Origin of the sequence: Bacillus sp. FMQ74 (assembly GCF_001875785.1) — a bacterium.
GTDB classification, from domain to species: Bacteria; Bacillota; Bacilli; order Bacillales; family Bacillaceae; genus Bacillus; species Bacillus stercoris.
Genome location: NZ_MOEO01000006.1, coordinates 115343 through 173013, shown reverse-complemented (window position 1 = coordinate 173013; position 57671 = coordinate 115343). Strand labels below are relative to the sequence as shown.

Annotated in this window: 51 protein-coding genes and 3 pseudogenes (2 of these 54 running past the window's edge); 10 read left to right on the top strand and 44 right to left on the bottom strand. The window is 46.5% G+C overall.

Annotated elements, in window-relative coordinates:
- The 33 genes and pseudogenes from BLL41_RS13465 to rapH form a co-directional block, all read right to left on the bottom strand.
- Positions 1-408, bottom strand: partial view of a DUF421 domain-containing protein gene (locus BLL41_RS13465; RefSeq protein WP_071578233.1) — the 5' portion only. 288 nt of this gene lie to the left of the window's left edge; 408 of the gene's 696 nt are visible here — the first part of the coding sequence; it begins with the start codon at positions 406-408; its stop codon lies off the left edge, out of view.
- Positions 409-506: 98 nt separating this feature from the next.
- Positions 507-1847, bottom strand: a complete 1341-nt coding sequence (gene lplD, locus BLL41_RS13460) for an alpha-galacturonidase LplD (protein WP_071578232.1) — start codon at positions 1845-1847, stop codon at positions 507-509.
- 8 nt (positions 1848-1855) lie between these two features.
- Positions 1856-2743 (bottom strand): carbohydrate ABC transporter permease, encoded by an 888-nt coding sequence (locus tag BLL41_RS13455; RefSeq protein WP_071578230.1) that lies wholly within the window; start codon positions 2741-2743, stop codon positions 1856-1858.
- Positions 2744-2757: 14 nt separating this feature from the next.
- A complete protein-coding gene (locus BLL41_RS13450; protein ID WP_040083891.1) occupies positions 2758-3714 on the bottom strand; it encodes an ABC transporter permease in 957 nt (318 codons plus the stop codon).
- Positions 3715-3768: 54 nt separating this feature from the next.
- Positions 3769-5277, bottom strand: a complete 1509-nt coding sequence (locus tag BLL41_RS13445) for an extracellular solute-binding protein (protein ID WP_071578307.1) — start codon at positions 5275-5277, stop codon at positions 3769-3771.
- A gap of 122 nt (positions 5278-5399) precedes the next feature.
- Positions 5400-7973, bottom strand: a complete 2574-nt coding sequence (locus BLL41_RS13440; RefSeq protein ID WP_071578229.1) for an exo-rhamnogalacturonan lyase family protein — start codon at positions 7971-7973, stop codon at positions 5400-5402.
- Between the two features lie 44 nt (positions 7974-8017).
- The gene (gene yesZ / locus BLL41_RS13435; protein ID WP_071578228.1) at positions 8018-10012 is read right to left on the bottom strand and encodes a beta-galactosidase YesZ; all 1995 of its coding nucleotides are present in this window, start codon (positions 10010-10012) and stop codon (positions 8018-8020) included.
- A 5-nt stretch (positions 10013-10017) separates the two neighbouring features.
- Positions 10018-10671: a rhamnogalacturonan acetylesterase gene (locus tag BLL41_RS13430; RefSeq protein WP_071578227.1), complete on the bottom strand. Its 654-nt coding sequence runs from the start codon at positions 10669-10671 to the stop codon at positions 10018-10020.
- A gap of 52 nt (positions 10672-10723) precedes the next feature.
- Positions 10724-12562, bottom strand: coding sequence for a rhamnogalacturonan exolyase (rhgX, locus tag BLL41_RS13425; RefSeq protein ID WP_083428013.1), 1839 nt, complete (start codon positions 12560-12562; stop codon positions 10724-10726).
- Between the two features lie 46 nt (positions 12563-12608).
- Positions 12609-14453, bottom strand: a complete 1845-nt coding sequence (gene rhgW, locus BLL41_RS13420; RefSeq protein WP_071578225.1) for a rhamnogalacturonan lyase — start codon at positions 14451-14453, stop codon at positions 12609-12611.
- A gap of 138 nt (positions 14454-14591) precedes the next feature.
- Positions 14592-15218 carry a YesL family protein gene (locus tag BLL41_RS13415; protein ID WP_071578223.1) on the bottom strand — a complete coding sequence of 209 codons (627 nt, stop codon included), beginning with the start codon at positions 15216-15218 and terminating at the stop codon, positions 14592-14594.
- Positions 15215-15877: a YesU family protein gene (locus BLL41_RS13410; protein WP_071578222.1), complete on the bottom strand. Its 663-nt coding sequence runs from the start codon at positions 15875-15877 to the stop codon at positions 15215-15217. Before BLL41_RS13410 ends, BLL41_RS13415 begins: the two co-directional genes overlap by 4 nt.
- Complete coding sequence (gene rhgT / locus BLL41_RS13405) at positions 15870-16568, bottom strand: rhamnogalacturonan acetylesterase (RefSeq protein ID WP_083428011.1); 699 nt, start codon at positions 16566-16568, stop codon at positions 15870-15872. Before rhgT ends, BLL41_RS13410 begins: the two co-directional genes overlap by 8 nt.
- A gap of 13 nt (positions 16569-16581) precedes the next feature.
- Positions 16582-18867, bottom strand: a complete 2286-nt coding sequence (gene yesS / locus BLL41_RS13400) for a transcriptional regulator YesS (protein WP_071578220.1) — start codon at positions 18865-18867, stop codon at positions 16582-16584.
- Positions 18868-18890: 23 nt separating this feature from the next.
- Complete coding sequence (gene yesR / locus BLL41_RS13395) at positions 18891-19925, bottom strand: rhamnogalacturonyl hydrolase YesR (RefSeq protein WP_071578219.1); 1035 nt, start codon at positions 19923-19925, stop codon at positions 18891-18893.
- Positions 19926-19940: 15 nt separating this feature from the next.
- The gene (locus BLL41_RS13390) at positions 19941-20831 is read right to left on the bottom strand and encodes a carbohydrate ABC transporter permease (protein ID WP_071578217.1); all 891 of its coding nucleotides are present in this window, start codon (positions 20829-20831) and stop codon (positions 19941-19943) included.
- Between the two features lie 3 nt (positions 20832-20834).
- Complete coding sequence (locus BLL41_RS13385; protein WP_083428010.1) at positions 20835-21764, bottom strand: carbohydrate ABC transporter permease; 930 nt, start codon at positions 21762-21764, stop codon at positions 20835-20837.
- On the bottom strand, positions 21761-23044 hold the full coding sequence (locus tag BLL41_RS13380; protein ID WP_071578215.1) for an ABC transporter substrate-binding protein: 1284 nt from the start codon (positions 23042-23044) through the stop codon (positions 21761-21763). Before BLL41_RS13380 ends, BLL41_RS13385 begins: the two co-directional genes overlap by 4 nt.
- Before the next feature lie 103 nt (positions 23045-23147).
- Complete coding sequence (yesN, locus tag BLL41_RS13375) at positions 23148-24254, bottom strand: two-component system response regulator YesN (protein WP_071578213.1); 1107 nt, start codon at positions 24252-24254, stop codon at positions 23148-23150.
- Positions 24254-25987: a two-component system sensor histidine kinase YesM gene (yesM, locus tag BLL41_RS13370; RefSeq protein ID WP_071578211.1), complete on the bottom strand. Its 1734-nt coding sequence runs from the start codon at positions 25985-25987 to the stop codon at positions 24254-24256. Before yesM ends, yesN begins: the two co-directional genes overlap by 1 nt.
- Positions 25984-26613 (bottom strand): YesL family protein, encoded by a 630-nt coding sequence (locus BLL41_RS13365; protein ID WP_083428009.1) that lies wholly within the window; start codon positions 26611-26613, stop codon positions 25984-25986. The genes yesM and BLL41_RS13365 overlap by 4 nt, the downstream gene beginning before the upstream one ends.
- Before the next feature lie 114 nt (positions 26614-26727).
- Positions 26728-27053 (bottom strand): annotated as a pseudogene (locus BLL41_RS13360) (YesK family protein).
- Positions 27050-27592: a GNAT family N-acetyltransferase gene (locus tag BLL41_RS13355; RefSeq protein ID WP_071578207.1), complete on the bottom strand. Its 543-nt coding sequence runs from the start codon at positions 27590-27592 to the stop codon at positions 27050-27052. Before BLL41_RS13355 ends, BLL41_RS13360 begins: the two are co-directional and overlap by 4 nt.
- 124 nt (positions 27593-27716) lie before the next feature.
- On the bottom strand, positions 27717-28286 hold the full coding sequence (gene cotJC / locus BLL41_RS13350) for a spore coat protein CotJC (protein ID WP_003219494.1): 570 nt from the start codon (positions 28284-28286) through the stop codon (positions 27717-27719).
- Between the two features lie 14 nt (positions 28287-28300).
- Positions 28301-28564 carry a spore coat protein CotJB gene (gene cotJB / locus BLL41_RS13345; protein ID WP_003219491.1) on the bottom strand — a complete coding sequence of 88 codons (264 nt, stop codon included), beginning with the start codon at positions 28562-28564 and terminating at the stop codon, positions 28301-28303.
- Positions 28548-28796 (bottom strand): spore coat-associated protein CotJA, encoded by a 249-nt coding sequence (cotJA, locus tag BLL41_RS13340; protein WP_003219489.1) that lies wholly within the window; start codon positions 28794-28796, stop codon positions 28548-28550. Before cotJA ends, cotJB begins: the two co-directional genes overlap by 17 nt.
- A 126-nt stretch (positions 28797-28922) precedes the next feature.
- A pseudogene (locus tag BLL41_RS13335) lies at positions 28923-29791 on the bottom strand (NmrA family NAD(P)-binding protein).
- On the bottom strand, positions 29788-30231 hold the full coding sequence (locus tag BLL41_RS13330) for a nuclear transport factor 2 family protein (protein WP_071578203.1): 444 nt from the start codon (positions 30229-30231) through the stop codon (positions 29788-29790). The pseudogene BLL41_RS13335 and the gene BLL41_RS13330 overlap by 4 nt, the downstream one beginning before the upstream one ends.
- A 73-nt stretch (positions 30232-30304) precedes the next feature.
- On the bottom strand, positions 30305-30889 hold the full coding sequence (locus tag BLL41_RS13325) for a TetR/AcrR family transcriptional regulator (RefSeq protein WP_071578202.1): 585 nt from the start codon (positions 30887-30889) through the stop codon (positions 30305-30307).
- 114 nt (positions 30890-31003) lie between these two features.
- Positions 31004-31393, bottom strand: a complete 390-nt coding sequence (locus tag BLL41_RS13320) for a hypothetical protein (RefSeq protein WP_371261919.1) — start codon at positions 31391-31393, stop codon at positions 31004-31006.
- Between the two features lie 257 nt (positions 31394-31650).
- Positions 31651-32370 (bottom strand): YebC/PmpR family DNA-binding transcriptional regulator, encoded by a 720-nt coding sequence (locus BLL41_RS13315; RefSeq protein ID WP_071578200.1) that lies wholly within the window; start codon positions 32368-32370, stop codon positions 31651-31653.
- 159 nt (positions 32371-32529) lie between these two features.
- Complete coding sequence (gene phrH / locus BLL41_RS13310; RefSeq protein ID WP_071578199.1) at positions 32530-32709, bottom strand: phosphatase RapH inhibitor PhrH; 180 nt, start codon at positions 32707-32709, stop codon at positions 32530-32532.
- The gene (gene rapH / locus BLL41_RS13305) at positions 32699-33829 is read right to left on the bottom strand and encodes a response regulator aspartate phosphatase RapH (RefSeq protein ID WP_071578198.1); all 1131 of its coding nucleotides are present in this window, start codon (positions 33827-33829) and stop codon (positions 32699-32701) included. The genes phrH and rapH overlap by 11 nt, the downstream gene beginning before the upstream one ends.
- Before the next feature lie 194 nt (positions 33830-34023).
- Here rapH and BLL41_RS13300 point away from each other — a divergent pair, with 194 nt between their 5' ends.
- Entirely contained in the window at positions 34024-34722 is a 699-nt protein-coding gene (locus tag BLL41_RS13300; protein WP_071578197.1) for a YetF domain-containing protein, read from the top strand.
- A gap of 45 nt (positions 34723-34767) precedes the next feature.
- Here the strand turns inward: BLL41_RS13300 and BLL41_RS13295 are convergent, their stop codons facing one another.
- The 3 genes from BLL41_RS13295 to BLL41_RS13285 form a co-directional block, all read right to left on the bottom strand.
- On the bottom strand, positions 34768-35928 hold the full coding sequence (locus BLL41_RS13295) for a lysozyme inhibitor LprI family protein (protein ID WP_071578196.1): 1161 nt from the start codon (positions 35926-35928) through the stop codon (positions 34768-34770).
- 156 nt (positions 35929-36084) lie between these two features.
- Positions 36085-37005, bottom strand: coding sequence for a DUF5655 domain-containing protein (locus BLL41_RS13290; protein ID WP_071578195.1), 921 nt, complete (start codon positions 37003-37005; stop codon positions 36085-36087).
- A 13-nt stretch (positions 37006-37018) separates the two neighbouring features.
- Entirely contained in the window at positions 37019-37357 is a 339-nt protein-coding gene (locus BLL41_RS13285) for a hypothetical protein (RefSeq protein WP_059335966.1), read from the bottom strand.
- Between the two features lie 166 nt (positions 37358-37523).
- Between BLL41_RS13285 and BLL41_RS13280 the strand changes: the two genes are divergently transcribed.
- The 5 genes from BLL41_RS13280 (at position 37524) to BLL41_RS13260 (ending at position 41491) form a co-directional block, all read left to right on the top strand.
- Positions 37524-39293, top strand: coding sequence for a ribonuclease YeeF family protein (locus BLL41_RS13280; protein WP_071578194.1), 1770 nt, complete (start codon positions 37524-37526; stop codon positions 39291-39293).
- 6 nt (positions 39294-39299) lie between these two features.
- Positions 39300-39605, top strand: coding sequence for a hypothetical protein (locus tag BLL41_RS13275; RefSeq protein ID WP_021481282.1), 306 nt, complete (start codon positions 39300-39302; stop codon positions 39603-39605).
- A 76-nt stretch (positions 39606-39681) separates the two neighbouring features.
- The gene (locus tag BLL41_RS13270; RefSeq protein WP_071578193.1) at positions 39682-39987 is read left to right on the top strand and encodes a hypothetical protein; all 306 of its coding nucleotides are present in this window, start codon (positions 39682-39684) and stop codon (positions 39985-39987) included.
- A 189-nt stretch (positions 39988-40176) separates the two neighbouring features.
- Positions 40177-41304 (top strand): response regulator aspartate phosphatase, encoded by a 1128-nt coding sequence (locus BLL41_RS13265; protein WP_083428008.1) that lies wholly within the window; start codon positions 40177-40179, stop codon positions 41302-41304.
- Positions 41294-41491, top strand: coding sequence for a hypothetical protein (locus BLL41_RS13260; RefSeq protein WP_071578191.1), 198 nt, complete (start codon positions 41294-41296; stop codon positions 41489-41491). Before BLL41_RS13265 ends, BLL41_RS13260 begins: the two co-directional genes overlap by 11 nt.
- Positions 41492-41944: 453 nt before the next feature.
- On the opposite strand, the gene rlmD is transcribed toward BLL41_RS13260, so the two are convergent.
- From rlmD to srfP, 3 genes are all read right to left on the bottom strand, one after another.
- Entirely contained in the window at positions 41945-43330 is a 1386-nt protein-coding gene (gene rlmD / locus BLL41_RS13250; RefSeq protein ID WP_071578189.1) for a 23S rRNA (uracil(1939)-C(5))-methyltransferase RlmD, read from the bottom strand.
- 309 nt (positions 43331-43639) lie between these two features.
- Positions 43640-44551 carry a diacylglycerol kinase gene (locus BLL41_RS13245; protein ID WP_003233894.1) on the bottom strand — a complete coding sequence of 304 codons (912 nt, stop codon included), beginning with the start codon at positions 44549-44551 and terminating at the stop codon, positions 43640-43642.
- A gap of 151 nt (positions 44552-44702) precedes the next feature.
- A complete protein-coding gene (gene srfP / locus BLL41_RS13240; RefSeq protein WP_071578188.1) occupies positions 44703-47861 on the bottom strand; it encodes a surfactin resistance protein SrfP in 3159 nt (1052 codons plus the stop codon).
- Between the two features lie 130 nt (positions 47862-47991).
- Between srfP and BLL41_RS13235 the strand changes: the two are divergent.
- Positions 47992-48859 (top strand): annotated as a pseudogene (locus BLL41_RS13235) (TetR/AcrR family transcriptional regulator); the annotation flags it as partial.
- Positions 48860-48874: 15 nt separating this feature from the next.
- On the opposite strand, the gene gatB reads toward BLL41_RS13235, so the two are convergent.
- Genes gatB through gatC form a run of 3 tightly spaced genes read right to left on the bottom strand, consistent with a single transcriptional unit; the run spans position 48875 to position 52082 of the window.
- Positions 48875-50305, bottom strand: a complete 1431-nt coding sequence (gatB, locus tag BLL41_RS13230; RefSeq protein ID WP_003219444.1) for an Asp-tRNA(Asn)/Glu-tRNA(Gln) amidotransferase subunit GatB — start codon at positions 50303-50305, stop codon at positions 48875-48877.
- 13 nt (positions 50306-50318) lie between these two features.
- Positions 50319-51776 (bottom strand): Asp-tRNA(Asn)/Glu-tRNA(Gln) amidotransferase subunit GatA, encoded by a 1458-nt coding sequence (gatA, locus tag BLL41_RS13225; protein ID WP_071578186.1) that lies wholly within the window; start codon positions 51774-51776, stop codon positions 50319-50321.
- 15 nt (positions 51777-51791) lie between these two features.
- The gene (gene gatC, locus BLL41_RS13220) at positions 51792-52082 is read right to left on the bottom strand and encodes an Asp-tRNA(Asn)/Glu-tRNA(Gln) amidotransferase subunit GatC (RefSeq protein WP_003219442.1); all 291 of its coding nucleotides are present in this window, start codon (positions 52080-52082) and stop codon (positions 51792-51794) included.
- 413 nt (positions 52083-52495) lie between these two features.
- Here gatC and opuE point away from each other — a divergent pair, with 413 nt between their 5' ends.
- From opuE to BLL41_RS13200, 3 genes are all read left to right on the top strand, one after another.
- A complete protein-coding gene (gene opuE / locus BLL41_RS13215) occupies positions 52496-53974 on the top strand; it encodes a proline transporter OpuE (protein WP_071578185.1) in 1479 nt (492 codons plus the stop codon).
- Between the two features lie 106 nt (positions 53975-54080).
- The gene (locus BLL41_RS13210; RefSeq protein WP_083428007.1) at positions 54081-54779 is read left to right on the top strand and encodes an MgtC/SapB family protein; all 699 of its coding nucleotides are present in this window, start codon (positions 54081-54083) and stop codon (positions 54777-54779) included.
- A 110-nt stretch (positions 54780-54889) separates the two neighbouring features.
- On the top strand, positions 54890-56266 hold the full coding sequence (locus BLL41_RS13200; protein WP_071578183.1) for an alkaline phosphatase: 1377 nt from the start codon (positions 54890-54892) through the stop codon (positions 56264-56266).
- A 70-nt stretch (positions 56267-56336) separates the two neighbouring features.
- Here BLL41_RS13200 and BLL41_RS13195 read toward each other — a convergent pair whose 3' ends face one another.
- Both BLL41_RS13195 and BLL41_RS13190 read right to left on the bottom strand, forming a co-directional pair.
- On the bottom strand, positions 56337-57338 hold the full coding sequence (locus BLL41_RS13195; RefSeq protein ID WP_071578182.1) for a phosphotransferase enzyme family protein: 1002 nt from the start codon (positions 57336-57338) through the stop codon (positions 56337-56339).
- Positions 57331-57671: the final stretch of a type I polyketide synthase gene (locus BLL41_RS13190; RefSeq protein ID WP_071578181.1), read on the bottom strand. 6088 nt of this gene lie beyond the right edge of the window; 341 of the gene's 6429 nt are visible here — the last part of the coding sequence; its start codon lies off the right edge, out of view; the stop codon is at positions 57331-57333. The genes BLL41_RS13195 and BLL41_RS13190 overlap by 8 nt, the downstream gene beginning before the upstream one ends.

Here is a 57671-nt window from a genome sequence, read left to right as displayed (position 1 = left end):
CGCATATTCTACTTCTTGGATCGAAAAGCACCCCGCTTGCCTCAAAAGGCTTTGCAGCTGGTTAATGTCCATCTTATTTTTCTTCATCACTTTATATTGAAGCTCCCCTTTGCGGATGACAATATTCGGCTCACCCTCCAAGAACTTTCGCGATGATTTCATTTTTTGCGTGATAAATTCAATAATATAAATCAGCACGCCCCACAGCAGCGAAGCAAAAATGATTTCTTTGATCTTGATTTCATGATCGTAAACGGCATTCCCGACCAGTTCTCCTAAAATTAAAGCAGAGATAAAGTCAAACGGCGTAATTTGAGAAAATTGGGTTTTCCCGAGAAGCTTTAAGATGATAAATAAAATGCCTAAACCGCAGACCAGTTCTACCGCAACACTTAAATAATTTCCCATATTGATAGCACCTACTTCTTGATAATACTATCAGTATGGTCAATGCTTTCCTTTCTAAACCGCGAAAGAAGCTCCCCCTGCTGAAAAAATCGTCCTGCTCAGCTTTGTATGGCGCTTTGATGCATGTCATCGAAAAGCTGCTCTGCATCATTGCGGTCAATCTTGACAAGCGGATCATTAAGGAAGGCTTGAAACGCGAGGCCAGTATCCTTTGTTAAACCAGCTTCCGCCACTGCCTCCTGATTGGATACATGCCTGGCCGCCAGCATTTCCACACCTTTCGGAAGCGCTCCGGAAAAAATCGGCTTGACACTGTTCCTTGTGATGAATGCGTTTGTTTCGACAATGGCTTGTAGCGGAAGGTTTGAGACCTGGCCTTGATTCGGCAAATTTACATTCGTGACGAGTTCACCCAATCCGAGAAGAGCCGCTATGATGTTCACGCCTTCTTCTCCCGAAGCTTTCCCAGCAACGCCCCGTTGTTGCTGAATGAACCGTTCTGTTTCTTGTCGTTTCAGAGCTCTATCTTGTTTTCTGAATGATATAGGTGTGAGATGAAATTTCCATACCTCAGACTGTTTAAGATATGGGCCGGGAAGAAACTCTGCCAGATGCCTGTCACCCGCAGCAGGGATCGCGCCATACGTTTCAAATAAATCAAACGCAACACGGTGTGCCGAATGAAAGACGCTGTCCCTCCAGCTTTCCCCCTCCAGCTCATATCCTGATTCCCCATAGTGCGAGCTGAATTCACGGAATATAGGCAGCAGGTCAATATGGCGGTAAGAGGCTTCCGTGATCCATGTAAAATGGTTAATGCCGAGCACATTCACGCGGATATCTTCACGCCGCGGCACCTCTATCCCCAGCCTTTCCGTGACCATTTCCGCCAATAGCTTTTGCGTCCCGAATACCTCGTGGCAGCAGCCAATCGCTTTGATTCCGGAAAACACTTTATACAGCGTTCTAGTACAGACAGACATCGGGTTTGTATAATTAATGACCCAGGACTCTGGTGCGTAGTCTCTTATTGCCCGGGCAATTTCCGCAAATATCGGGACAGCACGCAAGCCTCTGATGATTCCGCCCGGCCCGACAGTATCACCTACAGACTGATAAATACCGCAGCGCTCAGGCAAGTGGACATCAATTTCCATATCATCCAGAGAACCCGGCAAAATGGAAATAATGACGATATCCGCGCCAGATAAAGCTTTTTTCAAAGTAGAAACGGCCTCATATCTCCATCTGCCGTTCCCGCTGTGATTGCCGATCACTTCGTTTCTCTGGGCGGCCTCAAAATCAAGATCATAGAGTGCCACCATGCCCGACATCCGCTCATCAATCGCCAAATCACTCATCAGACTCCTGGCCCAGCCTTGGGATCCCCCGCCGATATAGGCAATTTTAATCTGATGTAACGTGCTCATATAAAACACTCCCTTTCTCAGCCTTTCACCGAGCCGATCAGCATGCCCTTTGCAAAGTGTTTTTGTAAAAATGGATAGACCGCCAAAATCGGCAGCGTCGCAATGACAATGACGGCGAGCTTTATACCCTGCTCAGGCGGAACGGCATTTTGCAACGTATCGCCATTGGTCGCCGTTAAATCCGATAAAATCGTAACTTGGCGAAGCACCATTTGCAGCGGCCATTTTGCACTGTCATTGATATATAAGAGAGCGTGGAAGAAATCATTCCAAATCCCGACCGCGTAAAACAGCGCAAAGGTCGCAATGACCGGCTTTGACAACGGCAGGGCGATCCGCCAGAAGACGCCGATTTCGGAACAGCCATCAATTTTTGCCGACTCCTCCAGCTCGCGCGGCAGCTGCTGAAAGAAGTTTTTGATAATAATGAGGTTGAACGGATTAATCGCCATCGGCAGAATCAATGCCCAATACGTATCCAAAAGGCCGAGTGATTTTACGACAAGGTACGTTGGAATCATGCCGCCGGAAAACAGCATCGAGAAAATCACCAGATTCAACAGCAGATTCCGTCCCTTCACATGCCGCTTCGCCAGCGGATATGCCATCGTGAAGGTGAAAAACAGCTGCACAGCCGTCCCGACCACGGTGATGAAGATGGACACGCCCATGCTTCGAAGGAACGTCGGTGTCGAAAACACATACTTGTAAGCATCGAGTGTAAAGGTTTTCGGAAAAATAAAGAAGCTCCGCTGGGCAAGTTCCGCTTCTGTCGCAAAGGAACCGGCGATAATATACAAAAACGGCAAAATGGTAATCGCGCCGACACCGCCGAGAAACAGAATGTTGCAGACGTCAAACACCCGTCCGGCTTTGGTGTTGTGCATCGTGTGAATTTCAGCCATACCTCTCCCCTCCTCTAAAACAATCCTTCCTGATCAAACTTTTTCGCAATGTAATTGGCGCCAAAAATCAAGATGATTCCGACAAGCGATTTAAACAACCCCACCGCCGTGCTGTAGCTGTACGCGCCTTGGGTAATCCCCATCATGTACACGTACGTGTCAAAAATATCAGCCACGCTGCGGTTGAGCGAGTTCGTCATCAAATACACCTGTTCAAAGCCGAGATTCAAAAAGCTGCCGATTCTTAAAATCAACAAAACGATAATGGTGCTTCTGATTGCCGGCAGCGTAATATGCCACATTCTCCTGAATCGGCCCGCTCCGTCCATAATGGCGGCTTCATACTGCTCTTGATCAACAGTTGCCAGCGCGGCCAAAAATAGAATCGTCCCCCAGCCTGTCTCCTTCCAAATGCTTTGCATCACAATCATCGGCCGGAACCAGTCTGCATCCGACAAGAAAGAAATCTGCTCACCTGTCAGGCTCATGATCATTTTGTTGATCACACCTGTATCGACAGTAAAGAAAACGAAGGTGATGCTGACCACAATTGTCCAGGATACAAAATGGGGCACGTAAATAAAGGTTTGGATACATCTTTTATACACGGCCTTTCTTACCTCATTCAAAAGCAAGGCCAAAATGAGCGGCGCGGGAAAGGCAAACAGAAGATCCAGGCTCGCCAGCATGAGGGTGTTGCGCAGCAGCCGGAAAAAATCCGGATTCATAAAAAAGTCTTTGAAGTAATCAAAGCCGACCCATTCGCTTTTCCAGAAACCGAGATATGGCGAATAGTCTTTAAATGCGATCAAGACGCCCCACATCGGCAAGTATTTGAAAATCAAAAAATAAAGCAGACCGGGAATAAGAAGAAGATAAAGCCATTTGTCCCGTTTGAGCGCAGCCATCCAGCTGATGCCTTTTCCAGCAGTGAGAACAGGTGAATCTCCCTTCTTCGGCACTGTTTCCATATCTGTTCTCCTTTCGTATTACCGGCGCGCCCGCCGAAAGGCAGGCGCATCGGTTTATTTTGACGATTGATACAATTTGTTCAAGTCCTTCATCAGGTCACTGCCGCCGCTTTTTTTCCAAAGCTCCACCGCATCCTCAAACCCTTTTTCATCAATTTCTCCAATGATAAATTGTGTTCTCGCGTCGAGAATGATGTTGTCAAGCTGGGCTCCTTTTTGGGTATAAACATCAGATACAAGCGACTCAGCCGGGTTAAAGACGGCAATTTTTTCTCCTTCAGTTATGATGTCCTTGCGATGCTGAAAGAGCTTGGTTTTCTGGTCTTCGATGTAATACTCGCTTTTCGGGATCGACATGCTGAACTGTGCCAAGCCTTCATGCTCATACAGGAGGGATTTGTTGTTTTTTTCAAGTGAGGTGAATACGCCGTCCTTGAGCTCGTAATTGCGCCCCTCCACTCCGTTGTTCGTGAGAATCTGCGCTTTCTTATCATTCATTTTATCGAGGAAGGACAGCACCTCTTTCAGCTCTTTTTCGGTTTTGACGCTTGATTTGGGTATCGCGATCATGCCTGAATAACCGGATGTCGGGAAGGTGCGCTTGCCATTCGGCCCCTCAAGCGAGCCGACGATATCAATCACATCCTTGTTCGACTCATCCGCCTCCTCCATCGCGCTTTGGATCTGAGACGCTCTGGAGCCTGTATCAACGATGACACCCGCTTTTCCTTTCACAACAGGATCATTCCACTTTGCTGAATCCATGACCGCAAAGTCCTTATTGATCAAGCCCTCATCGTACAGCTTTTTAAAAAACGTGAGCGCGTCCATATATTCCTTCGTTGTAAAATCAGGAATCAGCTTTCCGTTCTCAACGCCGTAGCGGTTTGGCGCGCCGAACCAGATTTGCAGAACATCCCATGGGCTTCCGTTGCCGAGCCCCATCCATTTCGGCACGACCATGCCGTACGTGTCATCCTTGCCGTTCCCGTCAGGATCTTTTTCCTTAAAAGCTTTCAGCACTTCATAGAAATCATCAAGCGTTTCCGGCATATCCAGACCGACATTTTTCAGCCAGTCGGTTCTGATGATCATACACGCTCTGATCAGGTCCCTCGTTCTGTAGATTCCGTATACCTCGCCGTTCACCGAGCTGTTCTTCAAAATCTTTTCATCTGCCTGGCTTAAATTCTTGTAGTCTTTTAAATAAGGAGACAGCTCCCAAAACGCCCCTGCTTTGACAGACTTGATAAAACCGGCTGACTTATCTTTAATGACAATGGCATGAGGCATCTCTCCGGAAGCCATGACGATGTTGAATTTGTCGTTGTAGGATGAATCAGGCACCCATGTGACCTTAATCTCTTTGCCTGTGTATTTTTCGAGCGCTTTTAATGAAGGGCTCTTTTCACTCGGGCTTTCCGGAGATAAGAGCGGCGCCATAATGTTAATCGTGTCTTTTGAACCGCCTGCTTGACTGGATGTTTCCGAATTGCTACATCCGGCGATCATTATGGCAGCAAGCGGCAAGGCCAGCCATTTTTTTCGCATTTTTATTTTCATGATGCGTAAGTCCCCCTTTTTTTCACTTTGCATTTCCCCTTTGCCCCTCTCAATATAAAGCGCTTACATAAATTCTTGCAATCTTCATTTTTTGCTTCATTTCTCCTATGAAATTCCGGCTGTTATCCTTTTTTGCCCGATGTTTCTTTTTTTGCCGGAAGGGAATCTCCGATCAGTTCCAGCGCTGCTATGACGTTTAAACACCATTGGGAGACGGTGTTCGTTGTCACCCATGGAAGCTCCTCCAGCTGCGTCCATGTCTCGATGCGTTCCGGTTTGATCGGAAGCGGCGTATGGCTGAGCTTATCATCGAGCAAAAGATTCCATGCGTTGGCGGCGAGATGAGGATCTTGTTTTTTTCTCGCGGCGTAGGCTGTCATGGCAGCGGCGAACATCGGCCAGTGAAAATGCCCGTCATGAAGAGCGCCGCCGCTTTTTTTTCGTTTTTCCTCATCACTGAGGGTGTAAAATTCGCCGAATTCACTCAGCATTTCCTCCCATTCCCGGTCATCAAGAAGCTCAGCCAGCTCCATCCATACTTGCGGCGCGCCGAAGGCAATGATCATATGATATCCGCCCGCAATGCCGTCTCCCATGTGATGAAGCATCGAAGTAGCCGGATCATATTCAAATGTCGGGCCGGATAATAAGCGGAGCGGCAGCTGCTTCAGACAGTTGATTCCCGTTTCGATTTTTTTGAGATATTCAGGATTTTCGGTACGCTCCCATTCCGCCAGCCAGTTCGAGCAAAACGCCGCCCAGTCCGGCCCCGTTCTGGCATGAGTCGGGTGCTTGCCTTTCTCGTAAAAAGCGCGCATCGGATCGGTTTTGACAAGGGCATAATCGGCATCCTTCACTTCTGTCAAAAGATCTCCCGTCCGCTCATCACCCGTCAGATAATAATAGAATTTATAAAGGCCGGCCATGCTGATTCTCGCTTCCTTGCAGCCGCATCCCCAGTGCACAACGTTATGCCGTGAGCCAAGCCCGGCGTATTCACCGAGGTGAAAGCTGTCCGTTTCACTCGTGTGGCGGGTCATGGCTTCTGCCATTCGGAAGATATCCTCTCTGCCTGAGCGGAAAAACGCCTGCCACAGCCATAGGGTCGGAACGAGCTCATTGTTTTGCCATGCGTATCCGCCGAGATCGTACCGCCACATGTGCCGAATTGGATCATACGTATGCATGACATCGCCATAATGCCAAAATCCGTACCATTTGCGCTGCTCTACTTCCTTTTTATAAAACAGAAAGGCGGCGTCAAGTTGTTCTTCCAGCTCTTTTTTAAACGGATGAGATGTGTCAATGATGCTCCAAACCCCGAGCGCTTTTGATTCGTAATAGACGTTTGGCTCGCATACCAAGAGCGGCGGCGCCTGCCATTTGTCAGCGAGCGCATTCAGGACATCATCAGACGGCATGTGCGCAAAGCACGCCAGGCTGATTTCATTTGTGTTCGCAATGCCGGTCGGATCAGAGCGCATTTCATCAAAGCCTTCATACGCGCTGGCCACATGGGTATTTCCTGTATAATGCCGCAAATCCATCGCTTCTCCATCCGGGGGCCATAGCCAGACGGTCATTTTTGGGCGGCTGCCGGCAAGACCTGTGATTTCCAGTGCTGACGGATATTTCTCAAAGAAATACCGCAGGCCGAGAGCCACACCGCCATTTACGCCGCCCGCATAGCACAGTCCCTTCGCCCGGCTGCCATGCAGCATGCCGACCCACGCATAATCTTTTCCGGTCCGTTTTGACAGGCTGTAATGATCGCTAGAATCCTGAACAAGCTTCACATCGTCCCATACCGCATTCTGTGTTCCGTGCGCAAACCATTCCTTATGCTCTTCATCTGGTGACAGCGTTTCACCCTTGATTTGTTTTTCATAAAGCGGATACCGTTCATTGAATTTACGTGTGCCAAACAGCTGGGCGGGTTCTTTGTACATCCCCTTCTCTCCCGCAAAACCAAAATGGCGGTTGTACGTCTCTCCCTCCAAAAAAAGGTCAAATTCGATACCGAGCCCCTTAATGAATTCTTGTTTACCGCTCCTGTCAATAAGCTGCGTGTGCACAAGGCCGATCTCAGACAGCCCGGCATAAAACGTCAATCGGATGACAAACGGCAGCCATTCTTCATTCGTTTTATGGAGCACATGCACGCCCTCGATTTTGACCACTGCTTTGACAGGACCGCTCTGCTCAATCGCCGCCTGTTTGATAAGGCTGACAGACGTTTCTTGAAAAAGAACCGTTTCCGCCGCCGACTCTGTTCTCGTTTCTCTTATAGCAACAAGCCTCCCGCCTGCGGCGATCGGCTTTCCGTTGATCTGCAATGATTGAATGAAATCAGAGCCTGTTTTATGAATGGTACAGACGAGTGCTCCTGTATTCACTTGGATGTCATGCGCTGACTCGTGAATGCTGATCGGTTTTGTCGGCTGCGGTGCTTCTCCTTTTTGTACTGTAAAGCTTTGGTTCTCCTGACCGCCAAACACCGCCGCGTGCTTCGTCCACTTGATGCTCCCGTCAGGCCAATAGGCCGACGGTTCGCTTTGCACATATCGGATTTCCGCGTTTTCACTTATAAGCGCCAGACGGTCTCCTTTTTTACATTCTCCTTTTTTCCATGGCACGCCCCACGTCACACCGCTTGTCACCTTTGGCTGTTCTGATAACCATTTGATCCTTTTCATCGGTCCTCTCCCTCCATAGAAAAAAGCTGATTCGATGCAAAGAATCAGCTGTGATTGTCAAACTGAATTACACGGTATTCATGCGGTCCGACCGCCAGCCTCCCCGCCTTTTCCAAACGTTTTTTCAACAGATCCGTTCCCGCTTCCGGCAGTGTCACGCTTCCGCCTTTTCCATCCATATTCACGATGATCCATACTAGGCCGTTATCGTCTTTGCGCGGGACAACGATCGTGCCGGGTGTCACCTCCGATCGGACAGCAATGGCTGCCTCAGCAGCGTAATGCCTGACGAGCGCTTCCAGCATCGCATCCCCTTCTTTCCCGGTTGGAAGCGAGCCCAGCATGACGATTTTCCCCTCGCCGTAATTCCGTTCCGTCAAAAAAGCATGGCCCGCCCCCGGTCCTGATTCAACCGTGCCAAGGGTGTTTCCGCTCTCTGTGTCAAACACTGCGCTCCATAGTCCGAGCGGCGCCGTGATGCCAAACGCTTTTCCTGTATTCACGTTCTCATTCATCGGAAAGGTGAACAGCGTTTTGATCCCAGACGCTTCCTCAAGTTCGCCAAGTCCGCAATCGGTATGAATCGTATGCTCGCATGTGCGCCCTCCTGTCAGCGGGCCGGCGATCCAAATGCCGCCGGCTTCAGCGAATGCCGAAGCCTTTTTGATAAATTCAGAAGACAAATACGGCACAAATGGTGTAAGCAGCAAACGGTAGCCGTCCAGCGGAGCGCCTTCTGGAATGAGGTCACGGTGAATCCCCGTGTTGAGAATACGTTCATAAAAATGCGTCACAAGCGAACGATGCCGGAGTCCCCGGTGAGGCTCAGTTTTGATAAATGCTTTTGCTCTGTCAGAGTACGTCATCGCCGCCTCGGCTTGAACGGGTTCAGTCGATAGAATAACAGGCTCGATTTCCTTTCTTGCCCGCTCAACAGCCAGCACATTTTGGTAGCCGATAGTGGGTTCGCCCCAGGCACTGAGAACCGAACCGTGGGAAATCTCGCTGCCTGAACGTTGCTGCCGCCATAGCCAGTAGCAAAACCCCTGGCTTCCTAAGGCGTAGGACGATACGGCTTCGGCCTGCAAATACCCGTCTGCGTGCGGGTAAGCGGAGCTTTCAAGCGAGGCAGCATACGACGGACTCGTTTCCAAAATCCAAAACGGGCGCCCCTGTTTCAAATTTCTCCACAAATCACAGTTCAGTAAAAAAGCAGAAGCGTTTTCCTGCGAAGCGTACGTGTCATAGGAGGCAAAATCGAGATTCTGAAACATTCGCTCATTGTCCACATTGAACATGACAGATCCGTTATGCGTGATCGGCGCATCTGAATAGCAACGGATGATTTTGGCCTGTTCATCCGCAAACGAAGCGATCATCTCCATCGAAAACAGCTGATACATGGTGCTTAAAGAGGCGTGATGCAGAAACGGGGCAGGTCCCGGCTGCGGCACTTGCTCAAACGTCTGATAGGTTTCGCTCCACACATCGGTTCCCCATGCTTCGTTTAACCGCTCAATCACCCCGTAGCGATTTTTGAGCCAGTCATGCCATAAGCGCAAGCACGTCTCACACATGCATTCTGCAACATGGCATTTAAACTCATTGTCTAGCTGCCAGCCGATCAGCCCCGGGAGACGGCCAAGCTCCTTGGCGATGGCTGTCGTGATGATGGCGGCTTTTTTTCGGAAGTACGGGTTGTTCGTACAGGCGTGCTGACGGGAGCCATGCCCCATGATCTCTCTTTTTTCATTGACATGCATGCGTTCGGGCCGTCCGTGTGACAGCCAAATCGGCGGGGTAGGCGTCGGCGTGCACATGATCGTCTCGATGCCGCTATCATACAGCTGGGAGATGATTTCTTTGAAAAAATCAATGTCAATTTTTCCTTCTTCAGGTTCCATGACAGACCAGGCAAATTCGCCGATCCGCACAACATTCACGCCAACTTCACGCATGATGTCAATGTCCTGCTGAATCGTCTCTTCATCCCATAATTCCGGATAATAGCAAGCGCCATGATATAGTTTACTCCTCACATTCTTCACCCTTCTTTGATGATCGATTCTGTCAATGGCAGGCCGAGCTCCTTCATGCCTTTTGCCACAAGTTTCGCCATTTCATTTGCGCCTTTCTTTGTAAAGTGCGTGTAATCGTTAATCCCTTCTGAAACCATAAAATAGGTGTACACTTTTTCCTCGCCCTTCTCAGTAAAGAAAGCAAGGCTTTTCTCCATCAGATCTATGAGCTGGACATTCTCCTCAGCAGCCGTCTGCTTCATGGCAATGCAATAATCAGGAAAATCATTCAAAAACACGCCGTTTTCGTAGTGAAATCGGGCTACGGGGGTAATGAGAAGCGGATGGGCGCCTTTTTCCCGCGCGCCGGTGATGTACTGTTTTAAATATTGTTTATAGGTAGTATAGGGCTCGGTGTAGCGCTCCGGCTTATTTTTCGATGCGTCATTATGGCCCATCTGCACAAACAGCCAATCATCCGGCTCGATCACATCCAGAATCGCCTGAAGCCTGCCCTCTTCCACAAATGTTTTCGAGCTTCTTCCCCCGATCGCTCTGTTGATTACTTGAATATGCTCCGGCAGATGCGAGCCGAGAAACTGCCCCCAGCCCCCTTGATTTGTGCTGTCTCCATACGTTTGAACAGTCGAATCGCCGGCAAGATAAATATGATTTGCCATTTTTTCATTCCTCCTCGTTTTTTATACGGCTGCTTCTTATCCCTTAGTCCTCCTACATCGGTGCCTCAGCTTTACTGCCCGCTATGTACAAGGCGGGCTTCGGCGGTTTTTTCATCCCTGTACCGAGATAAAAGCTCGTGTGCGGCGGCTGGTTGTAGGCGGTATTCTGCCAGGCGATGCCGAGCCTGTAAACCGGATCGTGCATCAGCGTGTAAAAACGGTGGCGAGTGAGATGTGTCGTTGTATAGATACGGAGTGCGCTGCTGTCTTCCGTTCTCCATATCACTTCTTCCCGCCAGTCCCCGAACAGGTTGGCCTGAAGAACCGGGTTTCCTTTCGTGCCGTTGTTGGACAACACGCCGGCCGGCTGAAATATCGTCTTCAGACAGCGCTTTTCAGCATCCCATTTTTCAATCTTTGGCCTGCCAATCGTTCCGTCCCAGTCATGATCAAGCAGTTCTCTGACCAAATCTCCGTCCCACCAGATAGCGAAATTGGCTGAAGCGGGCGCTTTGTCGCTGATTTTTTCTCCTTTGCTCGTATAAAGCCCATACGACATGCCATCATTGCCCGGGGGATCAATTCCCCAGACGAGCGACCCTTTGTAGCTTGGATCAATATGAGCCGCCATGCCCCGTCCAACATCAGTTCCAGCGTGGATGCCCCATAATATCTCACCGGTTCCGGCATCTCGCAGTGACAGTCCGTACGGCTTCGCGGCATCCTCATGCACTTGGAACACTTCAAGCCCTTTTCGTGACGGATCCAGATCCCCTACATGCATCGCGTCTCCGTGTCCGAGCCCCGTTGAGTACAGGCCGGTTCCGTCATGATCGACCGCCATTGCGCCATATATGATTTCATCCTTTCCATCTCCGTCCACGTCTGCCACGCTCAAGCTGTGGTTCCCCTGTCCTGCGTACGCTTCATATCCCGGGTGGTTGGAGTCAAATACCCAGCGTTTTTTGAGCCTTCCGTTTCTGAAATCGTATGCCACGAGCACGGCTCTCGTATAGTAGCCGCGCGCCATTACGAGACTCGGCCGTTCCCCATCCAAGTAAGCGATTCCGGCGAGAAAACGGTCCATACGGTTTCCATAGCCGTCTCCCCAATCCTCCAGCTTGCCGCGGGGCGGTTCATATTCCACGGTCGTGAGCGCTTCACCGGTTTCTCCTTTAAACACGGTCAAATATTCCGGGCCGGATAGGATTCTGCCCTGTTCGTTCCTAAAATCGGCATGCTCATCGCCGATGATGTGTCCTTTCCCGTCTGTTGTGCCGTCGGCTGTTTTCATGACGATTTCTGCTTTTCCGTCACCGTCCAAGTCATAAACCATAAACTGGGTATAATGCGCGCCTGCTCTGATGTTTCTGCCGAGGTTGATGCGCCATAAAAAGGTGCCGTCCAGTTTATAGGCATCTATGAGCACCTCACCGGTATAACCGTCATGAGCGTTGTCTTTTGAATTGGACGGATCCCACTTCAGAATCATTTCATATTCTCCATCCCCGTCTACATCTCCGACACTGGCATCATTGGCGCTGTAAGTGTACGGCTTTCCGTCCGGCGTCACACCGCCTTCCGGTTTGGCAAGCGGAACCTCAAGGACATTTTCCTGCCAAACACGAGCTTCCTTGGAAAGCTTTTCTTCCCGTCCTTTATTAACAGCCGCCACTTGATAAACAGAGTCTGCCGTTCCGTTTTGGTCGAGAAAATTGGTGCTGTCAGCGATAGGCTCGCGGGTGATCCGCTTTCCATCTCGATAAAGGTGAAAAGCCGTCGTCTCATGATCTGTTCCGAGAAAACGCCAGCTGACAAACACGCCCTGTTCTGTCTTTACCGCAATCAAACCTCTGGTCAAGTATTCCATTTGCCTCTTTTTTGGTTTCAATTTGATGGGAATGGGCTGCGCGCAGCCCGTTCCTTCCCCCTTTCAGTTAAGGCGTATACATATTCGGTTTTGGCTGTTCCGCCATGCCGTCTCCTAAAAAGAAGCTTGTGTGCGGCGGCTGGTTATAGGCGACATTTTGCCAGGCGATGCCAAGCCGGTACACAGGATCATGCATCAGCGTGTACAGTCTGTGCTCAGTCGGAATGGCCGTCGTATAAATGCGGAGCGCACTGCTGTCCTCCGTTCTCCACACCACTTCCTCACGCCAGTCACCAAACAGATCAGCCTGAAGTGACGGCGTTGCTTTTGTACCGTTGTTAGCGGCTGCGCCTGATGCGGTCAGCACATTTTTCGATACGCCGTTTTGATAATCCCATTTATCAATTCGGTTGCTGTCCAGCTGTTCTCGCAGCTGGTCGCCGTCCCACCATATTCCGAAGTTGGTCGAGGACGGAGCCCCGCTTCCGATTTTGGTCCCTTTCGCTGAGTAAAGGGAACCGTTGGCCCACACTTCCTGCCCCGGATAACGCGGGTCGATATCAGCAGCCATTCCGCGGCCTACATCCTTGCCGGCATAAACGCCCCAAAGGATTTTTCCAGTTGCCGCATCACGGAAGGTTAAGCCGTATTTGGCGTTTTTGTCCTCATGTACTTGAAACACCTCAAGCCCCGGCCGGCTCGGATCAAGATCCCCGGTATGGAGGGCATCCCCATGCCCTAAGCCGGTTGAGTACATGCCTTTGCCGTCATGATCAACAGCCATTGAGCCGAAAATAATCTCATCTTTTCCATCCCCGTCAACGTCCGCAATGCTCAGGTTGTGATTCCCTTGTCCTGCGAACGCTTCATTTCCTGACTTTGAGGAGTCAAGCGTCCAAAGCTTTGACAGCTTTCCGTCCCTGAAGTTATAAGCGACAAGCATGGTTTTAGCATAATACCCTCTAGTCATGATCAGACTCGGCCGCTGTCCATCAAGGTAGGCGATGCCGGCGAGAAAACGGTCAACACGGTTGCCGTAGCTGTCTCCCCAATCCGATACATTGCCGCGTGCCGGCTCAAAATTTGCAGTCACAAGTTCTTTCCCGGTTGCCCCCTGAAACACAGTAAGGTATTCCGGCCCTGACAGCACACGCCCCTGTTCATTTCTGTAATCAGCATTGGCATTTCCAATCACTTTTCCAGTGCCGTCTTTTGTCCCGTCCGCCGTTTTCATCGCCACTTCCGCTTTTCCGTCACCATCAAGGTCATACACCATAAACTGGGTGTAGTGCGCGCCCGCTCTGATGTTTTTGCCGAGATTGATCCGCCATAGCTTCGTTCCGTCAAGTTTATAGGCGTCAATCAGCACGTCACCCGTATAGCCATCCTGCGAGTTGTCTTTTGAGTTAGATGGGTCCCATTTCAGGATTAGCTCGTATTGCCCGTCACCATCCACATCGCCAACACTTGCGTCATTGGCGCTGTACGTGTAAGCTTCACCCTTTGGTGTCGTGCCGCCAGCCGGTTTATCCAGCGGGACGGAATGATACGGCTGCGCCCATACGGAGGCTTTTTCAGATGCCGCCTGTTCGGTTCCGTTAACGACGGCCCGAACCGTATACGTTGAGCCGGCCGATCCGTTTTTATCCACATAATTCGTGGCTTTGACAGGCGCAGCATTCAGTTTTTGCCCGTCTCTGTACACATTGAACAAAGAAGATGCGTTTTCGGTTCCAAGAAACCGCCAGCTGACAAAAATGCCTCCATCCGTCTTGACCGCTACAAGCCCCCGGTTCAGCGCTTCCATCTGCCGCGCTGCCCCTTCAGCTTTCACAGGATATACAGAGGCTCCCATCACCAACAAGACCAATAACATAACAGCGGTAAACATGCGTTTCCTTCGTGTAATCATCAGACAGCTCCTTCTCATTTATCTGTAAGCGCTTACTTAAATTGGATTTTATGCGCTGTGTGAGCTGTCTTCAATTTCACTTTTTTGCATCTGCCTATTTCGGACACTGCACTTTTTTGCGTATGTGTCATTTTTTTGTTACCCGGCTTGGTGATGCTGGGCCTCCGCCTTTTGAAATCCCCTAAAAGCAAAAAACATCATCACAAGCCCAAATAAACATGGGCCGTAAAATGGAATGAGGCCGGGAAGCGTATACAGCAAATAAAGGACAAATCCGCACCCGATCAGCATACAGCAGGTCGTCATCGGCCTCATGGCGCCAAACAGCAGCGCCTGCGGAATATATTTGCGAAGCGGGAGCTGGTAATGCACATAAAGGGGAAACACATACATCAGCGCAATGATATACAATAGCCCCGCGAGCAGCGTGCAGCTTGTTACGGCAAAGGACAGCCAATCCGTACTGGCCGAAAAATAATGATAGTTCGCGGACAATATGAGCAAAAGAGCCGAAAACGCCAATCCGATCGCATTAACTTTGAGAAACTCTTTTTTATAGGTATCGAGAAATAACGGAAATACCGGTACATCCTTTTGCCCCATCAGCCATTTTCTTATAACGGCACACATCGCGGCTGTGCTCGGGGCCCATCCGAAAAGAACGCCGCCCAAAAGGGTAAACAACAGCCACAGCCCGTTGAGCCATGCGATTTTCACCACCGCTTCGCAGCCTGCATAGAGCGCATCCGTTACGGTCGTCTTCATCTTCTCACCGCTTGATGTACGGCAAAATCCCTGTAAGCGGCTTTCATGGGCGCCATCTGCCGGAACCCGATTTTTCCTTTTGTTAATACAGGCCCGTATGTGCTGCCGTCGTCCATCCACTCAAGAATGGGCAGATCATTGATTGAAAAGTGCACATAGCCTTTGTCTTTAATGAGCTTCATACGATACGGAGAATCAGCGTCGTCTGGAGAAGGCAGCGGATCGGCTCCCATTGCGGCGAGGTGGAAACCGCGGCTTTTTCTTAAATTGCAGGTGCGGAATGCTCTTTCCTCCGGGTATTTTCTGCGGAAATACGACAGGTGTAGAGTATTGATGTCCCCTGAATGATACTCGGGGTATTTTCCCGTTCTTTTCTGGAGACTTGGATCAAATAAATCCTCGCTCCCAATCCCCGTAGCGGAAAAAAACAGCATACACAGTCCAGGCTGCTCAATCGGAAAGAAATCCCATGTCACCATGATGCCGTCTGGAAAGGTTTCCGGACACCAAAAGACAAAGTGCGCTTCGTCCTGGACATGTGACAGGTGCAAGCTATGATCATCAAATGAGATCTGTCCGCCTCCCTCCATCCGCCAGTCCTTCACATCGCTTTCTGACCGGAGCGGATTGCGATACAGGCAAGCGCCTTCCTTATACATGTTCTTTTCCCTCCCGGCTCACAAGATGGTCCTTAAGCGGAAGTCCGAGCTCTTCAATGCCTTCTGCCACAAGCTTCGCAACCTCCATTGCACCTTCTTCTGAAAAATGCGTATTGTCCTCAATGCCGTCCGGGTAATTCGGATGTTCATTCGGCTGAAACCAAACGAACAATCGCTTCGACTCCTCCGGCCCGTATGCTTCATACAGAACCTTTGTTTTCGCAAGCAGATCAATCACAGGTACATCGAGCTCCTTCGCCAGTGCTTTCATCGCATCTGGATACTCACCGAGCGTATGCTCAATCCGTCCGTTTTCATCAAAGCGGCGGCGCTGCACCGATGTGACGAACACAGGATGCGCGCCCTTTTCGCGTGCCGTATCTGCAAACAAGGTAAGAAACTGCTGAAATGTGGAGTACGGCTTCGTCCCCCGCGGTTTTTGGTCATTGTGGCCGAATTGAATCAACAAATAATCGCCTTGTGTGATGCGCTCGGCAATTGCTTGAAGCCTCCCTTCCTCCACAAAAGAATTGGTGCTCGCTCCTCCTTTGGCGTGATTAAGCACCACTACCTCTTCAGAAAACAATTGCCCGATTACCTGCCCCCACCCCGCCATCGGCGCTTCATTAGGCGGGCAGTCACTCACAGTGGAATCCCCGGCCAAAAATACTTGAATCGGTTTCTTCATCACATGTTCTCTCCTTTCACGGCGTTTCCTGATACATTTGCCTGAAGACACCCGGCGGCATGCCGACCTGTTTTTTAAAAATCCGGTTGAAGTAATTGTGGCGGTAGCCGACTTCTTCTGACACGTCATGAATTTTTTTATTCGTATTGACCAGCAGTTCTTTCGCCTTTTCGATTCTGATCTGGGTCACATAATCGATAAAATTAATGCCAGTCACTTGCTTAAATGCCTTGCTTAACGTATATGAATTCATGCCAAGCGCATCGGCACAGCTTTCCAATGAAATATCCGCCATATACTGTTCGTGAATCATCGCAATCACACGTTCTACCAGCTGCTTTTGCTGTCTGTTTTTTCTGCCTTCAAGCTTGGAAAGGTAAGGCCTCACCACTACATCCAGCAGCCAGGCCGCCGCTTCATTAGGTTCGCGTAATTCTGAAATATCAAGAAACAGATTCCGGTGCTGAAACAGTTCGCTGGGATTGAGCCCGGAATGCAAAATATCCTCCTGAATGCGGGAAAACAGCTGAATCAGGGCGGAATGCACATGCCTGTCTATGGCCGCCTTTTCCGCCAGTTCCTTCATACATCTATTTATCAGTTCCTTGGCTTCCTGTTTTCTTTCCAGCCGGATGGCCTGAACAATTTGTTTTTCCAGCTCAAAAGGGTAATAAGGAGCGAACTGCTCATCCTGAGGGAAGTCGGCCTGCAAGTCAATGACCTGATCCCGGTTGGCAAACTGCCTGCGGGATTTGCCGCTTTTCACATCCTGAAATAAAGAAGGGATTTCCGTGACACGATCCGTCTTGCTGCTCAATGTCGCGGTCAGGCTTAGTCCGGTTACATCCCCAAATTGGCGTGCCAGCTCCGTTATATACACCTTGAGATCAGAACTGTTTGTTGTCATCACAAGCATGGTGACAGAAAGCCGGCCGATATCAAGTATGAAGAGCTGAAAAACGCGTTTAGCCGCCAATTCCTCAGCGATATTAGTCAGTGTAAACACAGCGAGCTGTTCATCATCACAACAGAAAATGCTTTTTTCACAGAAGATTCCTGTCAATTGAAGATCCAGCACATGAAACACGTTTTCGCCGATGTTCCAGCCGGCCTCCTCCATCCGAGATCTGAGACTTTCCTCGTTGTCATAGTAAAAATCACCCTGCAAGAGGTGCTGCAAAAAACTCTTTTTCATATGGGGCGTCTGCCGCAGGAGCTGCTCTTGGAGCTTCCGGCTTTCAAGGGATAGATCCTGCCATCTCTTTTCAATCCACTTGAATTCATCCTGTCCGGATGCCTGCCATACTTTCTTCTCTCCACCGTTAAACAAGCCAAGCAAATGCTGGATGGGATGATAGATTTTTTTTGATGCATACCATGTCATGCATACTGCCAAACCGATGCAAATGACAAGCATCAAGAGGATCACTTTGGATAAAAACACCATCGGCGCTGTAATGGCAGAAAGAGGCGCCGCTGAAACAAAGGTCCATTGCTGATGCATTCGGTTCATTTCTCCAAAGGAGACGGAATACACCTTGCCGTCCCATTCCATCTGAAAATGGCCTTCCTCATTCGGCTGTTTTTTTACCTCATGAAGCAAAGTCTTTTCAAAATCTTTTTCCCCCTCATGAAAGAGAACCTCTTGACTTTGATCCAAAAGCAGCGCACTGCCATCAGGATAAGGGGACAAGCTTTGCAGGATCGATTCCATTTCTTTCAGATCAACCGTCAGCATGATCGCGCCGAACGGTTTCTCCGCCGCGCCCGGAATGAGCTGGATCAGCTTCGCTTGATTTCCCGACCGTTTCCAATAAATGCTTTGGTCTGAGGCAAGCAGCGAGCGATACTTGCGAAGCGCCTCCTGTTCTGTCAAAGCGCTGTATTCAGGGCTCAGCACAAGTGGCCGGGGGCTGTTCAAAAAGATGGAAGCCTGCTCGATCAGCGGCTGCTGGTCCCGCAAAAGAAACAGCTTTTTCGTTAATTGATAGGAGAACGTAAAGTCTTTCTCCAAATCTCTCTCGGCCAATCCGTTCATCAGCGAAGAATCGTATGCCATCTGGGTGAGAGCCAGCTCAAGCACTCCCAGCTTCTCATCCATTCGGCTGACCTCACGCGCCACCTGTGCTTCATGCGATCTCTGCAGCTCTTTCTCCACCTTGTCGATCGAAAGAAAATAGATTGCGCCGCCAGTCAGCAATCCGGGAATACAGGCAATCAGCAAAATGAAGAAAAAGTTTCTTTTGAAATACGTTCCCTTCCAGTGAGAAACCCGTTCCTTCTGTTGAGGCTGTTTTTTCATCCCTTTCCCCCCGCCGCTGGTCTTTACTGATACACGCGTTTTTTCGTTCTCAACACATCAGCAAGAAACGTCAGCGCAAGCCCCTGTCCCCATCCTTGTATTCGTTTGCAAGGCACCTGTTTGTATCCTTCGGCATTTTTCATGACGGCTGTCCCGGCCGATACCTTGCTGACCCGTCCGTCCTCTTCCACCGCATCCAAAATGGCGGCAAGCGATTTCTGCACATATTTTGTATACAGCTTTCCGCTCGACAGCAGAGCAGAGGCAATGCCGGCCGAGGCCGAAACCTCTAGATAAGAATCCGGATCATCCAAAATCGTATGCCACAGCCCTGATTCATCCTGAAGCCGGACAAGCGCGCTCAGCTGGTCTCTGAGCGATCCGTCAATGATCATAAAGGAAGGATGCGTCACCTCAATGAGCGGGAGCGCCTTTGCCATTGTGAGTGCCGCCCAGCCGTTCGCCCTGCCCCAATAAATTCCCGACAGATGATTTTGCGCTTTGTTGTCCCAGGCGTGGTAGTACAAATTCGTGACAGGGTCCTGAAGCACGTCCTCATGTCCGTGAAACTGGCGCAGACCATCTTCAAAATAATCCTCACGCTCCATCACGCGCCCGATTCTCAGCATAAACAGCCCCGCCATCATCAGCGTATCCGCCCATGCCTGTTCAGGGAATACGTATTCTGCCGCATTCACCGTATGCTGAAGGATGCCCTCGCCAAAGCGCGGCGCCTTATGCAGCACATATTCCGCCATCTCGCCCGCTGTTTCCAAATACATGTCATCACCCGTCACCTTGTGGAGGAACAAAAGCGTATGCCCGATAGAAACCCCATTGATCGAAAGCGGCGGCAGCCCATCCTCCAACTGTTCATCCACCCACGTTTTTAGCAGATTGATATATTCCTCGTTTTCCGTCGCTTCGTAGGCCTCCGCCACGCCGTAAAACGCGACGCCGCCCGGCCAATCCCACGCAAAATCCATCTGAAATGTCCGTTTCACGATCCGATCAATGACGGACGCCACCTTTTCTTCATCAAAGATAAGCTGTGCCATCTGCAACACTCCTTTTTATTTTAATCCGGTCGTACTGATGCCCTGAACGATATATTTCTGAAACAAAAAGAATACAAGAATCACAGGCAATAACGAAACGGCTGACATGGCAAACATCGCGCCCCAGTTCGAAGCCGATTCCGTATCGAGAAAAAGCTTCAGCGCAAGTGAAACAGGGTAAAGCTCCGGTTTATTCAAATACAAAAGCGGCTGAATCAGCTCCTCCCACTTCCAGTAGAAGGAGAAAATCGCAGACGTCGCAAGCGCCGGGGCAATCAGCGGGAGAATGATCCGCCAAAAGCAGGCAAAGCGCCCGCATCCGTCGATTCGCGCGGCCTCATCCAGCTCCTCGGGAATCGTCCGGATAAACTGGATCATCAGAAATATAAAAAACGCATGCCCGAAAAATTGCGGAACGACAATCGGTTTAAAGGAGTTCAGCCAGTCTAATTTCGCAAACATAATATACTGCGGAATCATCAGCACTTCATGGGGAAGCATTAAGGTCCCCATCATGCAAGCGAACCAAAACTTTTTTCCCTTAAACGGAATACGCGCAAATCCATACGCAATGACAGCCGATGACAGGACGGCGCCGATTGTTGAAAGCCCGACAATAATCGCCGAGTTTTTAATAAACGTCAGGAACGGCTGTCCCGCGATACCCTTCCACCCTTCAGTATAGTTACTGAGAATAAAAGGGTCGGGAACGAGAGAATGAGAGGTTGTAAAAATACTGGCGCTTTCCTTAAACGAGCTGACAAACAGCCAAATGACCGGGTACAGCAATAACACCGCCAGCGATACCGTAAAAACATGGAACAGTATGTGTTTGGGCCTGACGCGCCCAGCTTTTTTTCTCTCAAAAACCGGGACTTCTCTGACAGGCTGGTTGACCGGCTCCATCCGTCATTCCTCCTTTGACTCGTAGTGAACCCAATAGGACGATGTTTTAAACAGGATCAGCGTAATCAGCCCGACAATGACAAGCATGACCCACGCCATCGCTGATGCGTAGCCCATTTGAAAATAGTTAAACGCCCGCTGGAACAAATAGAGCGAATACAGAAGCGTCCCGTCAAGCGGCCCGCCCTCGCCCTTCGAAATGATATAGGCAGGTGTAAATGTCATAAAAGCAGAAATCGTCTGCATCACTAGGTTAAAGAAAATAATCGGTGTAAGGATCGGAAGCGTGATCTTGAAGAAACGCTGCACCCGATTTGCCCCATCCACACTTGCCGCTTCCAAATACGAAGACGGAATGTTTTTCAGCCCGGCCAGAAAAATCAGCATTGACGACCCGAACTGCCAGACGGACAGCAGAATCAATGTCCACAGCGCACTTGTCGGATTCTGGTACCAAAGAATTTTTTGATCAATCCCGACAAAAAACAGCAGCGCATTGATGACCCCGTCATTGCCAAAAATATTGCGCCACATAATCGCCACGGCGACGCTCCCGCCAATGATCGAAGGCAGATAAAAGAGCGTTCTGTAAATGGCCGTTCCTTTTGCTGCATTGTTTAAAATGACAGCGATAAAAAGTGCGAAGCCGAGGCGGAGCGGAACCCCGGCAAGCACATACGTAAACGTCACCTTCAGCGACTGCCAATACTTTTCGTCACCCGTGAACATTTCCTTAAAGTTGCCGAGCCCGATCCATTTCGGCGCCGTAAACAAGTCATAGCTTGTGAAGGACAGAAACAGGGACGCCCCCATCGGAATCACCGTAAAGCATAGGAATCCGATGATAAACGGAGAAATAAAAGCATATCCCGCCAGATTGTCTTTTCTCATACTCCGGCTTTGTTTCATTGCGTCAGCCCCATTTCCCGTCAATTATTCCTCTCTAATATCTCATTGGCCTTTTTCCGGAACGTTTTGGCGGCTTTTTCCGGCGATACCTTCTGATACAGAATCTGATCAGACGTGTCCTTCAGCAGCTTGATGACCTCCGTGCTTCCCACAGGCTCCGGCGGATCGGCTTTGCTGATGTTTTTTGATGCGGTTTCCACATACTTCACGATGTTGGCTTCTTCCTCATTCAGTTTCGGTTTAATCGCATCCGCCACCTTGTCGGATACTGGTACTCCCCGCTCGCCTTTGATCAGCATGTTTGCCTCTTTATTGTTCACGAAGAAATCAATAAATTTGGCGGCCTCTTTTTTATGCTCAGAGCTTTTCGGAATGGAAAACAGCATACTCGGCTTCAGTGTCAGCGCCTTTTCCTTCATTTGCTCCGGCGGCAGATAGAGAGACAGCGGCGAGTCTGTCAACCGGGCAAAGCCCAAATATTGATTGGAGTAGTTCCATGTAATCGCTGATTTTCCTTTGACGATAAAATCATCCTCCATCCCTTTAATCTGTGCGCTTTCATCAGGTGTTGGGGACGTTTTCGCTTTCACCAGCCTCAGCTGCCGTTCAAAATAATCGACAAACAGCTGATCATCCTGATATGCGAGGCCAGTGCCGTCTTCTTTATAAAAACGCTCACCCTTCGTGCGCAAATAATAAGGGAAGAATATATCAGGCGGATGCATTCCGTTGGAGCCGTAGACGCCGGCCTTTTCCTGAAGATCATACGCCAGCTTCTCGTAATCCTCCCACGTCCAGTTTTCCTGATTGATAGACACACCGGCTTTTTTCAGCAAATCCTCATTCGCAATCACAGACAGCACGTTGACGCCTAGCGTAAACCCATAGAGCTTATTATCAATTTTTCCGCCCGACAGCATATTCTCGTCGATTGAACTGACATCAATCGTTCCATCCTTTGTATACGGCGTTAAATCTTCCAGCTGGTTCTTCTTTCCGTATTGGGCTAAGTAAGCGGTATCCATTTGGATGACATCAGGAAGCTGGCCGGCGGCAGACATGGGCGCGAGCTTTTTCCAGTAGTCATCCCAGTTCGCAAATTCCGCTTCAATATGGACGTGCGGATTCTTTTTCTCGTAAAGTTCAATTACCTTTGTTGTATAATCATGCCTTGGCTGCCCGCCCCACCATGCGATTCTGAGTGTAACGTCTTCTTTTTTCCCCGAGGCCTCTTCACCCGCTGAACAACCGCTGAAAAAAAAGACGCAGACAAGCGATAACAGCACGTAACAAATCTTCTTCAAACCAATCCCCCCTTTAATGTAAGTGCTTACATTTTATTTTAAAGCGTTCGGATAGGGCGAAACACTCAAAAAACAGTGGCGAAAGTCAAAAAAACAGAGATGGCTATCCTGCGGAAGCGCCTCCCTGTTTTCTTCTGAATTCTGACGGTGTCAGACCGGTATATTTTTTAAAAACAAGACTGAAATACTTCGGATTATCGCCAAACCCGATTTCTTCAGCAATCTCTGATACACTCGCGTCCCGCCTCATTTTCATCTGCTTCATCGCATACTCAAGACGCACTCGTGTAACATATTGGGAAAATTTTTCGCCTGTTTCCTGCTTAAATAACTTCCCGAGATAATCAGGATTCATAAACAGCATATCCTTCGCCGCCCATTTTAAGGACAGATTCGGATTTCCGAGCTCGTCGGCAATAAGCCTGATCATTTTTGAAATCACTGCGCTCCCGTGCAGGTCACCAGACGCTTCAGCTGTGTCACGAAACAGCTGCCCCGCGTGCCGGAGTTCTCCCGCCTGACTGATGGCCAGCTTGCGGTCCGCAAAAACCTCCGCCGCCTTTTCAGCGGCATTCTCCTCTACGGCGAGCACGGTCCATTCTCCGCTGCTGCAAACCGCTGTAAGTGCCGACCCGAGTGCCTCTCTGGCTGCGGCATCAATAGATTGTTCCCCTTTTAAGATCAAGAGGCGCACCTTTTTTCCGGCAAGTGAAGGCGGAGGAGACAGCTGGACGACACCGGCGATCAAGCCTTCCAAGTATTGATCGGCAGCAAAGGAGCGGATATGGTCAAGCTCGTGTATCAGGTGGTCTGTTTTCTTTTTCCGCACATCTTGCCGCTTCAGCTCAGCAATGATTTCCTCCAGCGAGCTGATAATCTGCTGTTCATTGCAAGGCTTCAGCAAATAATGCTTCACCCCATATTTCATAGCTTCCTTTGCGTACTCAAACTCTCCAAACCCGGACAGGACGATAAACTGCACCGACGGGCTGACGGCTGATACCTTTTTGATCAGCTCAAGCCCGTCCATGCCAGGCATTTTGACGTCTGTGATGACGATATGCGGCTGCTTATGTACAATCTTTTCATATGCTTCATGTCCGTTCTGCGCTTTACCGATCAGTGAAGCGCCAAGCGTCTCCCACTCAATGATTCCCGCCATTCCATCAAGGATAATCCTCTCATCATCAGCCAGCAGTATTTTATACATTACACCACCTCATTTCGGCACGGTATTGTGATCACAATCCTCGTTCCCTTTTCATGCTTACTTTGAATACGCAATCCGTATGGCTCTCCGAATGTCAGGCTGATGCGCTCACGAATATTCCACAGTCCGATTCCTCTTCCTCCTGTTGATTCAAGAATCCGTTCATCCATGCCAGGGCCGTTATCTTCGACCGTCATACAGACACAGTCCTTCGCCTTTTTCGCCTGAATCCGGATGGCGCATGGCCTTGTAAAGGGTTCAAGCGCGTATTGAATCGCATTTTCCGCAAGCGGCTGGAGCGTCAGTTTCGGAATGAGGCAATGCTTGACCTCATCGTCAATATCCAACGAGAAGTTCAGACGCTCTTCAAATCGAAATCGCTGAATAGTCATATAGTGGAGTACGATGTCCGCCTCCTCTTGAATGGTCACGATATCCTTCTTCATATGTATGCTGTTTCGCAGAAGAAAACCGAGCGATTCCACCATTTTAGAGATTTGCTTTTGCTGATTCGCCTTTGCGAGCCAATTGATTGACTCGAGCGTGTTATATAAAAAATGCGGGTTGATCTGGGCTTGCAGTGCTTTCAATTCGGTTTCTTTAATGATGAGCTGTTTTTCCACATTTTCTTCCATCAGCTCATTAATTCGTTTCATCATGACAGTAAAATGGCGGTTCAGCATGCCAGCCTCATCTTGTGTCTGCTCCGGCAGAGAAAGCGACACACCCGCTTCAATGCCGCCGTGCTGTACCGATTTCATCGCGGTCACAAGCTGTTCAATCGGCTCCGTGATGCTGTTGGCGATTTTCCTTCCGAAAAGCAAAACCACACAGAAAAAGAGAAGAAAGCATGTACCAATCACTGTTTTCATAAAGGAAATTTTTGCGAACATCTGATCAAAGGGGATGACGTTATAGTAGCTCCAATTTTGATAGGATGATTGAAGGTAAGAAATAAAGTAACGTTTGCCATTCTTTTTTATCAAGTCATAACCTGGGTGCTTCAGCGTCTCCTTTGCTGCCTCAGGAACATGCGCTGATGCATGTGCCGTATACACCAAATTCCCGCCTTGGTCAGCAATCATAATGTCTCCGACTGAATCGCCCCAATCCTTCGGCACATCACGAATCATCTGTTTGATATTGACTTGGATCAGCACCATGCCCAAGCCGTTCAAACTCAGCTGGTGATAGGCTCTGATCTGCCGTGCTGAAATCAGGACGGGATCAGAGCCGCCGAGCGTCATCCAAAGATTTCTTCCATTTTTCGCCTTCGCTCGCTTAAATACCTCTTCCTGCTCCTGCTTCAAAAGATCTGAAGAACTGCTTCCGGCTGAATACTCTGCGCCGCGGGCATCAATTAAATGAATGGAATCGATGTACTTTTCATCGCTGGCATATCCCGCAAGCTGATCCCAGAGCTCCTGCTTCATTTGATATTGATCATACGTATCATCCCGATTTTGCATGCTCAGGATGCGCTGAATCTGTTCGTCTGTAATGATTTCATATGACACATCCTCTATCTTTTTCAGCTCGTCTTCGATCCTTTCAGAAGACATCCGCAGCACCTCCGAGGACTTGCGGTAAATCTGTTCATCATACACATGAAAGGCATACTGCACCCCGCTGTATACAAACAGAAAGGATACGGCCATAATCAACGATAGAAACACAAACAGCTTATCCTTAATCTTCATCCGCCTGTACCAGCCAGCAACTCTTTTCTTCATGCCGCCTTTTCTTTCTCCTGCCGCTGATCCATTGACCGAAACGCTTTAAAGGACAGCTTCGTTAAGATCAGGCTGAGCAAACTCCCGCTGAAAAACAGCAAAAATGTGACATGAAACAGAACGAGACAAAGCACACCGACAGCGCCCGCCGCCATCAAAAGCGTCACCGCCGGGCGGCTGAAGGCAATCAAAAAGCTGATGCTTAGCACCTCTTTGATTTTCACGTCAAAATGAGAGAACACCGGGAACACATACAGCACAACAAACGCGAAAATCAAGCTGATGCTCAGGAACACGTTGACGAGCACAGGCTGATCCATCTGAGCCGCGATCCGCATATCCGCAAACAGAAACAGGGCAGCCGTTACAACGATAAGCCCGAGGATCTGTGATGCCCGCCATTCCTTTTTAAACGCCCGAAAAAAGACAGAAAACACCGGGGCATCTGTATTCCCCTTCGCCCATTCTCTCGCCACTGTAAACATCGCGGCAGTAGCGGGCATCAGCCCAAACACAACCAGGCCTGCAAGAGAAAACAAAATCCAAAGCACATTCAAATAGGCCAGTCTCATCACCCACGTACAAAAACGATCCAGCCCATTTGTCACACTGTGTATCATCAACATCACCTTCCCGCTACGGAAAACGCTTTCATTTTAAAGTAATATGTATTTCTCCTTTCGAAAGAAAATTCCTGCCGTTCTGTGAAAATTTCGACATAATGAGAGACGGCAGCAGCCTTATCTTTTCCTGTAACGCCGGATGGCCTTATCGAGCAAATATCCGGCAATGGCTCCGCAAATGACATTGAACCCAAGCATTCCGAGCGCAGCCCTAGCCGCGTACATACACGAGGCTGTACCAGATCGCAAACATACCAAGGACGATCAGCCCGGCCAATATCCATTCCGGCCGGCTTTTGTCAGGAAACTTCATCCGCATCAAAGCAGATACGCCAGTGAACAGACAAGCCGTCACGATCCCTTTCATAAATAAAATTGGCCACACCATCGCCTGCCCTCCTTTTTAGAAAAAGACAAAAAAGCCTCCTTGAAAGGACGCTTATTCTGCCGTAATCTCTTTCTCAAACAAATGATATCCGGATGCATCAGCACCCATGAATTCATATCCCATACGCCGATAAAAGGAATGCAAGGCGTCGTTATCAGCGACACAGTCAAGCCGGATCCGCGTTTTTCTTGGAAAGTGTATGCCCGTCTCCGCCCACTGAAGAACGCGTGCTCCAAGTCCTTGTCCCGCAAACCGGCGGCTTACTGCGAGGCGGTGCAAATAAATAGACTCCTCATGCCCATCGTCTCCCCAAAGCGTCCGGTCCCACTCACTCGGTTCAGGCAGCAGCATCACGACAGCCGCAAGCTCTTCATCTTTTTTAAACACAAACACATGTCCATCTGCAATTGAACCCGTGATATCATGTGTATCGTGGCCTTCCAGCAGTCCGCTCCATTGGTTAGAACCCCGATCCCGGAGCCATTCAGCTGTTCGGACGAGCAATCCAGTAATCGATTCTGCATCCTCATAGACGGCCGGACACGCGTAAAATCCATCTGCAATCGTTTCGTTCTTCATCTTAAAAGCTGACATAAAGGCCTCCCAATCAAAAAGTAAGCTTGCACACACACCTTGATTATAATGCAGACCAAACCGCAAAAACAGACCATTTTCTCTGTATGTAAAAGGGTGTATGAAAGAGAGGCCAATCTGCCTATTAGAAAATCTTCTTTTTATCCCGTTCTTCTTTTAAAATTTCAACCGCTTCCCTGAAGCGCATGGAGTGCACAATTTCACGCTCACGCAAAAAACGCAGGGAATCGTTTAAATCAGGATCATCCGAAATATCAATCAGCCATTGATACGTCGCCCGCGCCTTTTCTTCTGCGGCAATATCTTCATATAAATCGGCAATCGGATCGCCCTTCGCTTGGATATAGCTCGCGGTAAACGGCACGCCCGCCGCATTGTGATAAAATAGTGCACCATCGTGATTGGCGTAGTGATCGCCAAGCCCCGCTTCGCGTAGCTGCTCCGGTGTGGCGTCTTTAGTTAACTTATAGACCATGGTCGCAATCATTTCCAAATGGGCAAACTCCTCCGTGCCGATGTCTGTTAAAAGGCCGATGACCTTATCAGGAATCGTATAACGCTGGTTCAAATAACGGAGAGCCGCGGCCAGCTCGCCGTCCGCTCCGCCATACTGCTCAATCAAATACTTCGCCAGCGTCGGGTTGCACGTACTGACCTTGACAGGGTATTGCAGCTTCTTTTCATACACCCACATTCAGGCATTCCTCCTTATACTTGCCACGGCCATGGCCCTTTTCCCCAATCCCAATCCTTGCCCGCGGGGCTGTTGCCAAACTGCAGAAGCGGTCCGTAAGAGGATTCGAACTGTCTTTTTAAGTGCCTTGAATAGCCGGAATATTGATTGAATTGCTTCAGCGCATCCTCATCATGAGGATGTGTATTTAAATAAAGACTCAGCTCAACAAGCACAAAATCAGCAGCCTGTATTTGCTCAAGCTGGCGATAATATTCGGCGTCAACCTTTTTTGCCATGTGCGTCTCCCCCTCGATAAGGGTTTTCATAAAAATCATAGAGATCCTTCCAAAGGGTGCCTTTCCTCAAAGCCTCCATCGGCGAAAACTGCTCCATGTGCTCAGGCTGAAAGGTCATATAAAGGTTAGGGGGCGTTCTGTAATATTTCTTCCCTATGGGCGGACAGGGATCAAAACGGCTGTGAAAGGGCGTATATGATTTGACAGGCGTAAACGGCTGCATATCCTTCATTCCGGCTCCTCCTTTCTCAAAAACAATGACCTTAATAGGTATGAGGCAGGAGGCATGATTATGACTGAAACACAACTTAGCTTTTTCAATAAGAAGACCTTCGGAAGAGCCGAAGGTCTTTCTAGACTATTCAGTCCAAAATGAGGTCAGTGTTTCCAATATGCAGCATGAGCAGCCGCAAACTCTGAGAGCGAACGTGGTTCTTTTCCTGTCACACGCTTCACTGTATCCGTTACCCGATGTTCCGCACCATGGCTGATTGCTTCATCTAGCCCCGCCATAAAACCGGCATAATCAGCCGGCAAACCAGCTGCCTCCATCCTATTCTGCAGCTCAGAACGAGAAATGCTGACATGCTCCACCCGGCGTCCCGCCGCAGCACCGATGATCTCTGACGCTTCGGCATAGCTCAGCGCCTCTGGTCCTGTCAGGATATGATGTGTTTGATGAGGGACGGCATCAATCAAAGCACGGACAGCTGTTTCTGCGATGTCATCAGCATCAATGAATCCTAGCTTTCCCTCGCCCGAAGCCGTGATGATGCGCTCCTCATTTTGAATCGACATTCGATGCTGGACATTGATGAAATTTTGCATAAAGTATGAAGGCCGCAGTACCGTCCATTCTGGAAACTCGCGCACTGCTTGGTGAAGCGCGCCAAACACAGGACCATTCTCGGAGACAACAGACGCACTTTGCATCACTACCCGCTTTGCACCGAGACGCCTTGCTTCCTTTAAAAAGGGAAGCACATAGGGAGCCGGATCAAGTACACCGACCGGAGCAACAAGATAGATGTCTTTTACCTGTTCTAGGGCAGGCGTAAAACTGGAGGCGTCCTTCCAATCAAAATACACATACTCTGCATTAGCAAGCGCACCCTTTTTTCGGCTTGCAATACGCACTCTGTACCCCAGCTGTATTAAACGGCTGGCGATTCGGCTGCCGACTGTGCCGGTCCCGCCCGTGATTAAAATCGGATTCTGTTTCATCATTTTCCACTCTCCTCTGTTTGCAAAAGTGATCCTCCAAAGGCCTCTTTTACAACAAGCGGATTCCAATAATCCTTATAACACACAATGCGGCCATCTCTTGTTTCGATAACACTGATATAGCTTTGGCGATAAGGCAGCCCAGTCTCAACCACATGGCCGTCACATTGAAACTCCGCAATCATCGTATTCGTATCTGCTGAACGGTACACTGTCGGAGCGGTAAATGAAGAAAGATGAATCTGCTTAGGATAATCTTTAATATAATCGTAAATGGCCGCTTTCCCTTCTATTCTTTTTGGTGATCCCTCCGGCGCATAAGGAAACTCAAATACAGCATTCTCATCCCAAAGCTCCACCCAGCTCTTCATGTCCTTCTCAAGCATATAAGCCATAAACTTTCTCAATGTTTCACATGCTTTTTCAAATTCATTCATCAACATTCACCTCATTTTTTATTTTCAGACCATTCAGTCCAAAAAATGCACACATGGGCAAAGAATTCTTTACCACATGTTAGTCAAGCACTGATAAACTCACGTCAACATGGTCCTGAAGACGATCCATATCTGCCGTCACTTTCGCAATAAATGTCAGTGACAGCCTGCTTTGATTCAGGTACCGGGCAAGCGCAGATATATCAGGATCTTCGCCATTCAATTCTCCTTGATCCTTCGCCCTTAAAAGCGCATGATAAAAAGCGTCCTCAAGCTGCTTGGATTGCCTTTCAAAATACCGGGCAAGCTCAGGGTCATGCGGGATCTGTTCAATCGCGCTGTTCATAATGTAGCACGCCTTCGCCCGTTCCCGATCCCTCAGGGCATTGACACCCTCCTGAAAAATATCACGAATGGCTTCCTTTACAGATCCTGGCGCTTCAAGCCTTTCCATAACAGCAGTGTTTTTCCCTTCAAGATACGTTTTCACAGCGGACAAAAACAAATCACGCTTCGTGCCGTACGTATCATACAAGCTCTGGCGCGCAATGCCTAAATGAGAGAGCAGTTCCTGAAGAGACGTTCCTTCGTAGCCATACTCTCCGAAAACCTCTATCGCCCTATGAAGAACAAGCGCCGTATCAAATTCTTTATTCCTCCCCAAAAAACGATCACCTCCTGAAACAAATGTTACCAGTTTTTAGACTGAACAGTCAAGAAAAAAAGGTAAAAAACACTCTTGATCTGCAAGAGTGTCCCCTTTTTACCATCATCTTCTTTATTTAAAGCCGTCTTTTCCCCAATGGCCCATATGGTGGTGATGGTGGCCATAATGACCATCATGATGATGGTGGTGATTATCCTTACCAACATGGTGATGGTGGTGATGAAGATTATCTTTTCCATCATGGTGATGGTGATAATAGTGGTGATGTCCATCGTTTTCATGATGCATGCTCGGAAAGCTTACAGCTCCCGGAGAGCCTCCATAACCGCCGCTTGGGTAACCACCGCCGTACGCACCATATCCCGGATAGCCGCCGACTCCTCCATGCATGCCATAGCCTGGATACCCTCCAGACATGCCGTAGCCTGGGTAGCCCCCATACATCCCATGACCTGGGTAACCCCCAAACATGCCGCCGTAGCCTGGGTAGCCTCCGTACATCCCATAGCCCGGATAGCCTAGTCCTCCATACATGCCAAACCCCGGACGGCCAATGCCGTAGCCTGGAAAAGCGCCAAAACCAGGTCCGCCATAGATCTGTCTTGTATCAGTATCAGTCATATTCACTCTCTCCTTCACTTAGGTTACAGTCCAGAGTATGAGAATACCTTACAGATCGTATAGGCGGTCGCCTACATACAGCTAAAACAATTTCTAGGACAAAAAAAGAAAGCAGGCTATAACAGCCTGCTCACTCCTTACTCGCCTAAATCAACGTTATGATACACCTGCTGAACGTCTTCCAAATCCTCTAAGGCATCAATCAGTTTTTCAAACTGTTCCTTCGCATCATCCGGAAGCGTTACTTCGCTTTGCGCAAGCATTGTCAGCTCCGCTACTGTAAATTCCTCAACGCCCGCGTTTTTAAACGCCTCTTGAACCACATGGAATTGATCAGGCTCGGCATATACGATCACGCTGTCTTCCTCTTCCAAAATGTCACGGACATCGACATCCGCTTCCATCAAGATTTCAAGCGCTTCGTCAGCTGTTTTGCCTTCCACACCGATTACAGCCGTCGCGTCAAACATGTAAGCAACAGATCCGCTCACACCCATGTTTCCGCCGTTTTTCCCGAACGCCGCACGCACTTCCGGCGCCGTACGGTTTACATTATTCGTCAGCGCATCAACGATAATCATTGATCCGTTCGGCCCGAAGCCCTCATAACGAAGCTCATCGTAATTCTCTTCCGCTCCGCCCTTCGCTTTCTCGATCGCACGCTCAATGATGTTTTTCGGCACGCTGTAAGTCTTCGCGCGCTCAAGCACAACCTTCAGTGCCTGGTTAGATTCCGGATCAGGCTCGCCCTGCTTCGCCGCCACGTAAATCTCACGGCCAAACTTCGCATAAATCCGACTCGTATTCGCGTCCTTAGACGCCTTCTTCTCTTTAATATTGTTCCACTTACGGCCCATGATGTTCCACTCTCTTTCATATATATCAATCTAAATGCTGTTATTCACTTTATCCATTATACCTCAAATGGTTTGGTTGTTTCGAGTGTCTTGCGTTAGAAATAGAAGGAATGCCGCGATGTGGAAAATTGAACGTCTTCCGTAAAGCAAGAAAAAGCCCTAGCTAAGGGCTTTCTTCTTCTGATCACTCATGAATTTGTAAGGGGAATGATCAATATACGTCGTATTTCGATCTGTTGATTCCTTAACGCCGCCCGAGTTTGTCAGGAATGGAAACGAAATGCTTCCGAAAACTAGAGTAACAGCCAGGCACATCATCACTTTTTTCTTAATAGGCATATAAACACTCTCCTTTTAGAATATCTTCTTGAGCTTTCAGCACTTTCCGATAAAACGCAGCAGCTTGTTCAAAGTGACAGCTGCTTTCAAACACAGCGGCAGCACTCCGGGCACATGCTTCAATGTACGCGTGCAGGTTCTTTTTTTCGAAATAGCTTAAAAGATCATGAATTTTGCGTTCATCAACAGTCTCCTTGTACACGGCCTCTAAGAACAGAAACAATTCTTTATAAAATTTGTGAGAACGTGCTGTGATACGGTTTAGCCCTTCTTCTATGAAATGAAACGCCTTCTGTGTCTGGCCCGCTTTACATAATGTCCAGCTTAATCCAAACAAGACTTTCGGAAGCAGATCAGGGACTTTCTCTCTGCTTACTTTCGCCGCTTTTTGGAAATGTTCTACAGCCATCTGATCGTCTCCTGATCTGTCATAGCTGTTCGCGATGTTCAATAGAGAAATAGCGATAAACCTGTCATTTTCAATGTCCATTGCCAATTCCAGCGCCGCTTCTAAGTGCGGGAGCGCTTTATCATAATGTTTGAAATCATCATAGTTGCCGGCGATCACAAACAAGCTTTGTATGGTTCTAATGCTGTATAAGGGATGGTTTTGATAAATGTCTAAGGCTTGAAGAATATGATGCATCGACACATGGGTTTGCTTCATGTGATAATACGCTTCTGCCACTTTAAAATGGAATTCCGCTTTCTCAATTTCATCAGACACAACCGGCAGTTCTTTCTCCGCCTCGCGATAAAACCCGATTGCTTCCACATATTCTTTTTGGTCAAATTCATACATGCCGCGGAAAAACAAAGAGTAGTATTTCAAAAGGCCTGTGAGTTTTTTCTGAGGGGTCTCAATCGTTTCAAGAAGCTCTGTCACTGTAGGGCGATTCCCGTATGTTTGTCCCGGCTCCAAATAATCCAGCATCAGCTGGTGCCGAAAACACATCAGAGAATAATAGATCAGCAAATCCTGATCCTCTTCCATCTGCTGAATGTCCTGCTCCACCTCCGCTTTCAGAATCTCAGCATCCGGAACACTGAACTGGCGAATCATTTTATACCATTCATTAATCTTAACACCTACACGCGAAGACGGTATGGCTTGACTCAACGGCTTCCCTCCTTCTCTATGAGATATGTCATATTCTATCAATCCCAAATTTTGAAAACAATACAGAAGGAAGAATTTTCTTTTTCATCCTGTCAAAAGCATTCAAATCCCCTTTTTTAAAAGCTTTTAATGAAAATAAAAAAACAAAAGCATGGGAACACTATGAATAGATCCTATGTAAAGGAGAATGGCCGATGCCAATCACACAACTGATCATTAGACTTTTCATCGCCTTTATCACATTGCTGGTGTTAACAAGACTGATGGGCAGAAAAGAAATCTCCCAGATGACCTTTTTTAACTTTGTTTCAGCCATATCCATTGGAACGATCGGGGCCTCGCTTGCCATTGACTCAACAATCAGTATGAGAAATGGATTCATCGCCTTGTTGGTGTGGAGCGCTTTTACAATCATCATCGGGTTTCTGGATATTACATTCCCCGCTTTTCGGTATGCGGTTGTAGGACAGCCTGTCATTCTGATTAAAAAAGGGAAAATCATGGAGAAGGAGCTTAGAAAAGCCCGAATTGATATCGATACTTTGCAAACTTCGCTTCGCAAAAAAAATATATTTTCAATTGCCGAAGTGGATTATGCTATTTTCGAATCGGACGGCACTGTATCTGTTTTGAAAAAGGAAGCACACCAAAGCGTGACAAAAAAGGATATGAACATACAAAGAGCAAACGCGAAAGTATCTCATTCCGCTTCAGTCATAGCTGATGGAAAAGTGAGAGAAGACAATTTAAAAAAATTGCATCTGAACAGGCAATGGTTGATGGATCGGCTAAAAGAAGCAGGCATCCAAAATCCTAAAGAAGTATTTTATGCAGAAGTTCAAACAGACGGCACACTGTATATCGATAAAAAAGAGGATTCATTACCTGAATAAAAAAGACCTGTGCCTGCAACATTGTTGCGGCACAAGGCCCTTCACTTATTTCATATACGTATTCACCAGCTCGTAACAGCGCTCTTTCGTCTGTTTGGCAAGCTCTTCCGTTTGGACGACTCGGGATAATGAACCGCCGCCCTCCTCATCATATCGTTTCTGGGCCGCAGCATCCCTATCCTTCATCCATTGGCGCTGTTTCACTTTTAATGCTGCCATGTCTGGGGCAGAAAGCTGCTTTTGCAGCACGCCGTATATCTCGTTCAGCAATCCGTCCCACATTTGATAATTGTAGCCGTAATCCTCAATCATCTGATAATCACTTTGATAATCATTGTGCTTTTCTTTCTTTTCTGCCGCAGACAATTTCACAACATAATCTGTTTTTGTGTTTCCCGTTGTCTGCTCACTGCTCTGTGTATCCGCTGTATCAGGCAATGCGGTTTCCGCAGTCTTCTGAGCTGTCTCTTGCTCCGGGGCCTCAGTCTCGTTTTCATTATCACTTACCAGACTGGTATCCTTTGAGCTGATCGCCGCCTGTCTTTCCCCATTTGAACTTTTCACATTGAAAAGATAAGCTGTTCCGCCGGCAGCCTTCGATTCATAGGACTTCACAAATTCCGCCGTTTCACCGTTTCTAGACAGAATCGTTTTCGCTTCTTCTTTTGTCAGCTTGATATCATCCCCTTGAAGCGACTTACTGTCCCAATTGTTGATCTTCCAATCGCCATCTTCCTGCACCAATTCAAACGTCCATAACGTGCCCATGTTGTTTAATTCTGTTGCCGGATCTATTGATGAAGCCTCTATCCTATTCTTGTTCTGTTCATATGTAAAACGCACATCGAAATCAGTGCCGGGTTGAAAAGGAGCATCACACTCGCAATAGTACTCTCCGGCCAAATCCTTTAAGGTCTGATCTGCAAACGTCTCTGTTGCATAAGGCAGCACACTGGGCAGCAGCTTGCTGAATTCAGCCTTATTCGCTGTGCTCCAGCCGTTTTCTTTTCCCGCTTTATCAAATGCATTGAAGATCGAATCAATATCGTTTTTCAAAGCTGATTTTACTTCCTGCTCCGTCAGCTTCGCAACGCTCGCCTTCTTCACAGTTTGCTTTTCTTGATCCTTATCAGAAGCTCCGCTATTAGAACACGCCGATAATAGGAATAAAATAGATAAAAGCAGCGCACCCAATTTATAACTCATTGTCTCTTCTCACCCTTCTGTTCTCTCATGGTAGCTTTCTAATTTTATAGGTCTTTTGTCGGTTTGTACATTTCATTTTTACAGAAGCAGAAAGAGACTGAAATGAATTCTTCTTTAGCTATGCCACAATAAAAAAGAACTTCTCAATGGAAGTTCTCACTTATTTTTCTCATAGGATTGTTTGATCAACCCCATAATATATTCAATGTTTTCGTCATCTTTTATGAAAATCTCATAGTCGCCATTTCCCCAATGGCCGGTCTCAGAGACATCTCGCATTCTCTCATCAGGATCATGCAATTCACCCTTTTTCATATTCACCCACAGCTTAAGTCCACTTTTTAAAAGTAGAATATCAACGAAGTTTCGCTTATTAGATGTAAACGCAACATAAAGCTTCGTCGGTTTGATTGATATATGATCGTCCAAGTTTAAAATGAACTCCTTTAGCTGCTGATAAAGCTCTACGATGTCAAACGGCTTATCTGCAAGGTGATCCTCTTCAGAAAACACTTTAATTTCTTTGCTGACCTCTTGAATGGTTTCACTTTGCTTCGAAATGGTCTTAATCGACTCGGAGACGCCATCAGCCTTCATTTGATTCAACTGGATCAGATCATTTTCGTATCTTTTCATCTCCCATAATTCAATTGGCAGATCTTTAAAATGGATCGATTGCTTTTGATACACCGTAAAAACAGGAGATATAAAAATCACCTTCGACTGCGACCAGTCCACGTCATCCCGCTTTAACGGACAATCATGATTTTCATTGTACTCAAGAATAAAATCAGCTTTATGATTGAGCATTGCCGCTAAATAGGCGTAGCCCTGGTCAACAACACTGAAGTTCTTCGTATTTTTATACTCGATAATTACAAAAGCACTTGTCTCATCATCAAATGCTAACGTATCAATGCGAAAATTATTAATTCTGAATTCGGATTTTACAAACCTGAGACCTAACATTTCCTGAAGATTATTCTCACATAAATCCTGCATCTCTTTTTCTTTTTTAAACGGTTTCTCTCGAATATCTTCTAGCTGATTTTGGTTATTTACTTTATAGAGATACATGCTATAGCTCCTTTTATTTTACTAGTTCCATTAAGGTTTCTAAGGATAGACTCGAAACCGGATTTTGCGTTTTTGTTTTCAGTGTACTGCCAATTAAATAAGAATAGTCACGGCACTCTGCCAATTGAAACCGGACTCTATTATTCGTTTTAGTGATTTTTGCAGGTTCATCAGATTCCCAAGCGTCAACGATCTTGTAAACATTTAAAATCACACCGCTCCGAACAACAATTGCCCGTTTACATTCCTTTGCTCTGGACAATTTCATATCCCAGTTCCCGCAGGCGCGGTTCGTTAGCGTGTCGCCTTTTTGAATATCCTTGATCTTTATGATTAAGAAATCTTTATCCAAATGAGCTCTTCCCCTTTTTATTGATCTATCATCATCATATCAAAACCGTGCACTTAGACACATGCCAAATGACTCATTTTTCCACCAAAACACGTTCTCACACCCACCATCATCCCACCCCGTGGTAAAATTTTGATATTGAGTGAACAAAAGAAGGGAAATGGTCATGAAAGTATTTGAAGCGAAAACACTGCTTTCGGAAGCGACAGACCGTACAAAAGAGTACAAAGAACTAAGAACGCAAATGGTAAATTTGAGAAAAGCATTAAAAAGCGTCGCTGATCTCAGTGACAGTGAATTCTCAGGAAAAGGCGCCAGCAACATCAAAGCCTTCTACCACGACCACGTCGGCGTCACCGACCAATGGATCGACTACATCGACATGAAAATCGCATTTTTCAACAGCATCGCCGGAGCCGCCGAGGACAAAGGCCTCTCAGACGCATACATCGAAGAATCCTTCCTGGAGCACGAACTGGCAAATGCCAATAAAAAATCAAAATCCATCATGTCCGAACAGAAAAAAGCGATGAAAGACATCCTGAACGATATCGACGACATCCTCCCGCTCGACCTGTTTTCAACAGAAACCTTCAAAGACGAGCTGGCCGATGCCAACGACAAACGCAAAAAAACACTGGAAAAATTGGACGCCTTGGACGAAGACCTGAAAACAGAATACGCCCTGTCGGAGCCAAATGAACAATTCATCAAGTCCGATTTCCAAAAGCTCCAAGAAGCAACGGGCAAAGGCAAAAACGCTACACCCATCCACTACAACGCAAAGGCGTACCGTGAGAGTGACATACATAAGAAAAAAGGCGACATTGAAAAGCGGACTGAGGCTTACTTGAAGATTAAGAAAGAGGAAGCGAAGGAACGCGAGATTGAAAAATTGAAGAAAAAGCTTGCGGATGGTGTATCTGACCCTGATGAATATTTAGAAATTGCGAAGAAGATTGGGTATGAGAACCTTGAGCCTGCACAGTTACAGTATGTGGTGCAACTTGAGCAAGCAAAACAGCTGAAGGCTGCCGGTGAAAGTGTGATCAATGCCGGTAAGACAGTAATTGATTTCGTCGATGGAGTTAATGATGGAATTGACGATGTGATTGACGATACGATATATGGCGTCAAAGACTTGGTCGTGGGCACATGGGAATTTTCGCAGCTCCCTACCGAACTTAAACTGACAAAAACAATTACAACAGTTTTGAGCGTACCTTCTTATTCAAAAATTATCTGGACAAACCTCGCCGACTCATGGAATGATAAAATGGTAAATGGCGATGCTTACGAAAAAGGGCATTATATCAGTTATGTAATAGGAAATATCGTTGGCCCAAAAGGTGCAGGTGCCGCAGTGCAAACGACTACCAAGCTTTCTAAGGTAGGTAAAGTGGTTGAAGGTGGAACAGTAGCAACTCATGTGAAGACAGGGGTCAAAAAAACAAACGATTTCTTCAGTTCACTCATAACAGATAAAAAACAACTAGCTTTGGTCGGCATTGCTCAAGATATAGAAAATACACATAACGTGAAGAATACATCATTACTCAAAAAGGCAATTGAAGAAAAAAGTAATCTTCACATGAAATCTGAAACATCTAATTCTGGTAATTATACAGGTAATATCAAACCAGTAGCTAACATGGAAACGTTCTTTACTGAAATGGAATTTGGAACTTTAATTAAAGACTCTGTTACAAAAACAAAAATTAAATATGATGGTCAGTCAATTTATAAACTCACTAAAAAAATTGATAATGAATATCTAAAAAAGGGTTTTGGGATTTATCTAGATGGCATGCATAAGGACCATCTTGAAGTTATAGATAAAAAAGGGAAGGTAAAGTACGTTCTTAATCTAGACGGGACCATTAATATCGATAAAACCAAGAAAGCAACAGGCAGAACAATAAAAAACTGGAGATGAGAACATATGATAGAAAAATTAAAAACAATTTTAACTCACTTGGAAAATTTAAATAATCATGTTGGAGGTGAAATAATTTCTAAAGAGGAATTGAAAGAACAACACGAAAATTTACATGACTTCAAAAAATTAATTGAATCGTTAGATAAACTTTTAGAAGAAAGCAAAACTGTAGATTATAATAACCCCGATTCGATTGATAATAACTTAATGAATATTCACAAACTAATGACTTCATTTGAATGGCATTTTTCAGAAATCGATGATTTAACTGTAACTCTGTTCAAAAATTACAAAGATTCATTAGGTTAATAAATATTTTTTATGATCCCCTTAATCTCAAGGGGATTTTTGTCTCTTACATATATTGAATATAAGGAGCATCACCTTGACAGTAAGAAAAGAATTAATAAAACAAACAAATTTAACAATCACTGTAATAAAAACAACAAATCAAAAGAATCCAACTCCAATGGTGAAAAACATATTAAAAAGATATGAAGAGGCAAAAGAATTTATCCTTCAATCATCGGATGGAAAATTCGAAGAAGACCTCTCTAAAATTAGAAATAAACTAGACACTCTGACGAGAGCATATCTAGAATCAGCTAACGACTACATGAATCCGATGCTCAAAGAAATGCATAAGACAGAAAAACTGCTAAAAGAGTATGACGAAACTACTCAGTCGTAATAACCGCAATCCTAACTTCACGAATTGAGTTTCCGCTAACCTTCACACAACCAAATATAACGCAAAACACCCAAACTCCCTTTTGCGGACAGCACCGAAAATTTTTTTTGCGGTCGCTCAACCCCTTCCTATTAAATTTCAGTATTGATAAAATTTACATAATTAGTGAGAAGAGGAAGGATGAGAAGTTTGAGCACGATTTCGTCTCCGCACGTTGGGATGAAAATTAATGAGTGGAACCGGCATATTCAAAAGTTTAATGTGACTGACGCTGAAATGCTTAAAACTGAGATCGAACGGGACATTGACATCATGGAAGAAGACCAAGACCTCTTGATTTACTATCAGCTCATTACATTTCGCCATCAGCTTATGATTGACTATGTGATTCCATCTGAAGGAAACCAAATGGAGTTATCAGAATATTTAAAGAGAATTGAAGGCAGCAACAGGAAAATGGAGAAGCTCGTTGAATACTACTATTACTTTTTTCAAGGAATGTATGAATTCAAAGAGGGCAATTTCTTAAGTGCCATTACATTCTATCAAAAAACGGAAAATACAATTCCTTATATTTCGGATGAAATCGAGCGGGCGGAATTTTATTTTAAAATGGCTGAAGTGTTTTATCATATGAAACAAACCCACGTATCCATGCACTATTCTTCTCAGGCGTATAACATTTATAAAACGCACGACCTTTACTCAGTCCGCCGCATACAATGCCATTTTGTAATCGCAGGAAACTACGACGATTTAGAAAGTCATGAAAAGGCACTCCCTCACCTCGAACAGGCACTAAAAGGCGCACGGCTGCTTGAAAGCAAAAACAAGCGGATTTACGGCCAAGCTTTATTCAATATCGGAAATTGTTATCTTAAAATGGGCGAATTGACGAAAGCAGCAAAATACATGGAGAATTCGATACTCCAATTTAAAAAATCAAATTTCAACAACTTGACACAAGCTTACCACGATTTAGCCTTAATTTATTTTCTTCAACGTAAACAAGAACAGGCAATGGATTGTTTCAGAAAAGGCGTACGCTTCGCATGTAAATTCGACGATGGCCTATTTAAAATTATGTTTGAAGGATTACAGGCGCTGTTTGTCAAAAAAGGAGAAGCGTCCATTTTATTAAATGTTTTCAACAAATTAGAGACATCCCAAGGATATCCTTATATGGAAGAATTGGCATTATTAGCCGCAAAGTTTTATACTGAAATTGGGCAGATGGATGATTCTGTTATCTGTTTCAAAAAGATGGTTCATGCCCGCAAACAAATTCAGAGAGGGGATTGTTTGTATGAAATTTAAACTGACGTTGTGCGCTGTAGTTGCTTTGATCGGTGTAAGCTTTATCAGTTCTTCCTTAGGAAATGAAGTAAATGTGGCATCCAGAAACATGACAAGCAAAGCTGCAAACGATTCAACGAACTCCCTAACAGACAAAGCCATCTTTGATAAGGACATGACGATTGCAGAAAACGGAACGCTTGGTTAAGAACGAGACGCAGCTTAGGCTGCGTCTCGTTTTCTGAAGAAATAGGTGACAAGGTGATAGAATGTTATGTTCAGACCGAACAAAAGCCTAAAAAAACAAGATAGGTGGAAGTAATGTATAACCAATTAAGAAAAATCGTAAACCTCTTAGAAAAAATAAATAGCCACGGTCAAACAAATATACTTTCTGTTGAATTCGAGGAACAACAAGACAATCTAATTGACTTGTCTACAATAATAAACGATATGGATAATCTTCTAAAAAAGAGTAAACGCATTGATCTTAACAATGTTCAAGATGCTATCAACTTCTGCTTGAAATCCACAAAACGATGACCTCACTTGAGTGGCATATATGTGAAATTAGTGATCTAACTATAAAATTATTCAAGAAAAACCATGAAGTTTAGCCTTTCCATTTATAACAATCAAAAAAGGCAACAACCCCCAAGGGTTAGTTGCCTTCTCTAAGTTCAAGCACAGCCACACACTCCACATGATTCGTATGCGGAAACATATCCACAGGCTGCACTTCTCGCGTCTCATACCCGCCATCCTCAAGCACCCGCAAATCCCTCGCAAGCGTGCCAGGATTACATGACACATATACCACCCGCTTCGGTTTCATCTCCACAATCGTGCGCAGGAGGGCTTCGTCGCAGCCTTTTCTTGGCGGGTCGACGACCAGCGTATCAGCTGCAATGCCTTCTTCATACCATTTTGGTATCACGGTTTCCGCTTCTCCAACCGCGAACTCAGCGTTTGTGATGCCGTTTAATTCAGCGTTTCGTTTCGCATCTTCAATCGCTTCCGGCACAATTTCTACACCGTACACTTTTTTCGCTTGCTTCGCCAGAAATAGAGAAATCGTTCCGATGCCGCAGTATGCGTCGATGACGGTTTCTTCGCCTTTCAGCTCCGCGTACTCAAGCGCTTTGTCGTAGAGCACCTTTGTCTGCTCTGGGTTGACCTGATAGAACGATCTGGCGGAGATGGCGAATTTGACGTCTCCGATGAGGTCGTAGATGTATTCTTCGCCCCAGATGACGTTTGTTTCGTTGCCAAAAATGACGTTTGTTTTGTTCGGGTTGATGTTTTGCACGATGGATTTGACGTGCGGGAATTGCGCTGTGATGTCTTCGATGATCTTCGCTTTGTGCGGGAAGTCGTTTGTTCTTGTGATGAAGACGATCATCATTTCGCCTGTAACCACGCCGTATCTGACCATGATGTGGCGGAGCCAGCCTTTGTGGCGTTCTTCGTTGTAGGCTTTGACACCGTATTTGGCGCAAATGTCTTTGACAGCTTGGACGGCTTCGTCGTTTTTGGATTGCTGGATCAGACAGGCGCTCATGTCGATGATGTCATGGCTTCTTTGCTGATAAAATCCGGCGACAAGTCCGCCTTCCCGTTCTCCTACCGGCACCTGCGCTTTGTTTCTGTAGTTCCACGGGTCTTCCATGCCGAGAGTCGGGTGCACGGTGACGTTTGACAGGTCCAGCTTTCCGATGCGTTCTAAGACGTCTTTGACTTGTTTCTGTTTAAACAGGAGCTGGCCTTCGTAGGTCATGTGCTGTAGCTGGCAGCCTCCGCATTGTTTGTAAATCGGGCATGGGGCGTCGGTTCTGTGCGGACTTTCTTCCTTCAGCTCAATCAGGCGGCCGAAGGCGAACCCTTTTTTGACGCGGGTCACTTTGATTTGCGCTTTTTCCTCAGGCAGGGCGTTCGGAACGAAGATCGGAAAGCCCTGCACCTTAGCGACGCCCGCTCCTTCATGAGTCAAATCCTCAAACGTCACGTCGTAGTATTCATTTTTTTCTACTGGGGGTTTCATTTTCATCTATAATCACCTCTAGTTTTAAGCGAAAGAAAAACTTGGCCTATTCAAGCCAAGTTTCAGCGTGTAGGCAAACCTTCGCATTCGTTGTCAGGCCTGTGCTTCGGTGCTCACGTAAAAAGACCAGCGGCTAAAAACTAGAGCGTCCTGCTCAAACGCCGCTGTCACCGCATCCTGCGGAAGTACGCTCCAATGCTCGTCCTTCCTAGACTTCAAAGGTTTTCAATCACGCTGAAAAGATGACAAAATCCTAAAACGAAAACTGTTTTAGGATTTTGTCAACATTCTGAGCTTGGCTTACAAAGCCAAGTTTTAGTCATCCAGCTGTTCCGCTTTCTCCTTCGGCATGACGACGTGAATGTGTCGGTACAGATTCACGAATTCGCCCGGCAGCATGCCGCCGTACTCGCCGTCCAGGTTCAGCTGCATCTTTTCTGATACATTGACTTTCACGCGGTTCGCTTTTGTATAAATAATGTGCTGGTCGTTGATGTGTTCGCCGCGAAGCGCCATCGTGGCGACCCTGATAAATTCAGCAAGGTTTGCTTTCTTTAGTATCATCAAATCAAACATGCCGTCATTCAGGCTGGAATCCGGCGCGAGTTTTTCGAACCCGCCGACGGAGTTTGTCAGCGTGACCAAAAACAGCATGATTTCACCTTGAAACAGCTTGCCGTCATATTCAATCTCGACTTCTGTCGGACGAAGTGAAGGCAGCATTTCCATTCCTTTTAAATAATAAGCAAGCTGACCTAGCATTGTTTTGAGTTTGCTTGGCACGTCGTACGTCAGCTCCGTCAGACGGCCTCCTCCGGCGATATTGATAAAATATTGGCCGTTGACCTGTCCGATATCAATCGGGCGGGCGACGCCGTTAATGACCGTATCTGCCGCTTTTAAAATATCCTCTCGCGGAATGCCGAGCGCTCTGGCGAAGTCGTTCGTTGTGCCGACTGGAATCACACCGAGTGTCGGACGGTTGTCTAAAGGTGCAAGCCCGTTGACGACCTCATTAATCGTTCCGTCTCCGCCTGCCGCAATGATCAGGTCAAACTCACGCAATGCCGCTTCCTTGGCAGCGTGTGTAGCGTCTCCTGCGCATGTCGTCGCATGGGTGGAGGTTTCATAGCCGGCTTGTTCAAATTTTTGCAGGACCTGGGCAAGATGCTTTTTAAAGATCTCCCGTCCTGAAGTCGGATTGTATATTATGCGTGCACGTTTCATTATCTCATCATCCTACTTAAGAGTATCCGATCCATTTTTACACTAACAACCTTTAATTATACTATGAGTTAAAAAAATCGCAACAAAATGTACATAATCTTACAGGTGAAAACGCACAAAAGCCCCAGCAGAGCTGAGGCTTTTTGTTTTTTTACTCTTCTTCTGTTCCAGGTTTTTTCTTGCGGAACTTCGCCAATACTTCATATACGATTGGCACGATCAAGAGCGTCAGAAGCGTTGAACTGATCAAACCGCCGATAACCGTGACGCCGAGTCCTTTTGAAATGACCTGGCTTCCGCCTTCGAAGCCGAGGGCTAATGGAATCAAGGCGCCGATTGTCGCAATGGCTGTCATCAGGATCGGACGGAGTCGTGTAGAGCCGGCTTCCAAGAGCGCTTCTCTCGTAGACAGGCCTTCCGCTTCCTTATGAATCACACGGTCAATTAAGACAATGGCATTCGTGACAACGATACCGATCAGCATGAGCATACCGATCATTGCGTTCAGACTGATCGTTTCACCTGATACGTAAAGTCCGACCAGGGCACCGATGACTGTGAACGGCAATGAGAACAGAATCGCAAATGGCGCTAGTGCTCCGCCGAAGGTAATCACGAGCACAAGGTAAACGATCGCTATTGCTGCCAGCATCGCTAAACCGAGCTTCGTGAAGGAATCAGCGATATCCGCTGATACGCCGCCTGTGTCAATCGATACGTTATCAGGATGGTCAAGCTTATCGATTTTCTTCTGGATAGCAGCTGATACGGCTGTGACGTTGTCAGATGTAACCTCACCTGTGACATCTGCATAGACTTTTCCGTCACGTTTTGACACGGTATCTGATGTTGATCCTTCTTTCACTTTTGCCACATCGCCGATTTTGACTTCCTGGCCAGTCGCAGAAGTGATCTTTTTATTCTCTAAATCTTTCACACTCTTATACTCGTCTTTTTCTGTCTTAATGTTCACATCAAGCTCTTTGCCGTCTTTTTTCACAGTTGTGAGCGGTTCTTGTGATGTTTGTGACATTAAGGCTTGAGAAATTTGAGACGCAGTTAAACCGAGCTTGCTTAGTTTTTCCTGGTCAGCGACAAATGTGTACTCGTCATATGTGCTGGAAAGGCCTGAATTTACGTTTTTCAGATCCTTTTCATCTTTCATGATTTTTTCAATGTCTTTGACCGTGTCTTTAATGTCGTTTTCAGAATCGCCATACACATAGTATGTTAATTCGTTGTTATTGCCTGAAGAGCTGAAGTCCTGTGACTTCCATTCTCCGCGGTCAGATTGCTTTTGGATTTCCTTCAGGACGTTATCTTTTTCTTTATCAAAGTCAGGCGTGTCGCTTTCATATTTGATATAGAATAACGCACCGTTAGAATCTCCTCCGGCAAGCGGGCTGCCAGAGCCTAATGAATACTGAACCGTATCGACATGATTGCGGTCAAGCAGAATTTTTTCCGCTTTTTCAGCTTCATTTTCGGCTTCTTTTTTCGTTTCACCCGGTTCTGGGCTGTATGTGAGCTGCATCGTTTTTTCTTCCTCGGACGGCAGGTAGCTGGCACCGATTAGCGGTACGAGGAACAAGCTTCCAAGGAGCATCAGAACAGCAATGATAGACGTAATCCATTTGTGGCTCAGCGCCCAGTTCAATACTTTTTTATAGATGTTTGCAAGTCTGCCTGGTTTGTGTTCTTTCGCTTTAATCGGCGCGCCCGTTAATGATTTTTTGAACAGGCTGTGCGCGAGCATCGGCACAAGCGTGATCGAAATCACCAGGGATGCGGCAAGCGCAAAAACAATCGTTAAGGCAAATGGAATAAACAATTCACCGATTTGTCCGCCTACAAGTGCGAGCGGCAGGAATACCGCGATTGTCACGATCGTCGATGACATGATCGGTTTAAACATTTCCTTCGTCGCTTCACGAACCAAGGCTTTTCCGCGGAGCGGCTCGTCTTTGAGTCTCATGCGGCGATAAATGTTCTCGATGACAACGATGGAGTCATCGACTACACGTCCGATGGCAACGGTCATTGCGCCGAGCGTCATAATATTCAATGTGATATCAAGCTGCTGCAGCACAAGGAGTGCGATCAGCAATGATAATGGAATTGAAACAACTGAAATTAATGTTGATTTGATATCTCTTAAGAATAAGAGAATAATCACAATCGCAAAAATAGCACCGAATATGGCTTTGCTTAACATCGTGTCAACTGACTGTGTGATCGGCTCCGCCATGTCGAGAGTTGCGCTGTAATTAAAGCCTTTATGGTCTTCTTTGAACTTCTTCAGCTCAGCTTTGACATTGTCGGCAACCTCTACCGTATTCGCATCGTTTGCTTTGACGATGTTGATGCCGATGCTGTCTTTGCCATTTGTGCGTGAAACGGATTCAGCTTTTTTCACATCTTTAATTGTGGCAATGTCAGAAAGCTTGACCGTCGGCACTGCTGTGCTTGCGCTTTGCTGCGCCTGTGCTGCCGCTTGCGCGCTTTGAGCTGCTTGAGCACTCTGCGCACCCGCTTGAGATGCTGCGCTGCTTCCTGCACTTGAAGCAGATGCCGTCGGGATTCTCATATTCTTCAAATCTTTAATTGTTTCAATATCGCCGCTGACGACGACAGATTTTTCTTCATTTCCGAATGTGTACAATCCAAGCGGAGTTGTCACATCTGAACCTTGAATCACTTGCTTGACTGTATCTTCATCAAGGCCGTATTCCTTCAGTTTGTCTTCTTTGAAAGAGAATTCAACCTCTTCCACCTGCTGGCCTGATACTTGGACGGACGCAACGCCTTCTATGCCTTCAAGCTTAGAAACGAGGCTGTCCTCCACTTGTTTCGTCAGTTCTTGCAGGTTATCTTTATCACTGGACACGCTCAGCGTCAGAATCGGGAATGAGTTCAAGCTGTAGCGTGAAATCTCCGGATCCTTCGCGTCATCAGGCAGGTTGACGTTTTCTAACGCTTCAGCTGCTTCTGTTTTCGCTTTGTCCATGTCTTTCTCATAATCATATTCAATCATGACCGACGATGCGTTTTCATAGGACGTCGACGTCACAACGCTGACACCGTCCAAGTTCTGAACGGCTTGTTCAACCGGTTTGGTCACTTCATCAGCCACTTGGCTTGGTGTCGCACCCGGATATGTCGTGCTGATCGTCAAGTAAGGCATATTCACGTCAGGAATAGATTCTTGCTTCATATTCATACCCGCATACAAGCCGGCTGCCGTCACAATAATCGTCATCAGCCATACGGCGAATTTGTTTTTCAGAACGAAATTAATAACGTGATTCATCATATCCTCCATTACATTTTTATTGACTGACTGGTCATTCTATATAATACTAAACGTTATAACGCAACAACGTCAACTCATATACCAGAAAATTTTACTAAATTTTTCAAGGATTAAGGGGAAGCACGTCATGAATGAAAAAAAAGAGAAAATCATAAAAACCAGCATTCGTTTATTTGCGAAAAAAGGATTCGCAGCTACGACGATCCAGGAAATCGCCAGTGAATGCGGCATTTCGAAGGGCGCTTTTTATTTGCACTTCAAATCGAAAGAAGCGCTGCTGTTATCTGCCTGTGAATATTACATCGGTATGTCTATGAATAAAATGAAAGATATAGAGGAAGATCTCGCCGGAAAACCGCCTAAGGAAGTGTTAAAAAAGCAAATTGGCGCTCAATTTGAAGATTTTCGCGATCATAAAGATTTTATCGTTCTTTTGCTTACCGAAAATATCATTCCGGAAAATCAAGAAATCAAGCAATACTTTTACAAAGTAACCATGGAGACGGATAAGCTGTACCGAAACGCCTTGCTGGTATCCTATGGCAAAGGAATCGAGCGGTACGTTGCGGATCTGTCTATCATGGCAAGAGGCATTGTGCATTCCTATATGAATGTGATGGTATTTAACAGTGAGCTTAATATCGGCGCAGAGGAAATCTCAGCCTTTATCATCGAGAGACTGGATGATCTTGTACAGGGGCTGAGCCGTTCAAACCTCAATCCGATCGTGCCAAAAGACATTTTCAACCCGATGCCTGCGGGGAAAGACCAGCTGCTTGAGGACATTCAGAAAGTGAAAGAAAACAGCACGCTGCCCGAGGATATCACCGTGTCACTCGATGTGATCGAGGAAGAACTGGCTCAGGATAAACCGCGCAAGCCGATTATTAAAGGCATGCTGTCCAATTTGACCGGAACCAATAACGAAGAAGTTGAAAAGCTTCGCGCTCTGATCTCTGTCTTTATCTCCATTTAACCATAAAAAGCAGCCCCTGCGGGCTGCTTTTTTATTAGCGTTTTTTAATTTCTTCAAGCAGAATTTTGTTGACCATTGGCGGGTTGGCTTGTCCTTTGGACGCTTTCATAATCTGTCCGACCAGGAAGCCGATCGCACGGTCTTTTCCGTTTTTAAAGTCTTCGATTGATTGAGGATTGTTGTCAAGCGCCTCAGTGACAAGCTTCAGAAGCACGCCTTCGTCAGAAATCTGAACGAGGCCTTTCTCTTTTACAATTTTCTCAGCGTCGCCGCCTTTTTCAATCAATTCTTTAAACACTTTCTTCGCGATCTTAGAAGAAATAGTGCCTTTTTCAATCAATTTGATCATGCCGGCAAGGCCTTCAGGTGTCAAGGCAACGTCGGCAAGCTCTTTTTGCTCAGCGTTTAGGTAAGCTGACACTTCACCCATCAGCCAGTTAGACGCTTGTTTGGCTTCAGCGCCTTTTTGAACGGTTTCTTCGAAGAAATCAGCCATTTCTTTTGTCAGCGTCAGAACCATCGCGTCATATGCAGGCAAGCCAAGCTCTTCGATATAACGCTTGCGGCGCTCGTCCGGAAGCTCAGGAATGCTTGCTTTTACGCGTTCCTTCCATTCATCATCAATGTAGAGCTCGACAAGGTCTGGCTCCGGGAAGTAACGGTAGTCGTCAGATCCCTCTTTGACACGCATGAGAATGGTTTTCTTCGTTGCTTCATCATAACGGCGCGTTTCCTGCTGGATGACGCCGCCTGAAAGAAGAACCTGCTCTTGGCGTTTTTCTTCATGCTCAAGGCCTTTTTGAACAAACGCAAAGGAGTTCAAGTTTTTCAATTCTGTTTTTGTGCCGAATTCCTCTTGGCCGATCGGACGAAGAGAGATATTGGCGTCACAGCGAAGTGAGCCTTCTTCCATTTTACAGTCGGAAACGCCTGTATATTGGATGATGGATTTCAGCTTTTCAAGATACGCGTACGCTTCTTCCGGCGTGCGGATGTCCGGCTCCGATACGATCTCAACAAGCGGCGTTCCCTGGCGGTTAAAGTCAACAAGAGAATAGCCGTCGCCTGTATGCGTCAGTTTTCCGGCATCCTCTTCAAGGTGAAGACGCGTGATGCCGATGCGTTTTGTTTTGCCGCCGACTTCAATTTCGATCCAGCCGTTTTCGCCGATTGGCTTATCAAATTGAGAAATCTGATACGCTTTCGGGTTGTCAGGATAGAAATAGTTTTTGCGGTCAAACTTCGTATCCGTTGCGATCTCACAGTTAAGCGCCATAGCGGCTTTCATTGCAAATTCAACGGCTTCTTTATTCAGGACAGGCAGGACACCCGGGTATCCGAGGTCAATGACGCTTGTCTGCGTATTCGCCTCCGCGCCGAATGGCGTTGGAGAACTTGAGAAAATTTTTGATTTTGTTTTTAACTCAACGTGGACTTCAAGTCCGATTACCGTTTCAAAGTTCAATTCTTTTCACCCCTTACAGTTCAGGTTTTGCTTTATGATGGTCTGTCGCTTGTTCAAATGCATGGGCAACACGGTATACAGTGCTTTCGTCAAAGTGTTTTCCGATGATTTGCAGGCCGAGCGGAAGTCCGTCTGCTAATCCGCATGGCACACTGATTCCCGGTACGCCGGCAAGGTTGACCGGAATCGTTAAGATATCGTTTGCGTACATTGTGAGCGGATCTTTCGTGTTTTCACCGATTTTAAACGCAGGTGTCGGTGTAGTCGGTCCGACAATGACATCATATTTCTCAAATACGTCTTCGAAATCTTTCTTAATCAACGTACGCACTTTTTGCGCTTTTTTGTAGTACGCATCGTAGTAGCCTGAGCTTAAAGCGAACGTTCCTAGCATAATGCGGCGTTTGACTTCATCGCCGAACCCTTCTGAACGTGTTTGCTTGTAAAGGTCGATCAGGTTGTCTGCGTTGTCTGTGCGGTAGCCGTAGCGGATGCCGTCAAAGCGTGCAAGGTTCGCTGACGCCTCAGAAGATGACAGCAGGTAATATGTCGCAAGCGCGTATTTACTGTGCGGAAGAGACACTTCTTCCCATGTAGCGCCGAGGCCTTCAAGGACTTTTAGCGCTGCCAGGACAGATTCTTTCGCTTCTTTGCCGACACCTTCACCAAGGTATTCTTTCGGAACGGCGATTTTCAGTCCTTTAATGTCGCCAGTTAATGAAGAAAGAAAATCAGGCACGTCCACATTGGCACTCGTGGAGTCCATTTTGTCTACGCCGGAAATCGCTTGAAGTAAAAATGCGTTATCCTCAACCGTACGGGTAATCGGACCGATTTGGTCTAATGAAGACGCAAATGCGACCAGTCCGTAACGGGATACACGTCCGTATGTAGGTTTTAATCCGACAACGCCGCAGAAAGATGCCGGCTGACGGATGGAGCCGCCTGTGTCAGATCCAAGAGAAAACGGAACTTCTCCCGCAGCAACCGCTGCCGCTGAACCGCCGCTTGAACCGCCGGGAACTGTTTCTAAGTTCCAAGGGTTTTTCGTCAGCTTGTAAGCTGAGTTTTCGGTAGATGATCCCATGGCGAATTCGTCCATGTTCAGTTTTCCGATTGTGACGGCTTCAGCGTCTTGAAGGCGTTGAACGACTGTAGCATCGTAGATCGGGTCGAAGTTTTCGAGAATTTTGCTGGAGCATGTTGTGCGCAGCCCTTTTGTTACGATATTATCTTTTACGCCGATCGGCATACCGAAAAGAAGACCATGCTCAGAACGGCCGTCAACCGCCTCATCGAGCTCCTTCGCGTATGCGCGCGCTCTTTCTTCATCTAATGCCAAAAAGGCTTGTACCTTATCATCAACCGCTTTGATGCGTTTATAAGATTCATCAACCAGATCAGAAATCTTAATCTCTTTTTTATGTATCAGCTGTTTTAATTCTGTGATTTTATGATCAAACAATGACATTCTTGTGTCCCTCCTTTAGTCCAGAATTGATGGCACACGAATATAGCCGTCTTTATGGTCAGGCGCATTTTTCATGACATCCTCAACCGGAAGACCTTTACCCGCTTCATCTTCTCTCATGACATTTTTCATTTTCAGCACGTGAGTTGTAGGCTCCACATTGTCTGTGTTGACCTCATTAAGCTCCTCGGCAAAGGAAATGATGCTGTCGAGCTGTTCAGTGAACATCTTTGCTTCTTCTTCAGTAATCGCAAGTCGTGCAAGGTGCGCAACGTGCTTTACTTCTTCTATTGAAATTCGTGACATATGATCCACCTCCACATATTTCTCCGTTAAGTCATATAATACTGATCATATCAAAAACAAGCCCTTTAAAGCAACAAAACGCCTTAAGACAGGCCTGTGTTTTCGAAACAATACCCTATATATTTTATACTAAAATGAGGCGAAGGAGAAACGAAATATTTTTCTGAATATTTTTACTTTAATTATTTTTTGAAAGCGTTTTATTATCTATTCCCTTCTAGGTTTGCAGCGGCATTTCCCGCTCATGATCAAGGTTTCATTGCTTGAATGGCCGGGAATACTTTGTTAGGTTAAGTTACCAAGTGCACCCACAAAAGAATTTCTTTTGTTTCGCACTTACGCCAGGCTGCTTAACTGGCACCATCAATTTGAGAGGTGATGCAACATTATTAGAAATGAAGAGAGGGTAAATCGTGAGTATTGAAATTATTGTATCTTTAGGAATTTACTTTACTGCCATGCTGTTAATCGGCTGGTACTCGTTTAAGAAAACAACTGATATCAACGATTACATGCTTGGAGGAAGAGGCCTCGGACCGTTTGTCACAGCTTTGTCTGCCGGAGCGGCGGATATGAGCGGGTGGATGCTGATGGGTGTTCCCGGCGCGATGTTTGCGACAGGGCTGTCAACCTTATGGCTTGCTTTAGGTCTTACAATCGGGGCGTACTCAAACTACTTGCTGCTGGCTCCAAGACTGCGAGCTTATACGGAAGCGGCAGATGACGCCATTACGATTCCTGATTTCTTTGATAAACGATTCCAGCATTCTTCATCACTGCTGAAAATCGTATCTGCTTTGGTTATCATGATCTTTTTCACATTATATACCTCTTCGGGTATGGTATCTGGCGGACGGCTGTTTGAATCTGCTTTTGGCGCGGATTACAAATTAGGCTTGTTTCTGACTACCGCAGTAGTCGTGTTATATACACTGTTTGGCGGTTTCCTTGCTGTCAGTCTGACTGACTTCGTGCAGGGTGCGATCATGTTTGCAGCACTAGTGCTTGTGCCGATCGTTGCTTTTACCCATGTGGGCGGCGTTACTCCAACTTTCCATGAAATCAGCGCTGTTAACCCACACTTATTGGATATCTTTAAAGGCGCGAGCGTCATTAGCATTATTTCCTATTTAGCCTGGGGCTTGGGCTACTACGGCCAGCCTCATATTATCGTCCGATTTATGGCCATTAAAAACATTAAAGATTTAAAGCCTGCGCGCAGAATCGGCATGAGCTGGATGATCATTTCAGTTCTCGGTTCCGTGCTGACAGGTTTGATCGGTGTTGCTTATGCCCATAAATTCGGAGTTGCTGTAAAAGATCCAGAGATGATATTCATTATCTTCTCTAAAATCTTGTTTCACCCTTTAATTACAGGATTCCTATTGTCAGCTATTTTAGCTGCGATCATGAGTTCCATCTCCTCACAGCTCTTGGTAACAGCAAGTGCTGTGACAGAGGATTTATACCGGACGTATTTCAGACGAAAGGCTTCCGATAAAGAATTGGTCATGATCGGGCGTCTGTCCGTATTAGTGATTGCTGTTATCGCGGTTCTCTTATCATTGAACCCGAGCAGCACCATTCTTGATTTAGTCGGATATGCTTGGGCCGGCTTCGGTTCAGCTTTCGGGCCTGCGATTCTGCTCAGCCTGTATTGGAAGCGGATGAACGAATGGGGCGCGCTTGCTTCAATGATTGTCGGGGCTGCGACCGTGTTGATCTGGATTACAACGGGCCTGGCAAAATCCACCGGCGTGTACGAAATCATCCCTGGGTTTATTCTCAGCATGATTGCCGGCATCCTTATCAGCATGATCACAAAACGTCCTGCAAAAGCCTCTTACCGATTATTCGGTGTCATGGAAAAGCTGTTAAAACGCAAAAAGTAAGCAATAAGCCATCAAGCGCAGCTTGGTGGCTTTTGTGCTCTTGTTTTGCTATAAATACTGTGAGAAAATCATATTTATTTAAAAACACCTTAGAAAAGGGGGAAGTTTGCTGTTGAGCTGGTATATTGATCCTGATATTTTATTAAAATTGGGCATTGCCACATTGATTGGCATGGTCATCGGGCTTGAACGCGAATTAAAAAATAAGCCGCTCGGATTAAAAACCTGTATCGTTATCGCCGTCAGCTCATGCATGCTGACGATCGTCAGTATTAATGCGGCATATCATTTCCCTAAATACTACCGCATCATGATGGACCCGCTTCGCCTGCCGGCACAAATCATCTCCGGCGTCGGATTTATCGGAGCCGGTGTCATCCTGCGAAAAAGCAATGATGTCATTTCCGGCCTGACGACATCGGCCATGATCTGGGGTGCAGCGGGGCTCGGGCTGGCAACGGGAGCCGGATTTTATAAAGAAGCGTTTGCCAGTCTTCTGTTCATCCTGATCAGCGTGGAATTTCTCCCATGGGTGGTCAGAAAAATCGGTCCCGACCGCCTGCAGGAAAAAGACATCCGCATCAGAATGTCACTTTCTGATAAAGACAAAATGACAGAGATTTTAAAAGAAATGAAAAGAAGAGATATCAAAGCACACTCCGTCCGGATCGACGACCTGGGCGAAAAGGATTTTCCAATTATGGAAGTGAAGGTCCGCATCCATAAAAACAGATACACGACCGATGTCTACTATGACATTAAAGCCATTGAAGGCGTAGTCGGCGTGAAGTGTGATACATTATAAAAGCCAATGGGACAGAATCCCATTGGCTTTTTGCTGTATCGAAAAAAACATTGAAGTCTCTATTATTTTCAAATAAAATACATATTAGTAAATAAATATAATAAAAGGAGATGTTCCTCATTACCAAATCACGGTTTACAGTAACTGTCACCCTCATTTTGTCTGCTTTCTTAAGTATTTTTGCCATAACAGAATTCATATCCCCTCTTCATTCTCAATCATCCAAGAGCAGCAAGAATCCTAAAAATATAATTCTAATCATCGGGGACGGAATGGGTATGCCGATGATTAACAGCTATAGAACATTAAAAAGCGAAAAGCTGAACACCCCCGTCCAAACAGCATGGGACTCTTATTTAACAGGCATGCAGATGACGCAACCTAACGATCCCAGGGACAATATCACTGATTCTTCGGCGGCTGCAACCGCTATGGCAACCGGAACGAAAACATATAATGACGCCATTGCTGTAGACAACAATCATCAGCGGCTCAAAAGCGTAACAGAAGCTGCAAAAGAAAAAAAGAAATCAGTCGGCTTCGTCGTGACTTCGGACTTAACCGACGCCACTCCCGCTGCTTTCGGCGTACATAACGTCTCACGGAAAAACTACACTGAAATTGCTGACCAATACTATGATGACCGTATTAAAGGATCTCATAAGGTTGATGTTTTACTTGGAGGCGGAGCGAAATATTTCATTCGCAATGACCGAAATCTTGCTGAAGAATTTCAAAAAGACGGCTATCATTATGTGACCACTAAGCAAGACCTAAAAAAAAATCAGCACGATAAACTGCTCGGACTGTTTGGAGAAGTTGAATTAGATAAAGCGATTGACAGAGAGAACAGCACACCCTCTCTAAAAGACATGACAGAAGCGGCACTCACCCAGTTACAGAAGAACGAAAACGGTTTTTTTATGCTTCTGGAAGGAAGCAATATTGACAATGCAGCCCATGAAAATGACGTGGTGGGCGCTTTGAGCGAAATGGAAGATTTAGAGAAAGGCATACAAGCTGCTCTGGATTTTGCGAAAAAAGATCAAGAAACGCTGGTTATTATTACAGCTGATCACTCTACAGGCGGGTTCTCTTACGGCGCAGAGGGAATGACGCGTGAGACCGGCTATAAATGGGATCCTTCCCCAATCATCGCCGCTAAAAAAACGCCGGGCTATATGGCAGAAAAGATCGCTGAAGGCCAAGATGCCGAAAAGGTGCTCAGCACTTATGTTGATATGAAGCTGACGGAAAATGAAATAAATCAGGTTAAAAATGCAGCCTCACAATCAAATACAGCCGAGATCCAAAAAAGCATTCAATTGATTTTTGATAAACGGTCTTTTTCAGGCTGGACGACATTAGCCCACACCGGGGAAGACGTACCGGTTTATGCTTACGGTCCGGGAAAGGAAAAATGGAAGGGGCTTATCGACAATACGCAGCAGGCAAAAAATATTTTTGCTATTTTAGAACAAAAATAAAAAACTTCGGCTCACTGCCGGAGTTTTTTGATTAAGGAGCGCCGCCCCAGAAGGGACCGGCGCAATTTTCTTAAGCTAACTTCGAAAAGTCAAATTCGGTTATCGGCGTTTGATTTTCGATATCGTTTCTGAATCCTTTCAGCATTTCTTTTTCTTCTTCTCCTATTGAATCAAGATCAAACATTTGATGGAGCAATCCATAAATCAGCATATGGCGCAGGCGAAGGAAATCTGGAATTTTCTTGAGCCATTCGGCGTCAATTTCATTTTCCTCCCTGTACCCTTTCATAAAATGCGTCATGAATTCTTCTGTAAATGCTGCTTTATTTTCATAAGGAACGGCCGGATACCATAGTACATTGTAGAGAAGAATGCTGATATCATTCACAAACCAGTTGTATCCGATATCATCAAAATCAAATGTAGTGATCTTCCCATGATCCCAGTTAAAATTACCATGGTGAAGATCTGCGTGAACAAGGCCGTAGCTGTCACGGTTTTTTGGCAGCTGCCGCAACTCATTCATTAAATCGTCCGCCTGCTGAAAAACCTTTGTTTGATCTTCAGGAACATATTTTCTGAGCTTCAACTGCTCTTCTTCATCCCACTCCTGTCTTTTAAATGTAGGATTGCTCAGTTTATAGCTTTTTGTCAGGCTGTGCATCTTCCCTGTGTATCTGCCAAGCTCGAAAAATAGGGTTTCGTTCCACTCAGATTCGTCTACTTTATGGCCCGGCGCCTTTTCATACACTCTCAATAAAAATGCTCCGCCGTTTCCGTCCGGCACTTCCTCAACATCCTTACCGTTTAACGACGGGATTGGTTTGGCCACTGAAAGGCCGCCTTCAGCAAGATGATGGAGCCATTCCATCTCTCCCATAATATAATCCGGCGATCGGCGAATCGTGTGTGTAATCTTTAAAATATAGGATTCATTGTCTTTAGCAAATTCATACACATAGTTTTCTGCATCCGCTAAAAACTGCACTTGATCTCTACTAAATCCATATATAACGGCAGCTTCTGCCAAAACCTTTTCTTCATCAAATATTGCTTTAATGTCTTTATGCATGCTGATTCTCCCTCTTCATATATTTAGATAATTCCCTTATCGTGTGTTTTTTCGCAAGATTCAAATCATCAACATACCAGCCTTTCTTTTCCATCTCTACTTCCATTTTGACAGCGAGCAGCGAATTTCCTCCCAAATCAAAGAAATCGTTGTCAATTCCTACAAAATCCAAGTGGAGAATTTGCTTCCAGATATCCGAGAGGATTTTTTGCTGTTCTGTCTCCGGTCCGCTATCTTCTGTTTCGGCTCCTAAATGTTCCTTTACTAACAGAGCACGCAAATGCTCCGGCTGATTGGTATCTAAGGCCATTAAATATGGAGAATGCAAGGATT

Bases quoted from the DNA above. Each gene is read 5' to 3' on its own strand.
- BLL41_RS13455 (WP_071578230.1), bottom strand. From the start codon at position 2,743: ATGGCTGAAATTCACACGATGCACAACACCAAAGCCGGACGGGTGTTT.
- BLL41_RS13450 (WP_040083891.1), bottom strand. From the start codon at position 3,714: ATGGAAACAGTGCCGAAGAAGGGAGATTCACCTGTTCTCACTGCTGGA.
- BLL41_RS13445 (WP_071578307.1), bottom strand. From the start codon at position 5,277: ATGAAAATAAAAATGCGAAAAAAATGGCTGGCCTTGCCGCTTGCTGCC.
- BLL41_RS13440 (WP_071578229.1), bottom strand. From the start codon at position 7,973: ATGAAAAGGATCAAATGGTTATCAGAACAGCCAAAGGTGACAAGCGGT.
- BLL41_RS13430 (WP_071578227.1), bottom strand. From the start codon at position 10,671: ATGGCAAATCATATTTATCTTGCCGGCGATTCGACTGTTCAAACGTAT.
- rhgW (WP_071578225.1), bottom strand. From the start codon at position 14,453: ATGATTACACGAAGGAAACGCATGTTTACCGCTGTTATGTTATTGGTC.
- BLL41_RS13415 (WP_071578223.1), bottom strand. From the start codon at position 15,218: ATGAAGACGACCGTAACGGATGCGCTCTATGCAGGCTGCGAAGCGGTG.
- BLL41_RS13410 (WP_071578222.1), bottom strand. From the start codon at position 15,877: ATGTATAAGGAAGGCGCTTGCCTGTATCGCAATCCGCTCCGGTCAGAA.
- yesS (WP_071578220.1), bottom strand. From the start codon at position 18,867: ATGAAAAAACAGCCTCAACAGAAGGAACGGGTTTCTCACTGGAAGGGA.
- yesR (WP_071578219.1), bottom strand. From the start codon at position 19,925: ATGGCACAGCTTATCTTTGATGAAGAAAAGGTGGCGTCCGTCATTGAT.
- BLL41_RS13390 (WP_071578217.1), bottom strand. From the start codon at position 20,831: ATGGAGCCGGTCAACCAGCCTGTCAGAGAAGTCCCGGTTTTTGAGAGA.
- yesN (WP_071578213.1), bottom strand. From the start codon at position 24,254: ATGTATAAAATACTGCTGGCTGATGATGAGAGGATTATCCTTGATGGA.
- yesM (WP_071578211.1), bottom strand. From the start codon at position 25,987: ATGAAGAAAAGAGTTGCTGGCTGGTACAGGCGGATGAAGATTAAGGAT.
- BLL41_RS13365 (WP_083428009.1), bottom strand. From the start codon at position 26,613: ATGTTGATGATACACAGTGTGACAAATGGGCTGGATCGTTTTTGTACG.
- BLL41_RS13355 (WP_071578207.1), bottom strand. From the start codon at position 27,592: ATGTCAGCTTTTAAGATGAAGAACGAAACGATTGCAGATGGATTTTAC.
- cotJC (WP_003219494.1), bottom strand. From the start codon at position 28,286: ATGTGGGTGTATGAAAAGAAGCTGCAATACCCTGTCAAGGTCAGTACG.
- cotJB (WP_003219491.1), bottom strand. From the start codon at position 28,564: ATGGCAAAAAAGGTTGACGCCGAATATTATCGCCAGCTTGAGCAAATA.
- cotJA (WP_003219489.1), bottom strand. From the start codon at position 28,796: ATGAAGGATATGCAGCCGTTTACGCCTGTCAAATCATATACGCCCTTT.
- BLL41_RS13330 (WP_071578203.1), bottom strand. From the start codon at position 30,231: ATGTTGATGAATGAATTTGAAAAAGCATGTGAAACATTGAGAAAGTTT.
- BLL41_RS13320 (WP_371261919.1), bottom strand. From the start codon at position 31,393: ATGTACGGAGGCTACCCAGGCTACGGCGGCATGTTTGGGGGTTACCCA.
- BLL41_RS13315 (WP_071578200.1), bottom strand. From the start codon at position 32,370: ATGGGCCGTAAGTGGAACAATATTAAAGAGAAGAAGGCGTCTAAGGAC.
- phrH (WP_071578199.1), bottom strand. From the start codon at position 32,709: ATGCCTATTAAGAAAAAAGTGATGATGTGCCTGGCTGTTACTCTAGTT.
- BLL41_RS13300 (WP_071578197.1), top strand. From the start codon at position 34,024: ATGCCAATCACACAACTGATCATTAGACTTTTCATCGCCTTTATCACA.
- BLL41_RS13295 (WP_071578196.1), bottom strand. From the start codon at position 35,928: ATGAGTTATAAATTGGGTGCGCTGCTTTTATCTATTTTATTCCTATTA.
- BLL41_RS13290 (WP_071578195.1), bottom strand. From the start codon at position 37,005: ATGTATCTCTATAAAGTAAATAACCAAAATCAGCTAGAAGATATTCGA.
- BLL41_RS13280 (WP_071578194.1), top strand. From the start codon at position 37,524: ATGAAAGTATTTGAAGCGAAAACACTGCTTTCGGAAGCGACAGACCGT.
- BLL41_RS13275 (WP_021481282.1), top strand. From the start codon at position 39,300: ATGATAGAAAAATTAAAAACAATTTTAACTCACTTGGAAAATTTAAAT.
- BLL41_RS13260 (WP_071578191.1), top strand. From the start codon at position 41,294: ATGAAATTTAAACTGACGTTGTGCGCTGTAGTTGCTTTGATCGGTGTA.
- rlmD (WP_071578189.1), bottom strand. From the start codon at position 43,330: ATGAAAATGAAACCCCCAGTAGAAAAAAATGAATACTACGACGTGACG.
- BLL41_RS13245 (WP_003233894.1), bottom strand. From the start codon at position 44,551: ATGAAACGTGCACGCATAATATACAATCCGACTTCAGGACGGGAGATC.
- srfP (WP_071578188.1), bottom strand. From the start codon at position 47,861: ATGAATCACGTTATTAATTTCGTTCTGAAAAACAAATTCGCCGTATGG.
- gatA (WP_071578186.1), bottom strand. From the start codon at position 51,776: ATGTCATTGTTTGATCATAAAATCACAGAATTAAAACAGCTGATACAT.
- gatC (WP_003219442.1), bottom strand. From the start codon at position 52,082: ATGTCACGAATTTCAATAGAAGAAGTAAAGCACGTTGCGCACCTTGCA.
- BLL41_RS13200 (WP_071578183.1), top strand. From the start codon at position 54,890: ATGTTCCTCATTACCAAATCACGGTTTACAGTAACTGTCACCCTCATT.
- BLL41_RS13195 (WP_071578182.1), bottom strand. From the start codon at position 57,338: ATGCATAAAGACATTAAAGCAATATTTGATGAAGAAAAGGTTTTGGCA.